The organism is Clostridium thermopalmarium DSM 5974, assembly GCF_002995795.1.
GTDB lineage: Bacteria > Bacillota > Clostridia > Clostridiales > Clostridiaceae > Clostridium_H > Clostridium_H thermopalmarium.
On record NZ_PVXN01000065.1, the window covers coordinates 1 to 57671 of the forward strand.

The following is a 57671-nucleotide window of genomic DNA, read 5'->3' on the forward strand; positions in this document are numbered from 1 at the left end:
GAGGGGGAAGGTGTATCTATATACATGGCCTACGGCCTTTTTCCCTTCCAAAATTTCAATAAAATAGAAAAAATCTAATTTCCTATAAAGAAAAAAGCTTTACTGGAAATTAGATGCGAAATCTCTGTAATTTTAATACTTATCCTTTAACAATTTTAATAAGAAGGCTTTGCCTAAGCCAAAACCTCCTTATTAAAAATTAAGCTGCTATTTTCTCATTTCTATGGTCAAGTTTAAATATAGTACTATCAAAATAATTTCCACCTTTATAAAAAGTAGTATCTACATTTATCCAACGTTCCTCTTCTTCAATGTAAACTTGATTCCATGCATGACTAACCCAAGATGTACCGTTAAAACCTTCTCCTGTAATAATTCTTACTTTAATTCCATTTGCCTTTGCCATGACAGAATAAAGGCATGCGTAATCAAAGCAAATCCCTTTTCTTGTATAGTAAGTATTAATAGCTCCAGATTTTATGCTAAAATCATTATTTAGTATTTTTTCTACTTTATCATAATCATATTCAACATTCTTGCCAATCCATTCATAAATGGCCTTCGCCTTTGCTCTAGTTGTCTTTTTATCTTTTACCAGATTTCTAGCAAAATTATCTATTTCTTCATTTGATTTAAGCCCCTCTTCTAGAGTTATGCCGTTATAATAGACAATAGTACCACTTGAATTATTGGCTTGTTTTTCTAAATCATTCTTTACTACTATCTTAAAAGAATCATTAATTATATTAGGAAGTTGCTTTGCAAAATTGGAATTTGTTATAGGACTTACTATTTCGTTGCTCAAAAATTCATATACCATTGATCTTTGTAAACTTTTATTATAATCCTCACTTATGTCTGCCATTGTAAGTAAATTTAATACAAAGGTGCTAAGTAATACATAACATACTGCTTTAGGAAATTGAAATAAAGACCCTAGAATTCTCTTTGTGCAACTGCTTTTCTCTCTCATCCAAGTTTCAATTCTATCTAATAGGGGATATATAGTAATCCTATTTACAATTCCTATAGTTATTTCTACTATTTTATATATTATAAATATAGTAATAGGCATAATTACTATATAAATAAACATAGGTCTATTCTGTATCAAAGATATAATACTATCTGGAATACAGTGATATATTTTTTTATATACTTCCCTATTCCGATTAATAAATATTCCTTTAGATAGAGATACTCCTGATATAGAACCTATTATAAAAGCACTATAGCTTGATGCATCCTCTATATCATTTTTTAAATTTTTTGATGAAAATTTAAATAAAAACCCCTTTACGATAGGATATAAAAAAATTATTATCAATCCTATATCTATCGGATTTTGTACTATAACTTCCATTATCTTATTCATTGCTCCATATTTCCTTTAATACTTTTTTAATATACTCCCATTTATATCCTCTTCTAATGAGATACTGGCTTAGCTTTCTATAGAGCTTTTCAGAATCTCTTTCTGATTTAATTAGTATATTATACCTTTTTTCCGCTAAAGTTTTAAGCACTTCTAAGTCGTCTTCCTCTTTTGAGCAATCTTCTTGCTCTAAATTATGTAAAAATAAATCCTCTCTTTTTATTACTTTGTCTAATGTGCTTTTTACTACGTCAAAATCATAACCCCTACTTACTAAATAATGTCCCAATTTCTTATATATTTTTTCTAAATTACTTTCCGATTTAATTAAAAAAACATACTTTTTCTCTGCTAATTTAAAAGCACAGGCCTTTTCATCATCTTCTTTAATGCTGTTAAGTTTATTTTGTATAATATCTTCACTTATACCTTTTTTTAAAAGAAGATATTTTATTTTATTTTTCCCATTACAAGAAAGCTTTTCTTTTATAAATGTTTCTGCATATTTTTCATCATTTATGAAATTATATTTTTTAAGGAAAGCTATTATTCTAGTAACGGCTTTTTCTCCGTACCCTTTATTAAAAAGCTTATCTTCTATCTCTTTTTCACTTTTATAGCTTCTTTCAATTATCTTAAGAGCATAATTTTTACCTTTTAGATAATTATCTTCTTCAACTATGTCTTGTAACAAGCCTAAATCTATTTTTTTCCCCTTTTCCAAACTATAATAATAAACCAAGTCTGCACTACATGCAAATGCAAATTCTTCATCTATAAATATATTAACTCTACTTTTATCTTTTTTTTGTACTTCTATCCTACTTATAGTCTTTTCCACTACCTACCACTCTTTTCTCGAAGTAATATGTGTACTGTTGGATTCTTTAAAACCTTTCTTGCTACTTTATATATATCTTCACTTTTTATCTTTTCCATATTGTTTATATCATCTACAAATTCATATACATCTTCTTCATCTATGATCTGATGAAGTATATAGTTTGAAAGCTGAGTAGAATCTTCCAATGTTCCTGCTACTGCCGTTTTTAAAACCTTTTTCATTAGATTTATATTATTATTATCTAAAACTATTATCTCATTATTTATATCATATATAATATTGTTTATTATTTTTAGAGCCTCTTTTACATCTTCTTCATTGACAGCAGTATATATGCTCATAAGTTTTACAGATTTTGTAGTATTTAAATCAGAATAAATATCATAAGCTAGTCCTCTTTCTTCTCTTAACTTTCTAAATAATATGGAGTTAGCACTTTCCCCCAACTTATAATTAAGTATTCTAAGAGCAAGTTCCTCCTGCTTACTTAAATTATGAAAAGTATATAAATACACTATAGTGCTCTGCTCAATATCCTTTTTATACGAAACAATTTTTGTAGGTATATTATCCTCTACTATTACATTCTCTCTAACAAATTCTCCTCTTTTCCAATGAGAAAAATATTTATTAACTAGGTTAAATATATCATCATGTTCCTGTGGAGAAACTATGCTTATATATGTATTATTAGGTACATAATAAGTTTTATAAAAATTAAACAACCGCTCCCTTGTAAAAGATTTAACTGTACTTTCCTTTCCAATTGTATCTATCTTTATAGAACTATTTTTAAAAGCATTCTCCATAGTCTTCCTATAGCTATAATCTTCAATATCATCTTTACCTGTTCTTATTTCTGCTAAAATTACTCCTCTTTCCTTTTCTATCTCTTCCTCTGGAAAAGTTGAATTTATGAGCATGTCAGAAAGCAGCTTTAAAGATTCCTCTACCTCATCATTTAAAGCAGTTATACTGTATACTGTGCAATCATAATCCGTATAAGCATTATACTCCCCTGCTCTTTGTTCCAACTCTTCATTCAATTCTTCATTATCCCTATTTTTGGTTCCTTTGAACATCATGTGTTCAACAAAATGTGCTATACCTTTTTCTTCCTTTTTTTCATATATTGATCCTATCTTAACTCCTACATGAATAGCTGCTAGCTGGGTATCCTTTTTTATTGTTACTAATTTAAGTCCATTATCTAAAATATATGTTTTTAAATCAAAAATTCCTCTGTTCATATGCTCTCCTTTTCAACCAGTTTTAATCTAAATGATATATTTAATCTAATATGTATTCTATAAAAACTATTATAGTTTATATTTAATAAAATAAAAAGAAAAATTGCGAAAGGATGCTTCGCAATTTACCTAGACATATATATTCTGTAGTCCATGTTAGGAAAGATATTATCTAATTCTTCTATGCTAGAAAGCCACCTTTCATCTATTGAGTCTTTCGTTATCTGTTCATATAATTTGTTAAACCTATCTACATGAGTATTTATTCTTTTCACTGCATATTCTACAGTGGTATTATTCTTTATTATAAAAGGCCAATCAGAAGCTTCCGCTAACATAAGTTCCCTTGCAGCTTGATTTAAAGCGCTTTCTTCAAGCTCTCTTGGATTTGAATAAGTATTTGAAAGTCTTATCATTTTTTGCTCACATTTATGAAGATCCCTATATACCCAGTGATTTGATGGATTTAGCCATACTGAATAATCGCTATTTTCTCCCCAACTTGATGGGCATGGTCTGCAGCATTGAACCACGGGATACTTTTCTAAATATTCTCCTGGAGTAGTGAGCTCATAATATATCCAATCTTCTGAACTTTTTCTTATAAATTCATTTATAAAATCTGGTCCTTCAAACCACCAATGCCCGTATAATTCTGTATCATAAGGACAAACTATTATAGGTTTAACCCCCATGTCCTGATGTAAAGAGACTATTTGATAGTTCCTTTCTTCTGCAAAATGAGCCGCGTGCTCTTTAACCTTTTTTATAGCATTTTCTCTGTTATAGTACTCTTTAAAATCTGTCTTTCCAGTTATTTTATAATATTTTATTCCAGTATCAACTCTTATTCCTGATTTATTTATGTATGGAGCTATATATTCCATAGGTGCATCATATCCTAAATCCCTATAAAACTCTCTATAATTAAAATCTCCTGGATATCCCATGAAACTGCTCCAAACCTGCCTTGATGATTCCATATCTCTACCAAAGGTACATATTCCATTAGAAGTAGCAATAGGAGCATAAGTTCCATATCTAGGCCTAGGTTCAGCATGTAATACAGCTTTACTTTCAGAAATAAAATACTCTATTCCATATTCTTTTAATATATCATCTAAAAAATAATCATAAGCACATTCTGGAAGCCATATGCCTTTTGGTTCATGTCCTATACAATCTGTATAAGATTTCACAGCCGTAGCAATTTGAGCTCTTACAGCCTCTGGATTTATACTTATAAGAGGAAGAAGAGCATGAGTAGCTGAACAAGTTATTATTTCTAAGCATCCAAGTTTATCAAATTTTTTAAATGCATTCATAAGTCTATAGTCATAAGACTTATATATAGATAATATCTTTTTAAACCTATTATTATAAAAAATAGCTAGTTTCTGTAATTCCTTATCCTCCTTCGTCCGAACAATCTCCTTTTCTGATAGCTCTATGGACTTTTTTAAATATTGTAGATATCTATTGTTTAAATATTCATCCTCTAGCATAGACATAAGAGGCGGTGTTATGGACATAGTAATTTTAAATTTTATATTATCTTTTATTAAACCATCGTATACTTCAATTAATGGTATATAGCATTCACTCATAGCCTCGAATAACCATCTTTCTTCAAGAGCATCATTCACTTCTTTATGTCTTATAAATGGCATGTGGCTGTGAAGTACTAGCGAAACATATCCTTTAGTCAAGTCTATTCCCCCTTATATTTATATAATGCACCTCTATATTTTCTGATTCTGTATCCCTTGGAGTAGTTACATTATTTGAAGCAGCGATAAATACAAGTTTTCCTGTAGGCAAAAGCCTTCCAAGCTTTACAAATACATTTAAATTAGATTCTTTTAAATTAATGTACCAATTATCTGCAAAACTATCCAAATGTATTGTTTCTATCTCTTTTGTAATTCCATCTTTTACTTCATAAACCTTTAAGATAGGCTTAGAATTCCTCCAAGAGTCTTGTCCATAAATATCCTCGAATTCTTTTATAGTCATAGGAGAAATATTATAATAACAAAATACTACATGAGCACTTTGAACCATAAGTACTATGTTGGATTTTTCGTATTGTGTCATATTTATCACCTCGCTTACCTAATTTATTCTATTATACCTTATTTTGGAATATATGTCACTTACTTAATATATACAACTTACCTTTTTAGCATAAAATAATATATAGTAATTTTTAGGAGACCTTTATGTTAAAAAATAAATTTTCTTCTCTATTTTTTAAACTACTGTTTTTATTAATTTTTATAATCATAATAGAAGCTATTATAATATATATAGGATATAAAGCTTCTTTAGATTTACTCCATTTAACTATATTTTTAGAGTCTTTATATTAAAAAATTAGAAGTTTAGGAAGTTTAGATTTTTATTTGTTCTAAACCCCTTAACTTCTAATATTGTTTTAACTCTAGTTTAAATGCCCTTTGTTACTCATTAAATACTTCTTGATTCTGAATTAAGCTAAGTTTTAAAGATAATATTGCTTTTTTACGCATATCTTTAAAAATTTCAGCGCCTTCTAATGTATCCTGTAAAATACTTACACTTTCTTTTATGTTTGTTTCCATTATTTTTATTTCGTTTAATTTGCAATAAATTTTTTCATTAAAAAATTCAAAATATCCATAATCTTTTTCAACTATATTTGCACTACTTTTGCCAGAATTGATAACTTCTAATTCTATCATTGAAAGATTTTCTCGCAGTATTGGTGGAACTGCAAAAGAAACCCTTGTGGAACATTGTAAAGGAATATTGAAAGTAGCTTTTTTTACATCTCCACTAATTGTGTGTGTTCTAATATTACTTGCAGTAGCATATTCTATATCTTCCTTTAAAAAACCTTCTATAAATAATTTGTCTGTACTTGGAATTAAATCACATTTACTTAAAAAAACATTTTTTTCTAAGGATTTTACCTGAAAAACAGGTTCTGGAAACTTTATAAGTGCTTCTATAAAAATCTGTATCTCAAATTCTGACAAAATAATAGGTACTTTAGCTACTGCCGATTTAAATGATAAATTACTATTTAGTGTCTGGCTCTTGGCTAGCTCAATGGTAGTGCTTTCACAAGATATAACCTTTGAACTTGGTATGATTTCATAAGCCATATCTTCTAGATCATTTTTGTTATCTTCTTCTACAGCATTTTCAATATCATAAAGTTTATTTGAGTTATTTATAGAGTTTGTTTCATCTATTTGTTCTATGACTTCTACATCATGAGACTCTTCATTATTTTCATATGTATCTGATGTATTATATTCCTTCTTTAAATCTATACCATCCATTGGAACTTCTTTTATTTTCATGCTGTTTTCTTTGATTTTTTCAATTAATGCTTTTAAAATTATAATAACTGCAGCTAATTTCTGCTCTGATGTCAAACTTTCCATTTCATACACTTTATCATCATAGTCATTATGATTATGTTTGTGTTTTTTTGACATATAATATCCTCCCCATTATTGGTGCTATAAATTTCAAGGAAACCTCATAATAGAGGTTTCCTTATATTTCAACTTCCGTTAGAATATAATTTCTAACGCAGAAGAAAATTCACATTACTTAACAAGCTGATTTAGCAAAAACTGAAAGAGTTGAATTGCTTACATCAAGAATATTATCAACATCTACATTTACGGCTGCAATTATCTTGACCGTGTAAGTGCAGCATCCTGGGCAGCTATTACATTCGCAGTGGCTAAAACTATAGGAATTAGTAATCTGTTCACGAGTATCATTAAAGTCGATTACATAGTCCCAAGTTCCACATTGTATTTCATCGCCGTTTTCACATTGTTTGAATAATGCAAAAGTTAATCTAGTTGGAACAGCTACATTATCAAGATTTATATGCCTTATAATAGCACTGAAATTGAATAATACTACTGGATTTTTTAAACAAGTTGTGTCAATAGTAACACATCCTAGTGATCTAGGCTCGAAACGTGCTGTATCTGCAGCAGTTCCTGGTATTGTTGCCCCTGTACCTTGAGCACATTCAAAAATTATTGGATAAGGGCATGGATTTTTTTGATAGCATTTTTCATACTTGTGCTCATCACAGCATGATTTGTCATAATAATCGCATTTATCATAATCTTTTTTGTAGTATTTCTTTTCCTCACGACAACCACATTTTTCATAATCGCGTTTATCTTCATAGTCATAATAAACTTTCATAAATATAAAATCCCCCTCTATTATCCTAGCGTATCTAATTTTTAAACTTTTGGAGGGTAGCACTTTTATTATCAATTTTATAGATAGCTAGTCTACTTTTAATATTTTCAATCATTGTATATTCTTTGACTTTGAAAAAGTGCCAACCCTTCTAATATTATATGATTAATTTACTTAACGGTTACAGAAACTTATTAATATTTTTCTGGCATACATTTATCATATTCATATTCGTCAAATTTATCACATTTATCTTCTTCATCATAATCGCATTCTTTATAATCTGGTTTTGGAATGCATACTTGTTGATTTTGCAATACTTTAATGCCCATATAAACTACCATTTTTTCAGTGAATCTACGGAAACAATTTTGCTCTGTAAATTCTTCAGCACAACGTCTATCACGATCATAAATATCTGATTCCAAAATTTTTACCCATTCCAATTCACAGAAAACAGGTTCATGATATCTATTGTAGTGCATCCAAGAATCTTCCTCATCACTTGGGCAAATCATAGTATCATCTATAGGTGTCAATCTTTCTTTTACAGATTTTCCGTATATAGGATACCTATCCAACTTAATAGCTGTACAGCAGTGGAAAGGAACATTAACAGTAGTGTGTTGTACATTACCACTTATGCTATCTTCGCTGACACATCCTACAGTAGAATATTGAATATTCTTTTGAATATATCCTCTAAGGAATAATTTATTTGTGTGAGGTACTAGATAGCATTGAGTTAAGCATACTTTTTTATCTATTGTTTTTATATCAAATGCAGGCTGCTCTAATCTAATATCTGCCTCTACATCTATTTGCACTTTACATTCTGATAGCACAACTGGAACTTTAACTACCATTGGGCCTTTATGCCCCATAGGTTTAAAGCATTCACTATCGCATTCACATAAAGTAACTGGTCTAATAACTGCAGATTCACATGCATCCTGTTGATTACATTGAAAATCATTTGCAGAATTATTTATAATCATTATTTCATCTCCCTTTATACTCTTTAGTATATGAAACTTTAAAATTAGCTAGGCTAATCTTAAAGCTTCACACCTAATAATATAGTATTCATAAATACAAAATTTGCTACTTTCTCATGCCCATCATTTTAAATTGTGCTATTCTTCATCATGCTTATAAATAGAGACTTCCCTTCCAATCATTCCTCTTTCAGGATCAAATCCAACTTCTATATCTATATATTTATCATCATCTATATATCTATCATCTTTATCCTTATCACGCCTTTCTACTATTAGCACATCCCCATTAGGCTCTGGAATACATACTTGTTGATTTTGCAGTACTTTTAATCTAATATATATAACCATTTTCTCAATTATTTCTTGAATAGTTTTTTCATTAGAATCCTTATTGTAATACTGACGTTGATCATTTAAAAAATCTGTTTCTAATATTCTTGCCTGCTCTAATTCACAGTAAACTGGTTCATATGGTTTACTGTAGTAAATCCATGAATCTTCTTGTTGATTTTTACTAAGCATATCTTTATCTAAAGAGCTTAACCTTTCTTTATACTCCTTTCCATAAATAGGTTCTTTTGAAAATTTGATTCTTGTCACACATTTAAATGGAATATTAACTGTAGTATGTTTTATATTGCCGCTTACACTTGTTTCATTAGAACAATTAATAGTTGAAAATTGTATATTTTTTTGAACATATCCTGCTATAAAAAGTTTATTTGTATAAGGTATAAGCTTGCACTGAGTAAGATAAACATGTTTATCTATAGTTTTAATATCTAAAGCTGCTTCTTGTAACTTTATCTCTGATTCTACATCAATTTGTACTTCTAGCTCAGATAAGACTACTGGAACTTTAGCTATTAATGGACCTGTACGTCCCATAGGAATATAATATTGATTTTTACATTCATTTAAAATAGCTGAGTCTACTATCTCCGATTCACATCTTAAATAACATTGAGCGACTTCACTGTTGCTGCCTACTGAATTAGTAGGATTTTCACCTAACATATACTTTGCCCCCCTGTTTTTTTACTTCTAAGAAAGTCATATAACACATTAATATAATATTCTTAAAAAAAGGATGTGCAACTAATGCATATTATAAATTTTGTTTTTCTATTATTTGAGTAAAAAAATAAGCTTTAGAAGAGAATAGTTTTCTTTCTAAAGCTTAAGTAAGATATTTTATGTTACTCATCTATCGGTTCAAATTGATCTTTTCCCACTCCGCATATAGGACACACCCAATCATCTGGAATATCTTCAAAGACTGTGCCTGGTTCAATTCCGTTATCTGGATCTCCCTTTTCTGGATCATATATATATCCACATGGTATACACACGTATTTTTGCATATTTTATCCTCCTCAGTTTTTATCGTAATCTTAATAGAATTATACTAGTATTTTTACCAAGTATTCTTATAAAATTCGTTCATTCTACTAATTAGTTAAATTTAAGAATATTAAGTTTTCAAAAATACACTAATGAAGGTACAGAGGAAGATTTACTTTCTTTAAAGGAATTAGCAGAAACCATTAAGAATACCTCGCTTTGCGGCCTTGGACAAACTGCTCCAAATCCAGTTTTAAGCAGCATGCGATATTTCCCAGATGAATACCTAGCCCATGTTAAAGATAAACACTGTCCTGCTTTGGTATGCAGATCTTTATTGACCTTTGAAATTACAGATAAATGTATAGGATGTACCAAATGTGCAAGAAATTGTCCAGCACTATGTATATCTGGAGAGCTTAAAGAAAAGCACTTTATTGATACTGATAAATGTATTAAATGCGGAACTTGTATAACTATGTGCCCTATTGGAGCCATTATAAAAAAGTAAAAGGTTGGTGATTATTTTGAGTTTAGTTACTTTAAATATAAATAATAGAAAAGTTCAAGTAGAAGAAGGCACAACCATTTTAGAAGCTGCCAAAAAACTTAATATTAAGATTCCTACTTTATGCCATATAAAACTTCAAGATGATATAACTATCAACCATCCTAGTTCCTGTAGAGTATGCATGGTTGAAGTAGAAGGAAGACAAAAACTTGCTCCTGCTTGTTCCACTCCTGTAGAAAACGGAATGAAAGTAAATACCAATTCTATAAGAGCTATAAAAGCTCGTAAAACTTAGTAGAACTGCTGCTGTCAGATCATCCACAGGATTGTTTACTATGTGATAAAAATATGCATTGTGAACTTCAAAAAATAGCTTGTGAACTTGGAATTAGAGAAATAAAATACACTGGAGAAGTATCTTCTTACCCTAAGGATGATTCAAGTTATGCTATAACAAGAGATCCTAGTAAATGTATTCTATGTAGAAGATGTGAAACTATGTGCAGCAAAGTTCAAACAGTAAATATGCTATCTGCCATAAACAGAGGTTTCAAAACAATTATAAGTTCACCTTTTAATCTTCCTATAGCTGAAACTAACTGTATATTTTGTGGACAATGTGTGTCCATATGTCCAACTGGAGCTTTAACTGAAGTAGATTATACCTCTAAAGTTTGGGATGCCATAAACAGTGATGATAAGATAGTTATTGCACAGATTGCCCCTGCTGTAAGAGCCACCATAGGAGAAGAATTTGGATTTGAAGCAGGAACTATAGTCACCGGAAAACTAGTATCTGCATTAAGAATTTTAGGATTTGACAAAGTTTTTGATACTAACTTTGCTGCAGATTTAACCATAGTTGAGGAAGCTACAGAATTTATGCATAGATTGCAAAACAATGGTAGACTTCCTATGCTAACTAGCTGTTGTCCTGGATGGATAAACTTTTTTGAACACGATTTTAATGATCTTATGGACGTTCCTTCAACCTGTAAGTCTCCTCAACAGATGTTTGGAACTATGGCCAAAACATATTTTGCTGAAAAGATGAATATAAATCCTGAGAACATTGTTGTAGTTTCTATAATGCCATGTCTTGCTAAAAAATATGAAGCTGCAAGACCTGAAATGCAAACTAATGGAATAAAAGACGTGGATATTGTCCTTACTACAAGAGAGCTTGCTAAAATGATTAAAGAATCAGGTATTGATTTTGCTTCCTTGAAAGATGAAAATTTTGATTCTCCTTTTGGTGAATCTACTATAAAAATCAATGATATGGATATAAATATAGCCATAGCCAACGGTCTTGGAAATGCCCGAAAACTTTTAGAAATGATACGCAACAATGAAGCAAATTATCACATTATAGAAATAATGGCATGTCCTGGTGGATGTATAGGCGGTGGAGGTCAGCCTTATATACAAGGTAATACAGAAATTCTTAAGAAAAGAGCAGAAGCTTTGTATAGAGATGATGCTACCAAGTCCATAAGAAAATCTCATGACAATCCATATGTTCTAAAACTATATGAAGAATTTTTAGGAGAGCCTTACAGCAAGAAATCCCACAATTTTCTCCATACTTATTATACAAAAAAATAAAAATAAAGCTATTGAACTAGGAAAGTTCAATAGCTTTATTTTTATGTAATCTAGAGGAGATATATTATCTTTTACATGAAAGTGCTTTTATAAATACTTCTGCAGAACCTACATTTGTTGCAAGTGGTACACCATGAACATCACATATTCTTAAAAGTGCAGAAACATCTGGTTCATGAGGTTGAGCTGTTAATGGATCTCTTAAAAAAATAACCATATCCATATCTCCTGTGGCAACCCTTGCTCCAATCTGTTGGTCTCCTCCTAAAGGACCAGATAAAAATCTATTAACCTCTAGCCCAGTTTTCTCATTAATACGCGTTCCTGTAGTACCTGTACCATATAATTCATGATTTTTAAAAACTTCCTTGTATCTTTCTACTAACTCAATCATTTCGTTTTTCATATTATCATGTGCTATTAGTGCTATTTTCATTAAAATTCCCCCTAAAAATTAATTTTTTTCCTTCGCATGCCTACATTCAAAACTAATCCTATAGACATAAAATTAGATAAAATAGAACTTCCCCCATAGCTCATAAGCGGCAATGTTATTCCTGTAATTGGCATAAGTCCAATTGTCATACCTATATTTTGAAATATTGAAAATAGAAATGTGGAAATAACACCCACTGCTATTATAGAGCCAAACAAATCTTTAGATCCTTTTGCAATCTTTATGAATTTATAAAGCAATAATCCATATAAAAATAGTAACATTAAAGCTCCTATTAATCCCCATTCTTCTCCAACTACTGCAAATATAAAATCAGTATGAGCTTCCGGAACATTATTTCCTGCAACTTGAAGTCCCTTAGTAAAACCTGACCCTAAAATTTTACCAGATCCTATTCCCATAATAGATTGACTAAGCTGAAAACCTAGTCCTTGCACATGAGCTTCTGGATTTATAAAAGAAAGAAGTCTACCTTTCCAATAATCTTTCATAAGTGGAGAGTTCCATATTACTACTATAAGAACTACTATCCCAGCAAGTCCACCAAAAATTACTCTTAAGTCCAATCCTGCTATAAAAAATATGCCTAGAGCTATAAAAAATGTAACCATAGTCATACCCATATCTGGCTGTATTACTATAAGAATCATAGGTAGTGCAGCATAAAATGCTAGCTTAAAGAAGTTTCTAGGTTCATTTACTTTTCCCTCCATATCATCTATAAGCTTAGCTAACATAACTATCATACCTAGTTTAGCGAACTCAGAAGGCTGTATAGCACGGGATCCTATTCCTATCCACCCCTTAGCTCCCTTATGAACACTTCCTAAAACAAAGTTGTTTAGCACAAGCAGTATTATACCTGCCCAATATATAATGCTTGCATAATTACCTATTATGGCATAATCCACTAATAATATTAAATATATCACAAAAAGCCCCATAATCATCCATATAAATTGAAGTTTAGCATAATATATGCCTACATTTCTAAATGTAGCGCTATATATATTTAAACAACTAAATAAAACTATAAGTACCGATATAATTATTATACTATAATCCAGCTGCCTTAGTAGTTTTTTGCTTATCTTAAAATTTTTCAGCACTATAATCCCTCCATACAAAGAAAATTATATCATATAAACAACAAAAAGCTATGCACAAATCTATATTTTATACATAGCTTTTTGTTAAATGTTGTATGTACGCTTATCTTTCTTTCATCTTTTTTATAGGTATACTAGCTACAAGGGCTGGAGAACTGCATTCTACTTCATCTGCTCTCGTAAGTCTTACATCAACTTCACTATTATCAATTATTACATATTTTGAAATTACATTTAATATATCGTTTTTCATCATCTCTAAAAGTTCTGGAGAGACATTTGATCTATCATGAATTAAAATTAGCTTAAGTCTGTCTTTAGCTACTTCTTTAGAGGAAGGTTTACTTGAAAACAATTTGAATAAATCCATATAATTTCCTCCTTATCTGCGCTTAAATATTTTTTTTAGCGAAGCTAAAAAACCTGTTTCGTTAGCACTCAAGTTTATAAAAGGCACATTTTCTCCTAAAATTCTCTTTGCTATATTTGTAAACGCTTGTCCTGATATAGCCTTATCATTTAGCACTACCGGTTCTCCCTTATTTGTAGCTATGGTTATTTCTTCATCTACTGGAACTATTCCTATAAGCTTAATAGCTAAACTATCTAAAATGTCATTTACATCAAGCATATCTCCTCTTTTTACCATATCATAGCTTAAGCGATTTACAATTAATTGATGATTTTCGAGCCCTCTTGCATCTAATTTTCCAATAACTCTATCAGCATCTCTAACAGATGTTACCTCTGGATTAACAACTACAAGTGCCCTATCAGCTCCTATAATTGCGTTTTCAAATCCTTGTTCAATTCCTGCTGGACAATCAATAAGTATATAATCAAATTCTTCCTTTAACTCTTTTGTTAAATTTAACATCTGCTCAGGGCTAACTTCATTTTTGTCCCTTGTCTGAGCAGTAGGAAGCAGGAACAAATTAGGAAATCTCTTATCTTTAATAAGAGCTTGCTTAACTCTGCATCTTTCTTCTACTACATCAAGAAGAGTAAATACAATTCTATTTTCAAGACCCATAAGTACATCTAAATTTCTAAGTCCTGTATCTCCATCTACTACAACTACCTTTTTTCCAAGTGATGCAATGGCAGTACCGATATTAGCAGTGGTTGTGGTTTTCCCAACTCCACCTTTTCCTGATGTTATTACTATAGCTTCACTCATAATCTTTTCCTCCATTATACAAATTTATTAGGTAAATATGGTTCTACTATTATAGTGCCATCTTTTATTTTTGCAACTTCAGGGTAATAAGGTTTTTCATCATCTTCTGGAGCTCGTGTCATTACATTTGCTATCTGAAGAATCTTTGGCTGAAGTCTAAAAGCAGATATAATGGCCTTCGTATTGCCAGAATTTCCAGCATGGACATTTCCTTTTAAATTACCTAAAACAATTATATTTCCTCCAGCATAAACTTCTGAGCCTGGATTTACATCTCCAATTATAACTATATTTCCTGGATATCTAATAACTTGTCCACTCCTTAAAGTTTTACGATAAAACTTTGTTCTTCCTTCATATACTCCTAGAAAAGTTTTATTTTTTATTTCTTCTATTTCCTCAAAAATGCAATCTTTAATCAGAAATTCGTCGAATAAAATATTTTTCAACATGATTATCTGCTTTTCATTAAACTCATTTAGCTGTGTTGTTATTTTTATACTTGCATCCCTATAAAACTTTTTACCAAGGGTTAACCTTTGTACAAAATCCTCCATCATATCATCAAAATTTTCAAATTTATTCATGTCAATTACTACATTTAAACCATCTTTATTCCCTTTTAATATTATACCGTCTTTCAACATATTAACCCTCCATAATCGCACTATGGTTATATTTCAACATTCTTTTCATAATTCCTTCTTTAATTGAAATAAATTTTAAAAAAACCAGATATATATCTGGTTTTTTACTGCTCCACTCTATTTATTTCTGATTAGATTAAGTCTTTTATTGAAGTTTATTGCTATCATCTATATTATAATTATATATAGGTACATATCCTGGATACTCATTCTTTAATCTATCCTTAAAATATGCCTCATATATAGCTCTTGCAACAGGTGCAATACTTCCACCATGTCCTCCGTCATATATAACAATAGCAACTGCTATCTCTGGGTTATCATATGGCGCAAACCCTACATATACACCATAGGATGCTCTTCCATAATTATCTTGAAACTTATTATAAGTTGCTGAACCAGTCTTTCCACCATTTTTTATAGGAAAATCTGCAAGAGCACCGCTTGCTGTACCTTCACTAGTAACATCCTTCATTCCTAATTTTACAATTTCAACCGTCTCCGGCTTTAAGTTTACCTTTTCAATAACTTCTGGTTTATATTCCTTAACTACATTGCCATCTTGATCTAATATTTTATCTACTAAATGCACTTTATACCTATTTCCTCCATTTACAAGAGTTGCAATATAATTTGCAAGTTGTAATGGAGTAAATTGATTTGTACCTTGACCTATGGATGCATCATATACATTATTTTGATTGTTAATGTTAAAATTAGCATCATCAATAGAATATACAATAGCCATCCAAGCCTTCTCTATTTGATCTTTAACATATTTATCATAGCTGACTTTTTTGCTAACATCACCAGTATAATTTTTAGAGTACTGAGCATATCCGTTCTTATATTTGTTCTTAATAACATCATCTTTTTCAGAAAGTTCAAACAACATATCCTTTATATCTTTTGTACCTTTCTTTTTATACTGCATTTCTTCTAGTATTCTATTTCTTAGTTTTTCTTTAAGCTTCTTAACATTTTCACTATCCTCTTCATTATCACTAATACTTATTCCAATGTAATGAGTAGCATAACCTGATGTTCTAGAATCAGTTCCTTTAGCCAAATAACCTATTAAGGAGTCTAAATACAGTTTAGAAAATGTTCTTCTGCCTGTCTCCAGATTATATACTTGGCCAAACCTTTCAGAAATTTCAATACCAGTTGCTGGTTTTACTCCTTGCGGCGCACCTAATCCAAACATCCATGCATAGTGGGCTATAGCATCAAATCCGCCATTATATTTCTTTTGTTGATAAAGCCTATCTCCTAGTTCAAAAAAGTAATAGTTAATAGACTTTTCTAAAGAAGTTATTAAATCCACTTTTCCATAATTTATATTATTAAAGTTTCTACCTTGATATCCATGCTTTGTAAATATATTTGATGTGTACATAGATTCATTTCCATTTATAACCCCTTCTTCTAAAGCCGCAACAGCCGTCAATGGCTTAAAAGTAGAGCCAGGAGGCGTAAGTCCTTTCGTAGCATAATTGTATAAAGGTTTCGGATATATATCATAATAGTCCTGCCTTATAGTAGTGTTATTTTTTATAGTCTTATCTATTGGAAATAGCTTATCCACTATCTGTTGTATAGACATTCCTTTGTAAGCATCTCTTGCTATATAATTTGTTTTTAATAAATTCTGAACATATTTAGTTCCAAATGCTTCTAAATCTGGGCTAAAGTATTGCTGCTGCAATTCTGGAGTAAGTCTACCCGGTACAGCAAACAAATTAGGGTCATATCCAGGCTTACTTACCATAGCTAGGACTCCTCCAGTTTTTACATCTAGTACTACAGCCGCTGCCCTTGTAGCATTAGATGTATCTACGTCGCCTACCCTACCTGCTGCTTGAAGTTGCTTCATTACATCCTCAAGGGATTTTTCAGCCGCATATTGCAAATCCCTATCTATTGTAAGCTGAACACTCTTCCCTGGATATGGTTCTTTTCTTCCAAGCTCTCTAATTATTCTTCCTTGCTTATTTATTTGAACAATTTTAGTTCCTTTAGAACCTCTTAAAGTGCTCTCAAAGGCACTTTCTATACCTGATGCACCTATATAATCCGAACTAGTGTCATACCCTTTTTCTTCATACTGCTCTTGCTGTGAAGAATTAATTTTAGATAGATATCCTAGAAAGGCTGAGCCTAACTCTCCGTAAGGATAAACTCTTACAGGTTCCATAGTAACTTCTATTCCAGGAAGTTCCTCATATTCCTGCATAATTATAAAAGCTGTATTCTTCTTTATATTTGATGCCACTACTACTGGCTTAAATCCATAATAGCTTTGAAGTTTCATAGCATCCTTAACAAGCATAAATCTTCTTTTCATTTCAATAGAATATTTATTTTTGTTTATATTATATTTTGATATAAGTCCGTCAAAAACTTCCTGAGGCATATTTTTATAAAGCTTAGCAAACTGTTCATCTTTTTCTTTATCTTTTATATTATATTCCTTTAAATAGTATTCTAAATTTTCATTTGGATCTGAACTATTTTCTAAAGCTGTAAACAATTCAGTATATACTAATTTATTTTCTTCAGCATTTATTCCATAAAGCTCCAATAAATAATTGAAAGTGTCCTCTGGTGTTTTCTTTAAAAGTTCTTCATCAATCTTTGCTTTTTCACTATCGTCTAATTCGTCCTTTTTTTTATCTGGGAATAGTTCTTGTCTTACCTTATCATCCATTCCCCTATCTTTTTTAAATCTTAGCTCTAAAGTTCTTCTAGCACTAGCATTATCAGTGCTGAACTCGAATCTAAATGGATTTATTTTAAGCTCAAAATCGTCCTTTTGGACCTCTCCATTTTCATCTAAAATTTTAAATACCTTAGCCATAGTTGTAAAAAAATTTTTTTTACTTTCATTTGTTTCTGTAAACACTAAAGTATATCCCTGCTTACTTTCAGCAAGAATATTTCCTTTGGAATCTATTATATTACCCCTTGGTGCAGTTATAGAGATGTTCCTAATAGACTTATTACTTGTCATCTCTTTATACTCATCTGCTTTCACTATCTGAAGATAGACAAGTTTTGATGTAATCAAAGAGAATACAATTACCATAATAATCACTAAAGCTGTATATCTATTAAACTTCTTATCTTTTTTCTTTTTCGCTAGGCTAATTTGTCTTCTTGATTTTCTCATAGTTTCAATCACCACTTTTAAAATTTCCAATTCTTCATCATAAAATCTACATTTGAAAGTTTATATACCTTCTTGTACATAAAAATAGTTACTATCATATTGTAAATACTTATATATAGTATAAGTTTACCATCAATATATTGTTTTACTATATATAATATTGCAAACATTAAAATACCTTTTAAAATGCTCAGAAAAAAGCTAGAAATAATAGGTATTAATGATTTGTCCTTAAAAATAGTTTTTCCAATCTCTGCAGCAATTAAACAAATTAACATGTTAATTAACATATTAATTCCAAGTCCGTTTGTTAAGTAAACATCTTGCAATAATCCAGATAAAACCCCTATAAAAACAGCGCTCCAACTTCCAGCTATAATCGAATAACATACAGCAAACACAAACAATAAACTAGGATATGCCCCTTTAACAGAAAAAAAAGGCATAAGTGTATTATCTAGAATCAAAAATAGTATTGATAATAGCAATATAGTAATTATTCTTTTCATATTATCTCACCTTAGTATTTAACTTCTCTTTGATTTTTAGGTACTACTACAAACATTTCTTCTAACTTATTGAAATCCACACTTGGTTCAACCAAAGCATTTTTTATAAGTTTTCCCTTGTCTTCTTCTATACTTATAATAGTTCCTATCATTATTCCTTTTGGATATAATCCTCCAAGTCCAGAAGTTAGTACAATATCTCCTTCTTTAGCTTTGGAATCCAAAGGAAGATAATATAATTTAGCTAAAAGCTTATCATTGTAGTCCCTATATCCTTTTATAACTCCATCATTTTCCCTAGTGCTATTTACCATTCCTGCAACAGCTATATTTTCGTTTACCAAGGTTTGGACTATAGACCAATTATCACCAACACTGGTTACCTGTCCAACTAATCCTCTACCGGTAACTACTACCATTTTTCTTTTTATTCCATCATCAGAACCTCTATTAATTATAAATCCATCAAGCCAGTTATCTCCACTTTTACCAATTATATCGCAACCTATGTACTCATACTCGTCCTTTTGATCTTTAAAGTTAAGCATTTCTCTTAATCTCGCATTTTCATTAGATAAAGAATCATACTTTAATGCTTTATCTTTAAGCTCAAAATTTTCTGCTCTCAATTTTTCGTTTTCTTTTTTTATTTCATTAAAATTAGCAATAAAGTTTATGCTGGCCTTAACTTTACTATTGAATTTATACACAACACCTTGCACCGTATTCAAAACAACACCTATACTATTTTCTGCAGTAGTCATATTTTCTTTTTTTACAGTATATCCAATTAATAATAAAAAGCTAACTGACAGCACGATAACAGTTACTGTCAGTTTATTTTTCAGGAATGACATATCTAATCTTTACTTCCTACCCATTTTATCTATATTATCTAGTGCCTTGCCTGCGCCTACTGCAACACAGTCAAGTGGTGATTCAGCTATGTGTATTGGCATATGAGTTTCCTTATGAATAAGCTTGTCAAGGCCTCGTAATAAAGCTCCTCCTCCAGTAAGCATTATTCCCTTATCCATTATATCTGCCGCAAGCTCTGGTGGGGTCTTTTCTAAGTTAGTTTTAATAGCATCAACAATTGCAGCTACTGGCTCACTTAAAGCTTCTCTAATCTCCTCTTCTCCTATTTCAATAACTTTTGGAAGCCCTGTAATAAGATCTCTTCCTCTTATCTCCATTGTTCTTTCTCCATTAGGGCTTATTTTCACATTTTGCCTACTTGCGTCTTCCTCTTCTTTCTCTTCTTCTGTTGCTGCTTCTGTTGCTGCTGCAGGTACTTCTTCTTTTACTGGATATGCTGAACCTATCTCCATTTTAATATTTTCAGCAGTTCTTTCACCTATCATAAGATTATATTCTTTTTTGATATATGCTATAATAGCCTGGTCAAGCTCATCTCCTGCTATTCTCAAAGATTTACTTGTGACAATACCGCCTAAAGATACTACTGCCACCTCAGTAGTTCCTCCTCCTATATCAACAACCATGCTTCCAGTCGGTTCGTGTACAGGAAGACCCGCTCCTATTGCTGCTGCCATAGGTTCTTCCATTAAGAAAACCTCTCTAGCACCAGCTCTTTTGCTAGCTTCTTCAATAGCTCTTTTTTCAACAGCTGTTATTCCTGATGGGAAACATACTACTATTCTTGGGCTAGTAAAGGCTGATCTTGAGCATACTTTTGCTATAAAATTTTTAAGCATTTCCTCAGTAACATCAAAATCTGCAATTACTCCATCTTTTAATGGTCTTATTGCTACTATATTACCAGGAGTTCTTCCTATCATCTGTTTCGCTTCATTCCCTACTGCTAAAACTTTATTTGTAATAGTATTTATAGCTACAACAGAAGGCTCTCTTAAAACTATTCCCTTTCCTTTAACATAAATTAGGGTGTTAGCTGTACCCAAATCTATTCCAATGTCCTTAGTCATTCCAAATAATCCCACAGTTAATTCTCCTTTCAATTTACAACCTATAAAATGCACTTTTCTTTTAAACTTATATAACTTCCATTTCCAATTATTAAATGGTCTAATAAATCAATTCCTAAAAGCTTGCCACATTCTTTTAATCTTTCAGTAACATCAATATCCTCCTTACTTGGAGTAGGATCTCCTGAAGGATGATTGTGACATACTATAATTGAAGCGCTGTTTTTTATTATAGCTTCACTAAAAACTTCCCTTGGATGAACTATAGAAGAATTTAAACTTCCTATGGATACATCCTTCATGGATATCACTACGTTTTTAGTATTAAGCATTATAACCCTTAAATGTTCTTTTCTAAAATATCTCATTTCTTCCATAACTAAGCTTACAGCATCCTTAGGCTGTTTTATTGAATATATATCTCCTGATTTGTAAGCTCTAAACCTTTTAGCAAGCTCTGCTACAGCTAAAATTTGAGATGCTTTAGCCTTGCCTATACCTTTTAAGCTCATAATTTCTTCACATGACAAACCTAAAAGTCCATTTAATCCTCGACTTTGGCTTAATATTCTACTGCTTAAATTTATTACATTTTCTTTTTGTGTACCAGTTCTTAAAATAATGGCTAGAAGTTCACTATTAGATAAAGCTTCTGCTCCATATTTTAAAAGTCTTTCTCTTGGTCTTTCACATTCTGGCAAATCCATAATTTTAAACATATCTTTCATACATATATGCTCCTTCTATAGATTTACCCCCATCTCCTTAAGCATTTTGTTTAATTTATTTAAAGGAAGACCTACTACACTATAGTAATCTCCTTTTATTTCTTCAACAAACACTCCACCAAATCCTTGTATACCATAAGCTCCAGCTTTATCCATAGGCTCTTCTGTTGCTATATATTTTTTTATTTCTTCATCGCTAAGAGAAGAAAATTTAACGTGAGTACATACATAATCTATTTTAATATTTTTTATTTTTGTGTCAACAATAGCAATTCCAGAGTATACTTGATGAATGTTTCCGCTGAGCAACTTTAACATACTAAAAGCTTCTGATTTATTCTTTGGTTTTCCTAGCACATGGTCTTTAAAGGAAACTATAGTATCGCATCCTATTATAATAGCATCATTATCAATTTTACTAGCCACGTCTAACGCTTTTCCTTTTGCAAGCTCCATTACATAATCACTACAGTTTCCTTTAAATTTTACTCCTTCCTCATCAAAATCGCTTGCAATTATAGAAAAATCATTAGTAATTCTTCGAAGAAGTTCCTGTCTCCTTTCGGAAGCGGATGCTAAAACCAAGTTCATAAGATCACTCCTAATATTTTCTATATAATAATATAGCCAAAATTACTCCGATTATAGCCATTATGTTTACATAAAAGTTAACTCCAAAAGTAAGCTCAACAACTTTTAAATTCAGTATAAATGGATTTGAAGTTCCAATACGATAAGTATTTTTTAAAAAGCTTAATGCTTCAAAACTATTTCCAAGAACTTCTCCAAGGAAACTTCCGCATATTCCTCCTAATAATACCATAAAAACCAAAAAATTATTACTTTTAGCGTTACCCCTCACTTTATGTACTCCTTTAACTTTTTTATCTTATATAGTTTAACATTTAATAAATTCTTAAACAAGTCATTAAATATATAATTTTTATGAATTTATTTTATACTATATTTTAAAAAAGCACCCAAAATAATTTTGGAATGCCTTTACATATTTATCTATATCTTTTATATCTTTAATTCCTTTAATTTTTTATATAAATATAGGTTGTATTCCTCTAAATTTTCTTTATGAACTTCCTGCGGTAAATTATTTATGTATTTTTTTAAATCTGATAATACACTATAATTCTTATTGTTCTCACTTACTTCTTTTAAATCAGAACACCATTCCTTTAATTGCTTTGTCTGCACTGATTTTACCTCATCTTTGGATAGTTCTTCTAAAATTTGTAACTCTGCATCCACAATCTGTATTATTTGTATATCGCATGGGTTGTTTAAATTATATTTAAAACTTACTTTAGAAAAATCTATCTTATTTTCCTCAAGTTTTTTTATAACTTCATTTGCTTTATCTTCAGTGTATATCCCAAGAATCACTTTTGTTTTATTATTTTCTTCCACTATAAAAGGTTTACCAATAGCTAATAGGCTTGTTTTTATTTTTTCAGCATTCTCTTTATTAGAAAAAACCCCACATTGAATAGCTAAAATTTTTTTATCTAAGATAGGTTGTACACTTTTCTTTGGAATCTTCGTAGAATTGGAAGAACCTTGCTTATTAATATCTTTTATAAATAAATTTGATATTATACTTCCAGAAATAAATGCTAATATTAATATTCCACATGTCAAAAATATAAACATGAAAATATTTTTATTTTTCTTCTTCAAATCATATCTAGTATATCCCATAATCATCCTCCTAATTTTAAATTTTCCTTAGTTATATATTATTTATATATTCCATTTTTTATGCTAAAAAGCCCCAATCAAATTCGAATGGGACTTCTTCTTAACTATTATTTTATATATGTATTTATCATTCTATTATTCTTCTTGCTTCTGAATATCTGGATTTATAATAAGATTCACTCAAGTCACTTATCATAACTTTTCTTTGTCCAGAAGAGGCATGTATAAACTTGCCATTACCTATATATATTCCAACATGACTATTGGATCCCGTCGTATTAAAGAATACTAAATCACCAGCTTTTAAGCTTTCCTTAGATACAGATCTGCCCATTTCGACTTGAGCTCCTGTATAATGAGGAAGAAAATATCCAAATTTTTTGTAAACATAAGAAGTAAATCCTGAACAATCAAAGGAATTCGGACCAGAAGATGCCCAAACATAAGGTTTACCTAAAAACTTGTATGAATATTCAACTAAACTACTAGATACTCTACTGCTTCCCCTTGATATCTTTTCTTTTTCTGCTTTAGATTGTGGAACTTTTATTACCCTATTACTCTGTATCTTTGCAGAACGAACACTGGTACTGTTAGTTTCTTGAAATCCCGTATCTGCTTTGACTCCATATGTATTAATATACATTACAGCAGTAAATACAAACAAAAACATAGCCTTAATTAAAATTTTTCTTGGTGTAATCTTCATCCTTACTTCCTCCTAAAGTATATTTATACGCTCATTCGTTAACGTTATTATAAAAACCTTTACATTACATTAAATTAACATTTTATCATTGCCTAAACATTTCTATACATTTTAAATTATATTGTATACAATAAATTATTGTCAACTTTGTTCTAGGTATCAATAAACACTAAATCTTATGGCTACAATTTACTAATATAACGCTCTTGTCGCCTGCTCCTTGCAGTAACTTTATAGGATTAAATTGATTTTCCATCCAAAAGCCCAAAGTTTCAAAATTTGTTTCTTGAATTCTTGCATAAAATCTAACTATTCCGCAATCTTTTGAAAAATAGTTTATAATATAATTTAATATCCGACTTCCTAGACCTTTACTTCTTTCTTTACTTCCTATTATAAAATAAACCAACCAAACTTCATTAGGATTTTTAAATTCTACGTTTCCTTTAATTATTCCTATTAATTTTTTATTTTTATAAACCTTTAAGAAAAACTCGCACTCATTAAAGTAGTATTCTAGAAACCTCTCGTAAAATTCTTCATATTTAATAAAATTATCTTCATACTGAAGCCAACCATATACTCCAATCAAGTCTTCTTTTTCTATGCTTGAAATTTTTATATCATCAAATTCTAAGTTAATATGGAACATAAACCACACCTCTATATTTTATTTCTACATAGAGAGCAATTTTCCTTTAAAAAAAATAACTCTTGGTTTTATTTATCCAAGAGTTATTTTTAGTGTAATTGTATAAAAATTTCCACTGTATTCAAAGTTAAAATATATTGTAATAATTAATCTTCATAATACATCAAAGTAAGTCTTATAATCCTTCTTATATACCTTTTTGCCATAGGATATGACATTCCGCATCTTCTTAGAAATGCAAATATCCCCGGATTGTATCTTTCAATTTTCATAAGTATTTTATTTATATCATCTGCATCATAATCCCTTGTTTTTTTATCAAAATTATCAAATTCATCTTTTTCATCATGACAGTCTTTATCTTCCATTCCCATCATATTCATGCCGTGAAGATTTTCTTCATACATATGTGGCATCATGCCATACATATTAGGGTACATCATGCCCATCATTCCATAAGGCATCATCATATTATGCATTTCATGAGGTATCATACCCACCATAGGATATAATCCTTGATTTCCTTGAGACATACCCATCATTCCCTGCATACATGGTGGGATCATTCCTGGAGCCATATCTTGCATATACATAGGCATAGGTACCATATCATACTCCATGTCCATGTCCATATTAGAGTTTATCTTCTCTTCCTTAGCCTTATTAGTTTTATCTAATCTATCATCTGTGCTAAAATCCATATGCATACCCTCCATAATAATTATAACTACATTATTAAATTTATGCATATGGTTTTATTTTAAGCACAACTTTTTACTAATAATTTATTCCATAGCTATTAACCTAACTCTGACCACATCATTCATATTTTTTACTTCTTCAATAAAACTATTTAAGTCTATTTCCATATTTGATATGTCAAAAGTTATAGTAACACTGGCTGCATTGTTCACCGGTATATCCTGATTTATTGTTAATATATTTCCATTTACCTGAGCTATTCTATCTAATATTTTAGATAGAGTACCAGCTTTATGAGATAATAAAAATCCTATGGTAGCTTTTTGAACATGAGTTCCCTCTGACATAGAGAATACAAAATCTTTATACTTGTAGTAGGAGCTTCTACTAATCCCCACCACCTTTACAACTTCAGTTATGTCTTTACATTTTCCTGTTCTTAAAAGTTCTTTTGCTTGAACTACCTTTTCAAAAACTTCAGGTAAAATTTTTGTATTTATTATTAAATATTTATCCATTTTTCCTCCTAAAAATAAATACTTTAGTTTTTATTATCCCTAATCAATATTATTATACTATCTTTTAATAAGGCAATTCAAGGTGAGAACGTTATTAAAGAATTTATCTTTATCCTTATAAAAAATAAAAGCATCATACATTTGAAAAATTAGATATTTCATCAAACGCACGATACTTTTTATAGACACCTTCCTATTTTAAGTCCTTGAAACGCTTTATTTCAAGGACTTTCTTGGTGCAGAAGATGGGACTTGAACCCATACACCTTTCGGTATACGCCCCTTAAACGCACGCGTCTGCCTATTCCGCCACTTCTGCATAACGAATATTACAATTTACAATATAATTATACTACCATAATATTCGTTGTCAATATATTTATTAAAAATAGTTTGAAATAATCTGTTTTAATAGACTAGCATAATTATTATCCTGTGTATATAAAAATTTGTATAAATTATAATTTACTTGTACCTTTTTTACATACTTATCCGTTTCTTCAAAAGGTATATAATTTAATTCTATTCCGTTTGTTGAATTTTCATAATTATTAAGCCACTTTTTTACATTACCTCTTCCACCATTATACGCGGCTAATATCAATTCTATATTAGGGCCAAACTCTTCCTTTAAATTGTTCAAATACCAACACCCCATCCTTATATTGACTTCAGGGTCATGAAGCATATCTACACTAAAATCGTCAAGTTTCATCTGTTCTGCAGCCCATTTGGCTGTAGATGGAGTCAATTGCATAAGCCCTTGAGCATTTTTCACAGATACAGCATTTCTATTAAAATTACTTTCTACTTTAATAACTGCTGTTACTAAAAACGGATTTAAGTCATACTCCTCAGAATATTTAACTATATAATCATAATATTTTATTGGGTATATTTTTCTTCCTATAGGCTTTAAATTAATGATAAAAATCATCAATATAACTATTAACACAAAAATTGTTCTGTTTTTCCTTCTCCTCATTATTCCTCCCTAAACTGCATTATCTTTTTTAAAATATTTTCTAATTGTTCTCTTGTACGTTCTATACTACCACTATTATCTATTATAAAATCCACTTCATCTTTTTTCTTATTTAGAGGAATCTGAGATCTTATTCTATTTAAAACTTGTTCCTCATCAAGATTATCTCTGTTCTTTACTCTAGAAATTTGTATTCCTTCACTTACCCAAACTAAAATATTAATATCCATATTTTTATGAATAGAATGCTCAATCAAAGTTGGCGCATCAACTATACACAAACTTTCTCCCACTTTATCATACTCATTTATTCTTTTAAATATCTCTTTCTTTATATACGGTATAATTATATCCTCCAGTTTTTTTCTTAACTCATCACTCTTAAAAATGTAGTTTCCAAGCTCTCTCCTTTTTAATTTTCCTTCACTATCTATAAATTGGCTTCCAAAAGTGTCCTCGATTTTATGTAATATTTCTGGATAAATACTCAATACTTCTCTAGATATGATATCTGCATCTATAACTGGTATATTTTTTTCTTTAAGCATATTAGAAACAGTGCTTTTTCCGCTCCCAATACCTCCAGTTAATCCCACTTTTATCATTACTTACACCCCCGCTTTTTTCAATAATCATTAAGCTTCCTCTACTTAGCTTCGTACCAGCTCTCCCCTATGTTCACATCTGCTTCTAGTGGAACTGAAAGCTTCATAACATTCTCCATCTTTTCAACTACAAGATTTTTTACTTCTTCAAGTTCATCTTTATATACATTTAATATTAATTCATCATGGACCTGAAGTATGAGAGTACTTTTTAAATTTCTTTTTTTAAGTTCTCTGTAGACATTTACCATAGCTAACTTTATAATATCTGCTGCACTTCCTTGTATTGGAGTATTCATAGCAAGCCTTTCTCCAAGAGCCCTTACCATCTTGTTTTTGGACTGTATTTCCTGTATATGCCTTCTTCTATTCATTATCGTCGTTACAAATCCATCTTTTTCAGCCTGCTTTATAGTATTATCTATATACTTTTTTATATTAGGATATCTATCAAAATAGGTATCTATAAATTCCTGAGCTTCTTTTCTAGACACATGTATATCTTCAGAAAGGCTAAATGCTCCTATACCATACACTATTCCAAAGTTTACTGCTTTTGCGTTACTCCTCATAAGTGGAGTTACTTCATCTACAGGCACCTTAAATACCTCAGAAGCTGTCATAGTATGAATATCACTATGATTTTTAAATGCTGCTATAAGTTTTTCATCTTCTGCAATATGAGCAAGCACTCTCAGCTCTATTTGAGAATAGTCTGCAGAAAGTATAACACATTCTTCATTATTTGGTACAAAGACCTTTCTTATTTCTCTTCCCATTTCATACTTTATAGGTATATTTTGAAGATTTGGTTCTGTGCTTGATAGTCTTCCCGTAGTAGTTACAGTCTGATTAAAACTAGAATGTATCTTATTATCTACATCTATTACATTTTTTAATCCTTCTACATAGGTTGAATCTAACTTGGTTATCTGCCTATACTCTAGAATTTTTGATATTATAGGGTGTTTATCTTTTAACTTTTCTAGGACTTCAGCATTAGTGGAATATCCTGTTTTTGTCTTTTTCACCACTGGTAGATCCAGCTTTTCAAACAAAATTTTTCCTAGCTGCTTTGGAGACTTTATATTAAACTCTTCATCTGCAAGAGAGTAGATTTCTTTTTCTAAAGCCTCTATTTCTTTTTTAAATTTCTTTCCTATTTCAATGAGCTTTTCCTCATCAACTTTAAAGCCCTCATACTCCATGTCCGCTAAAACCTCTACAAGCGGAAGTTCTACTTCATAGAATAACTTTTCCATATTAAATTTATGTATTTCTTCATCTAACTTCTTGTATAAATTTTTTAAATAATATGTTTCATTAACTTTAACAATATCTTCTTCCCCTTCGATATTTATATTAAGTTTTTCTTTTATCATTTCTTTTAATATGTAATCTTTGTTTGAAGGTTCTATTAAATAAGCAGCTATTTTTGTATCAAAAATTACCCCTTTTAAACTTATTTTATTCTTTTTTAAGACTACATAAGCCATCTTAGCATCATGGCATACTTTTTGTATATTTTCATCCTGAAAAAGTTTTTTTAGTAGAGATAATAACATTTCTTCATTTTCTTTATACATCTCTTCAATATTGATTATATATACTTTATCATCGAAGCTTAAATAAATTTTGTTAAATTTGGACTTAGAATAGATGGAAGCATCAATAAACTCAAATTGAAGATATACTATATTATTAATATTTTCTATTAACTCTGAAAATGCTTTTGTGCTTTTTATTTCTTCATAATTTACTTTAGAAATTTCTTCACTTTCATTTGTAGCCTCTTTATCTTTAGAATCCGTGTTATCTTTCTCTTCCAATTTCTCTAAAAGAGACTTGAATTCTAATTCTTTAAAAATCTGTTTAACTCCCTCTACATCATAAGTTTCCTTAGATTTTATATCGTCTAGATCTATATCAATAGGTACATCTGTAACTATTGTTGCAAGTTTTTTACTAAAAATAGCCTGTTCTCTATTCTCTATGAGATTTTCTTTTATCTTCTTACCACTTATATTATCTATATTTTGCAGTAAGTTTTCTATGCTTCCATATTCTTTTATAAGTTTAAAAGCTGTTTTGCTTCCTATTCCAGGAACTCCTGGTATATTATCAGATTTATCTCCCATAAGTCCCTTTACATCTATAAATTGAGTAGGAGTAACTCCGTATTCTTCTATCATCCTATTTTTATCATAAATTTCTTTCTCGCTTATTCCCTTTTTAGTTATAACAACTTTTACATTATCTGTAGCAAGCTGAAGAGCATCTCTATCTCCTGTTACAATATAAACCTCGATGCCTCTCTCTTCTGCAAATCTTGATAAAGTACCAATCAAATCATCTGCCTCAAAACCATCTATTTCAAATATATTTATAGCCAACTTTTCTAGCAATTCCTTAAGCACAGGGAACTGCTCTCTAAGCTCTGAAGGCATCTTTTCTCTTCCAGCTTTATAGTCATCATACTCTTTATGCCTAAAAGTAGGAACTGTTCTATCAAAGGAGGTTACTATATAATCTGGCTCTATTTCTTCCTTCATTTTCAAAAGCATTTTTATAAAACCATATATAGCATTTGTATGCATACCTTCAGAATTAGTAAGATCAGGTAAAGCAAAAAAAGCTCTATACATAAGACTATGCCCATCAAGTATTAATAATCTTTCCTTTTTCATTTTTATAAACCTCCATATTTCATCGCACATTACAACCGTTTTTCCATAGTTACTATAACTAGTTTACTCATTTTCTTTATTTATATCAATAAGAATGGTAAAATATTAAGTATAATTTAACAAAATCTTTAACCTTGCCCATTGATAATTGTTCAATATAATATCTATAGATATTATCATCTTTATAAATATTGGTGCTTGACTTAATTTAGCTAATATGATATTATAATTTTTGTGATATGTGCCGCTGTGGCGGAATGGCAGACGCATTCGACTCAAAATCGAACGGGAAACCGTGCGAGTTCGACTCTCGCCAGCGGCACCAAAAAGACTTTGAAGAATTTTTCAAAGTCTTTTTTATTTTGTAAATCAGCAAATAAAAAATCCACCAGCTAAGCTGGTGGCACATGACTAATAATTCCTTCAATAATTTAAGCACCAAGATATGCACTTTTTATGCTTTCATCTTCTAAGAGTTCCGATGCTCTGCCCTCCATTTCAACACGTCCATTCTGTATTACATAAGCCCTATGGGCAATCTTTAGTGCCATGGAAGCATTCTGCTCTACAAGCAACACTGTGGTACCAGATTTATTAATATCTTCTATTATGGAAAATATCTGTCTAACAACTAAAGGTGCAAGTCCCATAGAAGGTTCATCTAGAAGAAGCAATTTAGGTCTTGACATCAGAGCACGTCCTATAGCAAGCATCTGCTGCTCTCCTCCTGACAGCGTTCCTGCCATCTGACTCTTACGTTCTAAAAGCCTTGGAAAAATTTCAAATACCTTTTCATAATCCTTTTTGATTTCAGATTTATATTTTCTAGAATAAGCTCCCATCTCCAAGTTTTCCATAACAGACATATTAGCAAATACTCTTCTTCCTTCAGGTACATGAGAAATTCCAAGTGAAACCATATTATTTGCATGCACTTTATTTAATTCATTTCCTTCAAAAACTACCTTTCCTACTTTAGGTTTCAATATTCCTGATATTGTTTTAAGTGTTGTTGTCTTTCCAGCTCCATTTGCACCTATTAAAGTAACAATTTCCCCTTGATTTACTTTTAAACTAATCCCTTTTAAAGCGTGAACCGCTCCGTAATACACGTTAACATCAACAAGCTCTAACATCTTTAGTTTTCACCTCCAAGATAGGCTCTAATAACCTCTGGATTACTTTGTATTTCTTCTGGAGTTCCTTTTGCAATAAGTCTTCCGTAATCTAACACATAAATTTTGCTGCATACAGACATTACGAGAGACATATCATGTTCTATAAGAATTATAGTTATATTAAACTTGTCTCTAATCCATTTTATAAGATTCATAAGTTCATGGGTTTCATTTGGATTCATTCCTGCTGCTGGTTCATCAAGAAGTAAAATCTTAGGATCTGCTGCAAGTGCTCTTGCTATCTCTAATCTTCTTTGTTCACCATAAGGCAGATTTTTGGCTAGTTCTTCTTTTTTATCATAAAGATTAAAAACCTGTAAAAGTTCCTTTACTTTTTTATTGGCTTTCTCTTCTTCCTTATAATAAGAAGAAGTTCTAAATAGAGATGAAAATAGCTTATACTCAATATTTTTGTGAAATCCCACTCTTATATTTTCTTCCACAGTCATTTCACCAAATAACCTTATATTTTGAAATGTTCTAGCTATGCCAGAAGTAGCTATTTGATAAGGCTTTATTTTGCTAGGATAAATTTCCTCATCAAACTTATAAATTATCTGCCCTTCTGTGGGATTATAAATACCAGTAAGCAAATTAAAAAAAGTACTCTTTCCTGCACCATTAGGCCCTATAAGTCCAACTATTTCCCCATGCTCTATTTTCATTCTTACTTCACTTACTGCCTTTACCCCACCAAAAGACATGGAAATATTATTTACCTCAATTACTGACATTTTCAATTCTCCCCTTCTTAAATAATTTAAATTTATGATTTCCCATTAGTCCCTGTGGTCTATATACCATTATTAAGAAAAGTATAACTGAATATATAACCATTCTAAGCTCCGGAAATCCTTGAAGTAGAAGAGATATTATAGAGAGCACTACTGCTCCCATAATTGAACCCATAATACTTCCCATACCACCAAATACCACTATAACTAATATATCTATAGATTTCATAAATCCAAAGGCATCTGGTTTTATGAAATAAAAGTATCCAGAGTATAATGCACCTGCAATTCCTGCAAAAAAGGCTCCTATTCCAAAAGCTAATACCTTATAAAAAGTAGTATTAATTCCTACAGATTCCGCTGCAATCTCATCTTCTCTAATTGCTATGCAGGCTCTTCCACTTTTGGACTCTACAAAATTTTTTATTATAATAATAGTGGCTGCAGCCATAGCAAATAACCATGTCCAATTTGTATACTGTGGTATATCATTAAATCCGCTGGCTCCACCTAGATACTCATTATTAAGAATAACTATTTTTATAATTTCTCCAAAACCTAGTGTCGCTATAGCAAGATAATCTCCTTTTAATCTTAGAGTAGGAATTCCTATTACAATTCCTGCAATAGTAGCAATTGCTGCTCCAATTAATAAACTGACAGAGAATGGTAACCCTAATTTTGCAGTTGCTACAGCTGAAGCATAAGCACCAATAGACATAAAGGCTGCATGTCCTAATGAAAATTGTCCTGTAAACCCTGTAATAAGATTTAAACTTACAGCTAGTATTATATTAATGCCTATAACCACAAGATTAAGCATAATATAGGAGTCTATGATTCCCATCCTTGTTAGCACTTCTCCTAATAAGTATAGGAAAAGTATTAAAGCAGTAGTTATTATATTATTTTTACTTAATATTTTCATTTCCTCTCCTCCTATACTTTTTCCTTTACATTTTTGCCTAAAAGTCCATTAGGCTTGACTAAAAGTATCAATATCAATATGGCAAAAGCTACAGCATCTTTATATAATGATCCTCCATATGCACTTACCATAGTTTCAGTCATTCCAAGGAGATATCCTCCGAAAACTGCTCCTGGTATAATTCCTATTCCACCTATTACTGCAGCTACAAAGGCTTTAAGTCCAGGAACTACGCCCATTAAAGGATTAATAGAGTTATAGTATACACCTATTAAAACTCCAGCAACTCCTGCTAGAGCAGAACCAATTGCAAAGGTAAAAGATATAGTCCTGTCAATGCTTACCCCCATATACTGAGCAGCTTCTTTATCCATAGCAACAGCTCTCATTGCTTTGCCAATCTTTGTTTTATAAATTATATATTGAAGCAGCAACATCAATATAACAGTAATTACAATTATATATATATCTATAGTATTTAATATTACGTTACCGCTAAATAACTTTATACTGTTATTTTCAAGTACCGGTGGAAAAGTCCTAGTTTCAGCATTAACAAAATACATAGTCCCATACTCTATAAAAAGAGAAACTGATATAGCAGTTATAAGCGCAGCAATTCTAGTAGAATTTCTGATAGGCTTGTATGCCACTTTTTCCACTATAATGCCTATAATCGCACAGGAAAACATAGATACAAGAAGTGCAGGAATAAAACTGAGATGAAAAAAGGTTGTAGCTGCAAAACCTATATAAGCTCCTAACATATATATGTCACCATGTGCAAAATTTATGAGATTTATAATTCCGTAAACCATAGTATATCCTAATGCAATCAGCGCATAAATACTTCCTAAAGAAAGTCCATTAATTAATTGTTGTAAAAATTGCCTCATCTTTATCACTTCCTTTTTAAATTGTATTAAAGAGTACAAATACTGTTTCAAATCCATATTGTACTCTTTAATGCTAGTTATTCTTTTGATTTAGTTTTTATTTAGCATCTAGTTTTTTCAAGAAAATTTGTTCTCCATCTTTCATTTGAAGTATAGTAATTGATTTTATTGGGTTGTGGTTCTCATCTATAGTAATTATGCCTGTTACACCTTTAAAATCTTTAGTTGATGCAATAGCATCTTTAAGTTTTATAGGATCTGCTTCTCCAGCTCTTTTTAAGGCATCTACACAAAAATATGCTAAATCATATCCAAGAGCGTTAAATGCATCTGGTTCTTTGTTATATTTGTCTTTAAATGCTTTTTGGAAATTAACAACTTCTGATGAAGTGTCTTTTGAAGAGTAATGATTTGTAAAGTAAACTTCATTCAACGCAGACTTTCCTGCTAGCTCTACAAGCTTTGGAGATTCATAGCCATCTCCTCCAAGTATAGGAATATTAATTCCTAATTCTCTAGCTTGTTTTATTATTAATCCAACTTCTTCATAGTAACCAGGTAAATATATTACATCTGGATTTAATCCTTTGATATTTGTAAGTACTGCTTTAAAGTTTGTATCTTTTGATTGATAGGCCTCTTCACTTAAAACCTTTCCTCCAAACTTTTCAAAGGTTTCTTTAAAACTTTTGGAAAGTCCCTTGCTATAATCACTAGAACTGTCTACAAGTAAAACTGCATTTTTCTTTCCTAAATCCTGATAAGCAAAGTTAGCCATTATAACTCCTTGGAAAGAATCGCTAAAACAGGTCTTAAAAATAAACTCTCTAACCTTACCATTACTATCTACTGTAACATCATCAGCAGTAGCAGATGCAGAAATTAAAGGTACCTTATTCTGAATAGCTACTGGAGCCGCCCCTTTTGTATTACCAGATGTGGCAGGACCAAGTATAGCTACAACCTTATCTCTAGTTACAAGCTTTGATGCAACGTTAGCAGCTTCTGCTGGTTCAGATTTATTATCAACTTTTACAGGCTCTATCTGTTTCCCTAAAACTCCCCCTGCCTTGTTTATTTCTTCAAAGGCTAGTTCAATACCTTGAACCAAGCTTTGCCCATAGGTTGCTGCTTGTCCAGATAATTCATAATCTAAACCTATCTTTATGGTTTCTGCACCTCCATTGCTTGATGTAGTTTGTGTGTTTTTCCCGCATCCTGTTACTGCCCCTGTAACAAATAATGCTGTTAGAAACAATGCTAATTTCTTTTTCATAAAATTTCCCCCTTTTATTAATGTCCCTAATTTGAAATTATATAAAAGCACCTCTACATGTATATAAAACATATAGAGGTGTTTTTTACACTGTACCACTCTACTTCACAATTTCACACGGAAATAGGCTCTTTTAGGTTCCATTAAACCCTAGCTTTTTAACGTAGCCTCACGATATAACCTACTTTATTTCAATTATACAATTTCGAAGTGATCATTGCTATCTAGTTAACCTGGTTCTCAGCCACCCCAGTTCTCTGTAATTAACTTTGTTGACAGTTTTGTCTTCATCATAATTTTTAACTCAATATTTATTTTTAATTTTTAAAATTGTCTAAAAAGTGTTAATTTATTATTAATAATAGTATCACGTGCGCAAACATATGTCAACATTCGGAAAACATTTACATAAAATTTTTTTAATTCATAATCATAAGTGATAAAATTAACTATTTTTTGAGCTTTTTATATTATCATAGTCCATTTTTTTAGTATTTTGTTGAATATTATTAACTGCTGATAGAAGATCGTGCATAAAATTAGCACCTCTTGAAATCAGTACACCTGTTAAGAGTATGCCTATATATGGTATATATGATGGCATACCTAACATGGATAGCATGTCCATTTGCGTTGCTGAAGCTATAATTATTCCGATAAATAAAGCACCTATTTTATCAAAGTGAATTTTACCTTTTTGCCATACCATTTTTAATGTCTCCCAAACAGCCTCAGCAATCATAGAAACAATTATTAAATTTAAAATACTCATTTTTTAGTCCTCCTCATGTATAACTCACAGATATTTATTAAAATTCTATATTATTTAATAAAATCCATTTATATCTATATGCTTACTGAAATTTTATACAGCAAATATAATAAATAAAGCATAAAAACACAAAAAACTCCACATCTTATGAAACTCATATAATCTGTATTTTTCTTTTCTTTTTTCTCTTCTTTTTTAAAGCACTCACTAAGATCTTTTAACGATTTCCCTACTTCTTCATGTATGATTTCTTGTAAATCTTTTTTATCCATATACTCACCTCCTAAGTAAATATATGATGAAAAAAAAGAAAACTTTCGTATGTTTTTTATTAACTTGATAAAAACATAAATCATATAATAATTTATATGATTAAATTTCTTTTAAGAGGTGATTATCCTTGGCAATAAGACCTCCTATTCTAAAAGCAGGAGATACCATTGGAATAGTAACTTTAGGCAGTCCTTTAGATGCTAATATAATTAATGCCAGAATATCCACACTTAGGAGTATGGGATTTAATGTGATATTAGGCAAATATGTATATTCATATACTGGCTATCTTGCAGGAAGTGATGAAGAAAGAGCTTCTGATCTTATGCACATGTTTTTAGACACAAGAGTAAAAGCTATCATACCAACAAGAGGAGGCGTTGGAGTTGCTGGCATTTTACCTTATCTTGATTTTAACCTTATAAATAGAAATCCTAAAATTATTACAGGCTACAGTGATGTTACTGTTTTACTTAATGCTTTATATCAGTTTTCAAACTTAATTACTTTTCACAGTCTTCTCCTTATAGACTTTTCAAACTCTACTGTACCTTATAACTTCAATCAATTTTTTGCAGCTACTTCCACCATTATATCTCCAAGAAGATTAGAAAATCCTCCTGGAATTCCGCTTATAAGCAGAGTTATGGGTAATGTAACTGCTCCTATAGTTGGAGGAAATCTAACATCTCTTGTAGGAACTCTTGGAACTCCTTATGAGATTGATACTAAAGATAAGATTCTGTTCTTAGAGGATGTTCATGAACCTATTAATACAATCTATAGATATATAAATCACTTAAAACTTGCAGGAAAATTCAGGGATTGTGTAGGAATACTCATGGGTGAATGCACAGAATGTTCCCCTCAATACGGAAGGACTTATGAAGATTTGATAAATGATGTGATTGTTCCTTTAGGTAAACCTCTTATGACAAATTTAAGAACAGGCCACGGTATCTATAAAATGGCAATACCTATTGGAGCCGTTGTAAATCTTGACACATTTAATAACACACTTACTATAATGGAACCAACGGTTAGCTTATAAAAAAATTGTAATGCAATTTTCTTAAAAAAAAATAATTAAGCAGAGCTTAATTATAATCCACCATTGCTAGCAAGCTGCAATGAACGTAATAAAACCTACGGTTCTAATTGATTAAATATTTCAACATCACTTATGGGATTTGCATTGTAGAAAGCGTTGAACAAGCATTAGATGCTCTTTATTTCTGGATTTAAAACACCGTAAGAACCTTCTATTGTCTGAACAGTAATGAGCTTAGAAGGTTTATGGGTTTTAAAGCCAGAAATATTAGAGCTTCTTTGCGTAGTGAAGCTTTCCTAAATACAAATCTCATTTATAGCTAGCTTTTCTACTTTTAGTATTATTCCATACTTTTACTTTGTTTTTCACTTGTTCTTGCGGTATGCTACATTTTGTATTCTGACAAACATTACTTATAGATGATACTATATCATGCATAAAATTTGAACCTCTAGATAAAAGTATTCCTGTCAAGATTATCCCTGTATATGGAATCTTAGTTGATATTCCTATCAACTGGAGCATGTCCATACCAGTTGTAAAAGCCAATATTAAACCAACAATTAAAGTTCCTATTCTATCAAAGTTAAATCTATGCTTCTCTTGCCATACCATTTTTAAGGTTTCCCATACAGCTTCTCCTATCATAGCTATTATTATCAGGGACATCATATTCATAAATATTCACCCCTGGTACCATTATATGTATTTCATATTGCCTTGCGCCTTCTTAAAATTATTTTTGTTTTTACTTTCTCCTATCATTTTTGAACAAATTTTGTTATAAAAATCAGCTTGTTGGAAATAATTTTTAATACACTTTAATTTGGAGGTAATAAAATATGAATACAGATAAGGATATTAAGCAAATAAGTGTTTCTACTGTAATAGTTGCAACTGAACTAAATAAAGGGAGAGTTAAAGAATTAATTCAAGAACTTCAAGACCTAGATGCCATTGACAATTCTGATGCTGAAGTCATAAAAGCCGCTACAGATTACCTATAAAAGCATAAAATGAATGGAATCCACTAGATGCTAATGAACAAAAATTAAAGTGTAAGTTAGAAGTTAGATATTAAAATATTAGATTAAAAATTAAAATGCATAAATACCTAACTTCTAACAATCACAGACTTTAACTTGAGAAACTTTAATTATTCTATTGGCTCTCCATCAAAGTTTGTATATCTTGGCGGAGTTCTTTTATATCTTTTTTGAGTATCATCCTGTGGTCTGTGACCATCAACTTTTATACTTTTTTTATGCTTTTCTCCCTTCATCTTTGCCATATTAAGCTCCTCCATAGTGTATATCTTTTTTATTATTTTTGATTCTCTTTCACTATTAATTTTCCCTACTAACTAACCTTTATACTTTATTCTATTTTTCAAAAATTAATTCTTTAACCATAAGTTCCTCTCCAAGCTTAGTGTTTTCAAAAATTTTTTTAGTTTCCTCAAGAAAATCTTCTGGATTTTGAAGAAGAGGACTAAAATGAGTAAGCCATAACTCTTTTACTTTAGCATCTTTAGCTAAACTTGCACATTCTGAAAAAAGCATATGTTTATTCTCTTTTGCCTTTTCTAAATAACTGTCATCCCCATACATGCCTTCTCCTATAAATAAGTCAGCCTCCTTTAAAAAATTAATAAGTTTCTCACTTGGTCTTAAATCAGTGCTATAGCAGAGCTTTATTCCCTTTCTTTCTTCACCTAATACCATATCTGGAGTAAATATTTTATTTCCTTCATAAGCCTTTTCTCCTTTTTGAAGTCTATTCCAATAAACTTTAGGAATATTGTTTTTCTCTGCTTTTGCCTTATCAAATTTTCTTCCTCTCCTGACTTCAATGCTGTATGCTAGACAGTCTATGCTGTGTTCCACAGAAATTGCATTTACAATATAATCTTTAAACTTAAGATTTTTAATTTCTTCATCTATTTCAATTAGTTTTAATTCGTATGACAGTATTGGAGTTATTACTGTAAGACCTTTTACTACATCTTTTAATCCTTTAGGCCCTATTATAGTTAAAGGTTCCTTCCTATCAGCATTACCAATGGTACTTAAAAGACCTGGTAAACCAGCTACATGATCAGCATGAAAATGAGTAATGCAAATTATATCTATAGCCTTTATACCCCATTTTAATTTTTTAAGTTGAATTTGAGTTCCCTCTCCACAGTCAATAAGAATCATGCTGCCTCTGCAGTTAATAATTAGGGATGTTAAATATCTATCAGGAAGAGGCATCATTCCTCCTGGTGCCAATAAACAAACTTTTAACATAATTATTACCTCATTTTTATATTTAATTAATTATATCAAATTAATGCTTTATTAAAACACAGTTTTATTTCTTAATTTATGCAAAAAATAAATTTATATAAACTTTTTTAATTTAAAAATTTAGAGGAACAGATGTACAAGTCTGCTCCTCTAAATCATTTATTACCCAATTGCATCAATATCTTTCTTATTTTTTTCTATAGATACTATTTTATCTAGAAGTATTGCTACAGTATTATTTAATACCAATATACCTTTCCCCACTTTTGTTACAGTTCCATTTATAGTTCTGAACAATTCATCCAAAGCTAAAGTATTTACTTTAAAATTTTTTCCTATTTTATTACTAAAATACTCTCTTAGCGCTTTCTCGCAATGTTGAACTCTATCTGTTTTTTCATCTTCAAGTGAAGATAGCAAGTCTACCTTTGGCAAATCTCTTGAATAAATACCTACTATCTTATGAAGTGGAATTATAGAATAATTATAGGGAGTTTGTACCCCAACCAAAAAGTTTTCCATACTTAAAATTCTTGCTTCCAATATTGTTCCTTGTTTTTCTGTTCCTATTTCTATATCTTTTGCTCCTAATTTTGATAGCTGTTCTAATATATGCTCTAGAGGCTTAATACAAACTTCATTTAAATATTCTGTAGAGTCTTTTGTATATTTATCCTCATTCTCTACATTTGCAGAATCCTCTATATTATCTTCTACGCTATTATCTTTTACATTCTGTAAGTTTTGAAAATCTTGTGTTTCTTCAATTATTTCAGCTCCTTCCACTCCCTGATTAGAATGTACTCCTTCTGTCAATAAATTTCTCTCTATAAAATCCTCTCTCCAAAATTCATCCTTATTCCAATCAAAATCATTATTTGATGTTTCATCCTCAACCGCAGAAGACATATTTTCTTTTTCATTCCATGAAAACCCATCATCCCACTTATAATTTTCATCTGTATTATAACAATCTGCTTCCCATACATTGTTATCAGAATCTGTTCTAATATCTATTTTACAGTTATCATCATAATTCATTTATTTCACATCCTTTTTCAACAAATTAATTATTCTATATCTTTGGTTTCTATATTCATAATATGTTTTTATATTTATATTAGTTCATAATTGTATAATGAAATGATGTGAAATTTTCTTCAATATAAAAAAATGGCTAGTGTAGAACACCTAAAAGTCCTCTATAGAAACAAAATGCCATGCATAAATAGGGAAATATGTTCCCTTGTATGCATGGTTTTTATTTATTATAGTTTGTAAATTTTCCTTTATAACATCACCTTAGTCTTATTATCTCACTCCAGATCTTTTCTTTCTTTCTTTTGGCAACAATTCTTCACCTATTTCTATATTGGCTTTACGAATCTCTTTCTGATACTTTTCATTAATCTTATTTGTAGACTTTTTCTTACTGTTTGCTTTTTTATCCATATTTATTATCTCCTTATAATTTATTTGAATTGATTTATAGGAAATCCTTTTCCAGACTTCCTCTTTTTATCCGTATTTGGCATGCCCATGTCTTCAAAAGCTTTCATATTAACCTTGCTAAATTCTCTTGAACGTTTTTCTGATATCATATCAGTTTTACTGCTATTTTTATTTCCCACATTAGCCCCTCCTTATTTTCAACCCTATTTCCTTATTATTTTAACCACTTTTTTTATAATAATATATTAATTTTAATGGGAAACAATATTGATATGCTTAATTTAGCTTAATTTTTACACAAAATATATATTTTTTTGATTTTTTATTATGTAATCTTGTCTATTTATGATATTATCTTATATGTATATATTCTAAATAAAAGGAGTTTTGATATGAAAAGTAAAGTAAAAGATTATTTTGTAATAGGCTTTGCCTTATTTGCTATGTTCTTCGGAGCTGGGAATTTGATATTTCCACCTACTCTTGGACGAGCAGTAGGCTCTAAATATCTTCCATCTATATTAGGATTTTTAGCTACAGGAGTAGGATTACCTTTAATGGGAATTTTATCTTGTATAAAAAGTAATGGTGATTTTATGTCAATGGCTGGTAAAGTTGGAAAAGATTTTTCCTTAATTATTACCTCTGCATTGATACTTGCTATAGGTCCAATGCTTGCTATTCCTAGAACCGCTGCTACAACCTTTGAACTGAGCTTACAACCTTTTTTTCCTAATATGAATCCCTTCGTAGCAGTTTTATTATTTTTTTTAATTAACCTTGCTTTTGTATTGAAGCCTAATTCTATAATAGATAATATAGGTAAGTTTTTAACACCTGTTCTCTTAATAATGTTATCATTAATAATAATAAAAGGTATAGTTTGTCCTATAGGAGAAATATATAATACTAACTATACTAATGTATTTTCTAACTCTCTTCTTGAAGGATATCAAACTATGGATGCTATGGCTTCAGTAATTTTTGCTTCTATAATTATATCTTCTGTAAAAAGCAAAGGTTATAAAACCTCTTCAGAAATAGCACGTGTCACAGTAGCTTCTTCTATAGTAGCTGTTATAGGCTTGAGCTTTATATACGGAGGTCTTTTATATTTAGGAGCTCAAACTAATAGTATATTACCTGGAGATACTTCTAGAACAAGATTAGTTTCAGATATTTCTAAATATGTTCTTGGAAACTTTGGGACTATTGCATTATCTATATCTGTAGGTCTAGCTTGTTTAACTACCTCCATAGGATTGACTTCTACAGGAGCAGACTTTTTCACCAAACTTTCTAAGGGAAAAATTTCTTACACTGTAAATGTAGTTATTATTACAATAATCAGCATGATAATATCCCTAAAAGGTGTAGATATCATAGTCTCACTTGCTTCTCCTATTTTACAAATATTATATCCTGTAGTAATTATTTTAATTGTAATAAATCTTTTAGAGAATTTTATCAAAAATAATAAAATTATAGCTATTACTGTTTATACTGCCTTAATATTTTCAATTTTAAGTACTGTAAACTCTTTAGTGCCTAGTATTGCTTTTATAAGCACACTTTTAAATTCAATACCTTTAAGCAATTTAGGTTTTGCTTGGTTTATTCCTTCATTAATAGCATTCTTTATTTCCTGTATTGCTTTTGGAAACAAAGAGCACTCAATCTCTCAAAACTTAGGTCAAAATTTTAAAGAAGTATCATAACAATAACATTAACTTAATTATCTTTATTTTAAATTAAGATTTAAAATTAAAAATATAATAAAATAAACTAATATTTTAATGGATAAGCAAATTTGCTTATCCATTTCTTTTTTTAACTTTTAACAAACCTTAATGTTTATTTCAGTTTTGTAATAATAAATACGAAATTAGCATATTTTTATATAGAAATTTGAAAGAGGTGGAATGTCTTGAAAAAAGGAAGTTTTATATTTTTAGCATTGATCTTAATTGTAGGCATCATTTTATCTACTAACTTTTATCTTAATAGAAAAAAACCAAACAATTACTATTATACAAATCTCTTGGCTAAAAACCTAACCTTAAATGAGGATGTAAATGTTAGAATACTTGATACAAATTTCTATAAAACCGAATATCTTAACAATGAAGATATAGAATTAATAAAAAATTTTTTAAAAGAGCTTAGGAAACCAAACTTTATATCTAAACCTGTATTTTTAACCCAAAAGCCCAAATATAAGATTTTTTTTGAGTTCACAAAAATTAATGAAAAATATGTTATCAATATATACGATAACCAATACATATCGGTTCAACCCTGGGACGGAGAATTCACAATGGATTACATAACTATGAAAAACATATCACCTCGGTATAATCTATATAGCCTAGGAAAAAATGCCTTTGTAAAGGAACCAAACTTTAAATGAAAATAACACTTTAGTGTTTAATCATTAAACTTATATTAAATTAAGTAACTAATGATTATAATATATCATTAAAAACGCAGAGAGCTAACCATTTAAAAGTTAACTCTCTACATTTTTTATTTAAATACTTCTTTAAGTTCTTCAAAGACTTCTTTATTTTCTTTTAATTTAGATGAATTTCCTAAAACACATAAGTAGTTTTTAGACATGCAATCTTTTATCATATCTGCAAAGGCTCTTATATCCTCCTGAGTACATCCTAAAATTTCATCTCTTTCTTTTTGAAGATCTTCATAAGTAATTTTGCTTAAATAATAAGCTAAAGCTTTCTCTGACTTTGAAGCTGGAGTTAAAGGAGCATCTAAACTGCTTATTGTACCTATTATATACTTAGTCATTTCTCTGTCATCTACTGTAAAGTTTTTTAAATATTCTTCTGCTTTATCATAGACCTCTAAGGTTTCTTTTAAATTAGGATCTCTATAGGAGCCAAAAAACATATTTCCACTTCTTCCAAAGCTTGCAAAAGCACCATAAGCACCTCCGAGAACACGAATTTTATTCCACAAATACTCTAAACTTTCTATGGTTCTAAGAACCTGCATACTTCCTTTATACCTATATCCTAACTCTTTATAATTATACCCTTTAACTACATATTGGACATTCCCTTGAGTTAACAGACCTTCATTTTTGTTTTTAAATTCAAGATTATATTCTTTTATTTCTAGATTATTATCTCTTAACTTATTTAAGAAGTTTTCTAAATTCCCTTCTATATCTTTATAACCTTCTTCATCAACAGCAACACTTATAATTAAATTTTTCTTATTGAAAATAGCTCTTTCTACTTCTTGAAGATTTTTTATAATTTCATTAACCTTGCTATCAAAATTTCTTTCAAGTTCTTCAACAAATTCATAAAATTCTAGCCCTGATATAAGCTCCTCATATCTTCCAACTGGAGAGAAATATGAAAACAATCTGTTTGCAGCTACAATGTGACCTGCATCAAATATGGCCATTTCTAATCGAGATTTCATTTCTTGTATAATCTCTTTTAATCTTTTCTTATCATCTAACTTTGTTCTTACAAGAATTTCTTCTAAAAGCTCTAACAACTTAGGAACCTTTTCTATCAAAGCTTTTGATTTAACAATAAATTTAGGAACATATTCTCCCTTTGTTCCATTTTGTATAAAGGTTGCTGATGAGAATGCAACTCCACCAGTATATATATTTATCTCATTAGCTAAATCACTATAGTCATGATTTTCTGTTCCTATTTTTCCTAGTATTCCTGATAAAAGACCTATATAAGGTATGAGTTTTTCTTCTACAGTTCTAGTATCAAACACAAACTTTATATAAGCAATTTTATTTGTAAACATGTTATGAAGAAGCAGAGTATTATCTCCTAACCTCATTTCCTTTAAAGGCAGTTTCTCTGCTTTAGGATTAATATCCTCTAATGAAAGTAACGGTATTTTCTCTAAGTCTTCCTTAGATTCTTCAGATGTTTGTCTTTCTCTAAGAGCAATGGTTCTATTTATCATTTCTTCTATTTCTTCTTCTGAAAGAGAAGCCTTATACTCTTTTAATTTATTTTTAAGCCTTTCATCTTTCTCCTCTGCAAGACCAGCTTTAGGACTTAAAATGAGCATTGTACCATGATTTGCATTTATTAAATATTCTTCAATAAGTTTTTCAAAATAATTTGTAGTTAAAGCTGACTTTATTTTAGATAAAGTTTCTTCATATTCTAAATAAGTTAATGGGTGTTTGTCATAAAGCCAACTATCCATAGCCTTGATATAATATATCAATCCCTTTGGATAACTTCTGGTATCTTCTTCTCTTAATTTAAATTCTTTTATATTTATACATGCTTCAATTAACTTTTTATCTATTCCATTTTTCGCAAGAGAGCTTAATGTATCAAAAACTATCTTCTTAAACTCCTCTTTTTTATTTTCGTTAGAATTCTTCACTATAATGCTAAATACTGGCTGAAGTATTCCATGGTCAAAAAATCCGTATACATCTTTACCAACATTTTTTTCTATAAGAACCTTTTTTAGAGGCGCTGCTGGTGTTTCTAAAAGAAGATATTCTAATATTTCAAAGGCTAAATATACTTCTGGATTGTTTTCCTTAAATCCAAAATTTAAGGTTAAAAATGTTTTATCCTCCCCAGCATTTTCTCTAGCTATTGGATATTCTGCCTTTACTTCTTTTATTTCCCCAAAAGGTTTTTGATAATCTATATGAGAATCTATTTCTTTTCTTTCGAATTTACTTAAATACTCTTTATCTATAAATTCAAGTTGTTTTTCTAAATCACCATTTCCATATAAGTATATATAACTATTGGATGGATGATAAAATTTTCTATGGAACTCTAAGAATTGTTCCTGCGTTAAATCTGGAATATATTCAGGATCTCCTCCAGATTCTACTCCATATGTAGTGTCTGGAAATAAGGATTCTTGAATCTTTCTATATAAAATATCCTCTGGTGATGAGAATACTCCTTTCATTTCATTGTATACTACTCCCCTATAGGTTATTTCATCTTCTTTACTGTTTAGCTCATAATGCCATCCTTCTTGAGCTAATATTTCCGGATATTTATATATATTAGGATAAAAAACCGCATCTAAGTATACATCCATCAAGTTAAAAAAGTCCTTTTCATTTCTGCTAGCTACAGGATATATTGTTTTATCAGAAAAAGTCATAGCATTTAAAAAAGTATTTAAAGAGCCTTTAGCAAGTTCAACGAAAGGATCTTTTATAGGAAATTTTCTTGAACCGCATAATACAGAATGCTCCATAATATGAGGCACACCAGTGCTGTCACTGGGTGGAGTTCTAAATCCTATTGAAAATACCTTATTATCATCATCATTTTGTAAACTCAAAAGTCTTGCACCACTTTTTTTGTGTTCAAATATTCTGGCTTTAGAGTTTATTTCTTTAACTTCTTTTTCTTCAACCAATTTAAATCCATGATAAACTTCATTTAATTTAAACTCCATTTAATGTCCTCCTTTATCTATGTATGTATTTATATTTTACCAAAATTTTCACGAGAATATTAGATTTTTTAATAAATATAGTATTTCCTTTATTATTTGCTTTATATTAGACTATATTCTTAAAAGCTTTATATATATTAAAAAGTCAGCTTTATTTTATTATGTATTTGGGTATATAATAATTATTATTAACTGCGAATTTTAAACTATAGAGGGGTGATATAATGTACATTAAAGGAGACCTTCATCTTCACACTACTTCATCGGATGGCAGATTATCCCCTAGTGAACTGGTGAACTTAGCTAAAAATAAAGGATTAGATGTTATAGCTATAACTGATCATGATAATACCTTTGGGGTAGAAGAGGGTATAAGAGAAGGAAATAGCATTGGAATTAAGGTCATTCCTGGTATTGAGTTGTCTACTAGATATAATGATGAAAGCATTCATATATTAGGTTATTTTAGAGATAATTCTTTCAAGTCAGATTACTTTCAAAATTATTTAAAAGAAATACAAGATTATAGAATAGTTAGAGCTGAAAAAATAGTAAACAATTTAAAAAAGTTTTTTAATATAGAATTAAACTTTCAAAAGTTGCTTCATGCTAATCACAGCGTAATTGCAAGACCTCATATAGCTAAAGCTATAATAGATGCTGGATATCCTTATGATTTTAAATATATTTTCAATAAATTTTTAAGCTCTGACAGTCCTGCTTATGTTCCAAATAAAAGAATTAGCATAGCTGAAGGAATTGAAATTTTAAAATCTGTTAAAGCCGTTATAAGCCTTGCCCACCCTACATTAATAAAAAAATCTCCAGTAGAGGAAATTATAAAACAAGATTTTGATTGCATAGAAGCAGTTTACCCTCTTAATAAGGAAGGCGAAGAAGAATTTTTTAGATATCTAGCTAAAAAGTACAAGAAAATAATTACTGCTGGTTCTGATTATCACGGTGTTGGTGAAGAAGATCATAAACATGGATATATTGGAACCTCTACATTAATAGGTGAAGAACTTAATATATTTTTAGAAAAATTAAAGCCCCTATAAACATAGAGGCTTTAGCTTTTAGGCTTCTTTTAAGAAAGCATCATAGGCTCTCATTGTTTCGTATACGTCTGCTTTAGATACAACTTCCCATGGTGCATGCATATTTTGAACAGCAACTCCACAATCTATAACTTCCATTCCGTACTGAGCAAGAATATAAGCTATAGTTCCACCACCACCTTGATCAACCTTTCCAAGCTCAGCAGTTTGCCATGTAACATTGTGCTTATCCATTATAGCTCTAATCTGACCTACAAATTCTGCATTAGCATCATTTGAACCAGATTTTCCTCTAGCGCCTGTATATTTATTAAACACAACTCCTTTTCCAAAGTAAGCTGAATTTCTCTTCTCCATTACTGATGGATAGTTTGGATCAAAAGCCGCACTTACATCTGATGATAACATTTTTGAATTTGCAAGAGCACGTCTAAATCTCAATTCATTAAATCCTTCTTTAAGCTCCATAACTTCAGCTACTGTATTCTCGAAGAATCTTGATTGCATTCCTGTTGCTCCAACACTTCCTATTTCTTCTTTATCAACTAGCAAAGTAACACAAGTTTTTGTTGGGTTATTAACCTGTAACATAGCTTCAAAAGAAGTATAAGCACATACTCTATCATCATGCCCATAGGCCATAACCATGCTTCTATCAAGTCCATAATGTCTTGCACGTCCTGCTGGTACAACTTCAAGTTCAGCAGATACAAAATCTTCTTCATCTATGCCATATTTATCATTTAATAGTCTTAGTATGTTTTGTTTTACCCTGTTTTTAGCTTCTTTATCTTTTATAGGCATGCTTCCTACTAATATATTTAAATCTTCTCCCTCAATTCCTTTAGCTAATTTTTTTTCCATTTGGTTTGCAGCCAAATGAATTAAAAGGTCAGAAATTCCTATAACTGGATCATTATCATCTTCTCCTATAACTACATTTACAATGCTTCCATCTTTTTTAGCAAAGACTCCATGGATGGCAAGAGGTATTGTTACCCATTGATATTTTTTAACTCCACCATAATAGTGAGTATCAAGCATAGCTAAATCCGTATCTTCATATAATGGATTTTGTTTTAAATCTAACCTTGGAGAATCTACATGAGCTCCTAATATTCTCATACCTTTTTCTAGGGGTTCACTTCCTACTACAAACATAGCTAAAGTCTTATCCATATTATTTGCATAGACCTTATCTCCAGCTTTTAACTTACCATTTTCTTTTATAATATCTTCAAGATTCCTATATCCTTTTTTCTCTGCTATAGCAATAAATTCTCTTACGCATTCCCTTTCAGTCTTACATTTTGACATAAAATCTATGTATCTATCATTTAATGCAAATACCTTTTCTAAATCTTCTTTAGAGTATTTATCCCAAGCATAATCATAGTTTTTTTCTAATGAATTCTTTATATTCTTTTTTGATGACATATACTTTCCCCCTATATATATAATTTATTGCATCTTTTGCCCTATTGGGTTCAAAATTCATTATATCACAAAACTTAGGATTTCAAAAACAACTCATGAAACCCAACTTATTATTGTTATTATTATTTATAACCATCTTTTTCTCTTAAATACGTATATAAGGATTCCAGATATAACTATCATTATTAGAACTATATAATAATATCCATAGGGAGACTCGCTAAATGGCATTTTTTCAAAATTCATCCCATGCATACTTGTTAGCAAATTTAATGGTAAAAATATACTCGTTATTATAGTAAATATTTTCATTAAGTCATTAGTTTTATTGGCTATTTCAGATTCAAAAGCTTCCCTTACAAGAGCTAAATCTTGAACTAAACTTTCTAAAGTAGACATGAGCTTATTTATTTTTACATTGATGTTCTTAAAATGTTCTATATCCTTTTCTTCTATTATAGAATTATCATTGCTAGCTAAGCTGTCCCCTACATATCTTAAAGGATTCAAGTATTTTCTAAGTTTATATAATTGTCTTCTCAAATGAATTAATTCATCTGCCTGCTCATGGGAAGGATTTTTTAAGATAGCCAATTCTATTTCATCTGCCTTTGCTTCTATTTTAGCTATTATATTGTAATTTTTAACTATTATCCTGTCTAAAATATAATAAAGAACCATGGCTGGCGTAGGATTATTTTTCAGCATAAAACAATTTTTCATTTCATTTATATCTTGAATAAAGTCTTTTATTATGCTTATATCTTCATCACAGATAGTGATTATATAATCTCTGCTTACGTACATATGTAAATTTCTACTTTTCACTATGGAATTCTTGTATCCTAATATGTTAAAACTTAAAAACATATATCCATCAAAAAAAATTATTTTAGATGAATTGCTTCCTAAATTTGAAACTAAATTAACACTTTCTTCATCCAAAACAATTTTTTTCTTAATCTCATCTATCTCATTCTTATTTATTAATATCCAGTAATTGCTTTTTCCTACTCTCCATTCATCATCTGTCTCTTTAAAATCATCCAGAATATCTAGAACCTGCATAAAATCACAATCCTTATAGAAGATACTCATTCTTGATACTATTATGCTTATTTTAGTTTGTTATTATTCCATCAATTCTGATATCATGTTCTTCCATAGGGACCTCATCAAAAATTTGAAAGTCATAAGCTAATGCTATTTTTAATGCATTCTCCCTTACATTTTTTAAAAATCTATCATAAAAAGCTCCTCCATAGCCTACCCTTCCTCCATTTTTATCAAAGGCTACTCCAGGCATCAAAATTAAATCTATATCTTTTTCATTTACTTCATTTTCAAAACTTTCAGGTTCTAAAATATTATAAGCTCCTTCTTCTAATTCTTCGAAAGATTTTATTTCAACTGCTCTAAACCCTTCTTTTATTGAAATTATCTTAGGTACACAAATTCTCTTATTGTGATTTAATGCATATTTAATAATTCTATGGGTATCCACTTCTCCTTCAAAACTAACATAAACAAAGATTAATTTTGCATTTTTATAAGCTTCACTTTCTAATACTTTATTAAATATAATGTCATCCATCTTTTCTTTGGCTTTTTTAGGAATGGATTTTCTTTTTTCTTTAACTATTTCCCTTATTGTATTTTTCAATTTTCATCATTTCCTCCATTCTCTTATCAATAGTTTCTACCGGAGATACTTTGGAAACTAAACTGTATCTATAATTTGCAGCAGCTGCCTCTATTATAACTGCAATATTTCTTCCAGGTCTTATGGGAATAGTTATCTTTCTCACTGGAACATTTAATATTTCTACATAATCTTCATCTAAACCTAATCTATCATAGTTCTGTTCTTCTCTCCATTGTTCTAAATATATTATAATATCTATGGTTTTTTCCTCCAAAACAGAACTAAGTCCATAAAGTGCTGGCACATCTATTATTCCCATACCTCTAACTTCCATCATTCCTGATGTTATATGAGGCGCTGTTCCATGGAGCTCTCCATCTATTTCCTTTATATCTACAGCATCATCCGCAACTAATCTATGTCCCCTTTTGATTAACTCCAAAGCAGTTTCTGTCTTACCTATACCGCTTTCTCCAGTTATTAATATTCCTATACCATATACATCAAGCAAAACTCCATGTACCCTGGTTTCTGGAGCTAATTTTGCATCTAAATAGTTTTTTAACCTAGTTACAACTTGGGTAGTTAAAAGATTAGTTCTCAATACCCATCTATTATTTAATTTAGCATTTTCTATAAGCTCTTTATGAGGTTCTAATCCTCTTGCTATGATTATGCATGGAGTTTCAAACTGAAAAAACTTCTTCATTCTTTTCTTTATAATCTCTTCTGGCATGTTATCTATAAAACTCCACTCTGCTTTTCCTATTAATTGAACCCTTGAATTTGCAAAATAACTATAAAATCCTGCAAACTGAAGCCCCGGTCTATTTATATCACTGGTTTTTATTTCTGTATTCCTTTTCCCTTCAATTAGCACTTCAAAATTTAAATCTCTTATTAAGTCTTCTACTGTTATCTTCATTGTCTTCTCTTTACCCCTTTGTAATGATGTTATAGATTTGATTAATCTTTTTATTAATATAATATTTTACATTATAATAGGAATTTTATCCATAACAGAATTTAATAAAATTGCGATACAATTTTATTAAATATAACATAATGCATGAGATTTGCATTTAGAAAAGCTTCACTTCGCAAAAAAGCTCTAATATTTCTAACTTTAAAACTCCTAAACCTTCTAAGCTCGCTATCACTCAGACAATAGAAGGTTCTTACGGTGTTTTAAATCCAGAAATAAAGAGCTTGTATAGATAAAAAACTTGCAATTATATGCAAGTTTTTTATGTGATGACTTTATATTAAACTGCTTTTATTAATATGATGGATGGTTTCTACAAATCTTATGGTTCCTGTCTTTGATCTCATTACTACAGAATGAGTAGTTGCTATATCATTCCTTGAAAATACAACACCTTTTAATAAATCACTGTCTGTTAGGGCTGTAGCTGCGAAGTATACATCATCAGTTCTAACTAAATCATCTATGGTCAAAACTTTTTCAACATCATCAATTCCCATGGATATACATCTTTTTATTTCTTTTTCATTTTGAGGCTGAAGCAATGCTTGCATTTCTCCTCCCATACATTTTATAGCAGCAGCTGCTATAACTCCTTCAGGTGCTCCTCCAGTTCCCATCATTAAATCTATTCCAGTATTTTCAAAACCACAAGCTAAAATAGCAGCAACGTCTCCTTCTCCAAATAGCTTTACTCTTGCTCCTACTTCCCTGGCTTGCTCTACAATATAGTTATGTCTTTCCCTTTCTTGAACTATAATTGTAAGCTCAGTTACGTCTTTACCTAATGCTTTAGCTACATTTATAATATTTTCCTTAGGTGACTTATTTATATCTATAGCACCCTTAGCTCCTGCTCCCACTGCTATCTTTTTCATATACATATCTGGAGCGTGAAGCAAACTTCCTTCTGGCCCCATAGCTACAACAGCAATAGAATTCGGAAGTCCTTTTGCAATAAGAACAGTACCGTCTACAGGATCTACAGCTATATCCATTTTAGGCATATCTTCATGCCAAAGTCCTACTTTTTGTCCTATATACAGCATAGGAGCTTCATCCATTTCTCCTTCTCCGATTACTACCTTCCCTCTTATTGGCATCATATTAAAAGCTTTTTCCATTCCATCTACTGCCGCCTGATCTGCTGCATTCTTATCTCCTCTTCCCATAAGCTTAGCTCCATTTAAAGCTGCTGCTTCTGTTACCCTAACCAATCCCATAGCTATATCTATATTGTACATTTCTTAACCCTCCATATTTATATCACAGTTAATCAAAACCATATTATTCTTTATCATTTTTAAATAATATTGTAGCACTTAGTATTAAAATGCCTTAATTATTATAACACATATATTGTATTATTCAAGATTATTATAGAAATATTTATACGTATACATTAAATTTTTCTACTTACAAATATTATAATTTTATAAAATAATTTAATGTGCTAATTTAAATCACTCTTATATACTATATTGTAATAATTGCTTATTTTTTCTTCCAATTAGATTTGTTAACATTTTTTGAGATATATGATACTATATATTTATTATAAAATGAGAGGTAGATAGTAAATCATGGAAGAGACATTAAAAACTTTAGATGAAAGAATTCAGTATTGGAGAGAAAGACTAAATAGCCTTTTATATTTAAATAGTCCATTAGAGGATGAAGTTTTAAATTGCAGCAGACATTTAGATAAACTTCTAGTAGAATACGAAAAGCGTAAACAATGAGTTTAGATCAAAAGCACAAGCTTTACTATAAAGCCTGTGCTTAAACTATTTATAAATCTAATTCTTCTAAAACCTCTTCAATATCAAAATCTTCATTTGAAAATACTCCTATAAATTCACAACGATTTTCTTCATTAGAGTCATAAGATACATACTGCCCAATTACATTAAACTCTTCTGCCACCTCTTCTATTATTTCTCCTACATTATCTGTTGCTATATCATCTAAATATGGTAGATAATATTCTTCTCTCCAGCTGTCTCCATCCTCATCTTCTTCACTTTCATCATTAGCATAGCCTCTTGCAGCCTCTAATTCATCCTCATCAAATTCATAAAAAAATCTAACTACTAATAATCCATTTTTAGCACTAATCTCCTCTACATCCTCTAACCCATTTTCTCTTAAAAACTGTAATACTTCTTTTTTATTCATTTTTTCACTCCTATTTTCAATATTCTATTCCATTTAAAGTTCAACTTGATAATTATATATTCTAATGTTATCAAAAATAGCCTAAATTATGTTTATTTTTTTATTTAACCAATTTCATAAACTTATCAATAAATTCATCAGCAGCCCTATATTCTTCTTTATCTGGCACAAACTTAAACTTAAAACCTTCCTCCACAACTTTAAACTTCATAGATTTTAATCTATCAGTCATCATTTTCACACCCTCTCCACTCCATCCATAAGAACCAAAAGCACCACATGCTTTACCTCTATTTTGTATTATAGGTATAGCAGCTAATAGTCTCCAAACTGGTTCCACTGCATCCTGATTTATGGTTGGAGAGCCTATTAAAAATCCAGTTGATCTATTAACAAGCTCCACTGCTTTTTCAAGCTTCAATGAAGTTATTTCATGCACTTCTGTTTTAATTCCTTTTTCATTTAATTTTTTTCCTAAATATTCAGCCATAATCTCTGTATTATGATAAGCCGAAACATATAATATTTGTATATTTTTCTCTATTGGTTCTTCTATTGCCATTTTTCTATAAAGCTTGAGAGCCTCTTTTGCATTATTCCCAGCATGTATTGGACCATGGCTTGGAGCAACCATGTCAATATCCAGTTTTTCTATTTTATCCAATCCTGATAATACGAAGTTTTTAAAAGGTGACATTATAGTATCAAAATAATACTTAAACTCTTTTATATAATCTTCATTATTTCTATCCATTATTAAATCTTTTGGACAATAATGTGCTCCTGTTATATCGCAGCTAAAAAGCACTTTCTTTTCCGGTACATATGTAACCATTGTATCTGGCCAATGTAAGTTTGGAACTGATATAAATTTCAAAGTCGTTTTTCCCAAATTTAACTCTGGAATATCATTTATATTTTCCCCTTTAAAATCTCTGTTTAGTATATCTTTCATATAAGTTAAAGCTGCCTTGCTTCCTATTACTATAGCATCAGGATATTCCTCTAAAAATCTTTTTACACATCCACTGTGATCAAGCTCCGTATGCTGCACTATTATATAATTTATATTTTTATCACCTATTATAGACTTTATTCTCTCAAGAGATTCTTCCCAGAACCCATCTTTTACACTATCAATAACAGCTACTTTATCATCATTTATAATATAAGAATTATATGTTGTACCTTTTTTAGTAGTCATTATAATATCAAATACTTCAAGACCAGGATCTTTAACTCCAATCCAGTATATATTATCTTTTAGCTTAATCGCTTCCATTAATATTCCTCCTTATGTGTTAAAGAATTTGTATATCACCTACCTCTTTTACAAATATACTTTACTCTTGATAGCTTTTAACTTTACCTTGCATTTAATATTTCATCTCCTTTGCACTATCATCAATGCACCCATCATATAGTATTTTGTCCTAAATATCATCATAATATCTTTAAAATTCAATAATAAATAATCCTTTATCGTATTTATCTAATCCATAAATATCTTCTAATTGTTATACCATAAAGTAAAAATCAAGTCTAAAAATCAAGAAAGATACCTTATAGGTATCTTTCATATATTTGAGTTAGTATATTAAAGTATCATACGGATACATTTGTACATAAGTTTCATACATTTCCTTTGCTTTTTCTTCTGAAATTCTTCCATCAGACAAGCTTCTATAAAGCATATATAATTTTACATTTAGTTCAGGGTTTCTTGATACAGATTCTTTCATTTTTTTGTATATAATCTCTTCGATAGAGTCTGACTCATTTTTAGATGAAAGTTTTTCAATTATGCTAAGCAAATTATTTATTCTAAATTTTATAGCATCATCAGGAGTTAAATCTTGAATTTCTTTTAGTTCCGATATAATTTTGTGAATAGTGTCCTCATCTACATTAATAATCTTTTTTTCCATATAAATCCTCCTATCTATAATCCTTTATACGCTTTCTATACTTATAGTATATTCTTTAATTATTCAGAATTCTAGTATATAATATATTACTAATCATAATTATAAAAATGAACATTATAATTTTTATTATGATGGGGGGAGGCTGTGAAATGAAATATAGAAAGTTTGGCAGGTGTGATTTTGAAGTATCCGCCTTAGGTTTTGGATGTATGCGTTTTCCTACAAAAGATAAAAAAATTAATGAAAATGAAGCCATTAGAATGTTAAGATATGCTATTGATAATGGTGTTAATTATATTGATACAGCATATCCATATCATAATGGCAATAGTGAACTTTTAGTTGCTAAAGCTCTAAAGGATGATTATAGAGAAAAAGTAAAGCTTGCTACTAAATCTCCTGTTTGGCTCGTAGAAAAACATGAAGATTTTGATAAATACTTGAATGAGCAATTAAAAAAATTAGAAACTGATTATATAGATATGTATCTTCTACATGCCCTTGATAAAGAAAGATGGACAAAAATAAAGTCTCTCAATGTTTTTAAATTTATAGAAAGAGCACTTAAAGATGGAAGAATAAAACACATAGGTTTCTCCTTCCACGATGACATCAACACCTTTAAAGAAATAGTAGATTCTTATGATTGGACATTCTGTCAAATACAATATAATTATATGGATGAATATTACCAAGCTGGAATTGAAGGATTGAAATATGCTTATAATAAAGGGCTTGCTGTAATCGTAATGGAACCTTTAAAAGGAGGTAAACTAGCTCAAGAACCACCAAAGATTATAAAGGATCTATGGAATAGCTATAAGGTAAAAAAAACTCCTGCAGAATGGGCACTACAATGGCTTTTGAATCAACCTGAAGTTTCAATAGTACTAAGTGGAATGAGCAGCATGGAACAAGTTATAGAAAACATAAAAATTGCAGATAAATCAGAAATAAACTCTTTAAGTTCAGAAGAAATTGAATTAATAAATCTAGTAAAGACTAAATATAAAGATCTTATAAAAGTAAACTGTACTTCCTGCAAATACTGCGTACCTTGTCCTGCGGGAGTTGATATTCCAAAAAACTTTTCTCTATATAATGAAGCCTTTGTATACAATAATTTAGAAAACAGCTCTAAGTTATATTCTAAATTAGAAGATAAAGCTAAAGCTTCTTCTTGTATTGAATGTGGAAAATGTGAAGAGGTATGTCCTCAACACATTTCTATAAGAGAAAAACTAAAGGAAGTTGTAAAAACACTTACTTAATATATAACATCACCTATTGGATTTGCATTTAGAAAAGCTTCACTACGCAAAGAAGCTCTAATATTTCTAACTTTAACCCCCTTAAACCTTCTAAACTCACTGTCGTTCAAACAATAGAAGGTTCTTACGGTGTTTTAAACTCAGAAATAAAGAGCTTCTAATGCTTGTTCAACGCTTTCTACAATGCAAATCCCATAAATGATGTTTTGCCGCAGGAAAAGCTACAATTTAGAACTATAGGTTATATTACGTTCATTGCAGCTTCCTAGCAATAGCGTATTATAATTAAGCTCTGTTTAATTATTTCCTTACTTTCTAAACTCTCTACACTCCTTAAACTCCTAAACTTCTCCACTCGCACCACAGGTGCCTCCACTAGAACTAA

Annotated in this window: 59 protein-coding genes, 2 tRNA genes and 2 pseudogenes; 10 read left to right on the forward strand and 53 right to left on the reverse strand. The window is 30.1% G+C overall.

Annotated features, from left to right (window positions below):
* Window positions 1–199 precede the first annotated feature (199 nt).
* From CPAL_RS12195 to rd, 10 genes are all read right to left on the reverse strand, one after another.
* The gene (locus CPAL_RS12195) at window positions 200–1375 is read right to left on the reverse strand and encodes a transglutaminase domain-containing protein (RefSeq protein ID WP_242976323.1); all 1176 of its coding nucleotides are present in this window, start codon (window positions 1373–1375) and stop codon (window positions 200–202) included.
* Window positions 1368–2216: a recombination regulator RecX gene (recX, locus tag CPAL_RS12200; RefSeq protein WP_106024739.1), complete on the reverse strand. Its 849-nt coding sequence runs from the start codon at window positions 2214–2216 to the stop codon at window positions 1368–1370. The genes CPAL_RS12195 and recX overlap by 8 nt, the downstream gene beginning before the upstream one ends.
* Complete coding sequence (locus tag CPAL_RS12205; protein WP_061857129.1) at window positions 2216–3469, reverse strand: M16 family metallopeptidase; 1254 nt, start codon at window positions 3467–3469, stop codon at window positions 2216–2218. The genes recX and CPAL_RS12205 overlap by 1 nt, the downstream gene beginning before the upstream one ends.
* 125 nt (window positions 3470–3594) lie before the next feature.
* Entirely contained in the window at window positions 3595–5178 is a 1584-nt protein-coding gene (locus CPAL_RS12210) for a glycoside hydrolase family 57 protein (RefSeq protein ID WP_106024740.1), read from the reverse strand.
* Window positions 5171–5566 carry a DUF4912 domain-containing protein gene (locus CPAL_RS12215; RefSeq protein ID WP_082787794.1) on the reverse strand — a complete coding sequence of 132 codons (396 nt, stop codon included), beginning with the start codon at window positions 5564–5566 and terminating at the stop codon, window positions 5171–5173. Before CPAL_RS12215 ends, CPAL_RS12210 begins: the two co-directional genes overlap by 8 nt.
* Before the next feature lie 365 nt (window positions 5567–5931).
* Window positions 5932–6957 (reverse strand): CsxC family protein, encoded by a 1026-nt coding sequence (locus CPAL_RS12220; protein WP_061857131.1) that lies wholly within the window; start codon window positions 6955–6957, stop codon window positions 5932–5934.
* A 118-nt stretch (window positions 6958–7075) separates the two neighbouring features.
* Entirely contained in the window at window positions 7076–7693 is a 618-nt protein-coding gene (locus tag CPAL_RS12225; RefSeq protein WP_061857132.1) for a DUF4489 domain-containing protein, read from the reverse strand.
* Between the two features lie 194 nt (window positions 7694–7887).
* Window positions 7888–8736, reverse strand: a complete 849-nt coding sequence (locus tag CPAL_RS12230; RefSeq protein WP_479723145.1) for a CsxC family protein — start codon at window positions 8734–8736, stop codon at window positions 7888–7890.
* Between the two features lie 93 nt (window positions 8737–8829).
* Window positions 8830–9711: a CsxC family protein gene (locus tag CPAL_RS12235; RefSeq protein ID WP_061857134.1), complete on the reverse strand. Its 882-nt coding sequence runs from the start codon at window positions 9709–9711 to the stop codon at window positions 8830–8832.
* A 182-nt stretch (window positions 9712–9893) separates the two neighbouring features.
* Complete coding sequence (gene rd / locus CPAL_RS12240; RefSeq protein ID WP_061857135.1) at window positions 9894–10058, reverse strand: rubredoxin; 165 nt, start codon at window positions 10056–10058, stop codon at window positions 9894–9896.
* A 98-nt stretch (window positions 10059–10156) separates the two neighbouring features.
* Here rd and CPAL_RS12245 point away from each other — a divergent pair.
* Together CPAL_RS12245 and CPAL_RS12250 are read left to right on the forward strand one after the other, a co-directional pair.
* Window positions 10157–10549: pseudogene (locus CPAL_RS12245) on the forward strand (DUF362 domain-containing protein); the annotation flags it as partial.
* 16 nt (window positions 10550–10565) lie between these two features.
* Window positions 10566–12157: pseudogene (locus CPAL_RS12250) on the forward strand ([Fe-Fe] hydrogenase large subunit C-terminal domain-containing protein).
* A 64-nt stretch (window positions 12158–12221) separates the two neighbouring features.
* Here the strand turns inward: CPAL_RS12250 and mgsA are convergent.
* The 21 genes from mgsA to polA form a co-directional block, all read right to left on the reverse strand.
* A complete protein-coding gene (mgsA, locus tag CPAL_RS12255) occupies window positions 12222–12593 on the reverse strand; it encodes a methylglyoxal synthase (RefSeq protein ID WP_061857137.1) in 372 nt (123 codons plus the stop codon).
* Between the two features lie 11 nt (window positions 12594–12604).
* The gene (rodA, locus tag CPAL_RS12260; protein ID WP_106024741.1) at window positions 12605–13723 is read right to left on the reverse strand and encodes a rod shape-determining protein RodA; all 1119 of its coding nucleotides are present in this window, start codon (window positions 13721–13723) and stop codon (window positions 12605–12607) included.
* Between the two features lie 103 nt (window positions 13724–13826).
* On the reverse strand, window positions 13827–14093 hold the full coding sequence (gene minE, locus CPAL_RS12265) for a cell division topological specificity factor MinE (protein ID WP_061857139.1): 267 nt from the start codon (window positions 14091–14093) through the stop codon (window positions 13827–13829).
* A 12-nt stretch (window positions 14094–14105) separates the two neighbouring features.
* Complete coding sequence (minD, locus tag CPAL_RS12270; RefSeq protein ID WP_061857140.1) at window positions 14106–14903, reverse strand: septum site-determining protein MinD; 798 nt, start codon at window positions 14901–14903, stop codon at window positions 14106–14108.
* Window positions 14904–14917: 14 nt separating this feature from the next.
* Complete coding sequence (minC, locus tag CPAL_RS12275) at window positions 14918–15550, reverse strand: septum site-determining protein MinC (RefSeq protein WP_061857141.1); 633 nt, start codon at window positions 15548–15550, stop codon at window positions 14918–14920.
* A gap of 145 nt (window positions 15551–15695) precedes the next feature.
* Window positions 15696–18722: a penicillin-binding transpeptidase domain-containing protein gene (locus tag CPAL_RS12280; protein ID WP_242976324.1), complete on the reverse strand. Its 3027-nt coding sequence runs from the start codon at window positions 18720–18722 to the stop codon at window positions 15696–15698.
* A gap of 17 nt (window positions 18723–18739) precedes the next feature.
* Window positions 18740–19231, reverse strand: a complete 492-nt coding sequence (gene mreD, locus CPAL_RS12285) for a rod shape-determining protein MreD (RefSeq protein WP_106024742.1) — start codon at window positions 19229–19231, stop codon at window positions 18740–18742.
* An 11-nt stretch (window positions 19232–19242) separates the two neighbouring features.
* Window positions 19243–20088, reverse strand: coding sequence for a rod shape-determining protein MreC (gene mreC / locus CPAL_RS12290; protein WP_106024743.1), 846 nt, complete (start codon window positions 20086–20088; stop codon window positions 19243–19245).
* A gap of 9 nt (window positions 20089–20097) precedes the next feature.
* Window positions 20098–21195: a rod shape-determining protein gene (locus CPAL_RS12295; RefSeq protein WP_106024744.1), complete on the reverse strand. Its 1098-nt coding sequence runs from the start codon at window positions 21193–21195 to the stop codon at window positions 20098–20100.
* Window positions 21196–21221: 26 nt separating this feature from the next.
* Window positions 21222–21908, reverse strand: coding sequence for a RadC family protein (gene radC, locus CPAL_RS12300; RefSeq protein WP_061857146.1), 687 nt, complete (start codon window positions 21906–21908; stop codon window positions 21222–21224).
* A 15-nt stretch (window positions 21909–21923) separates the two neighbouring features.
* A complete protein-coding gene (locus CPAL_RS12305) occupies window positions 21924–22499 on the reverse strand; it encodes a Maf-like protein (RefSeq protein WP_106024745.1) in 576 nt (191 codons plus the stop codon).
* Window positions 22500–22509: 10 nt separating this feature from the next.
* Complete coding sequence (locus CPAL_RS12310; protein WP_061857148.1) at window positions 22510–22770, reverse strand: DUF4321 domain-containing protein; 261 nt, start codon at window positions 22768–22770, stop codon at window positions 22510–22512.
* A 161-nt stretch (window positions 22771–22931) separates the two neighbouring features.
* Window positions 22932–23621: an SPOR domain-containing protein gene (locus tag CPAL_RS12315; protein ID WP_061857149.1), complete on the reverse strand. Its 690-nt coding sequence runs from the start codon at window positions 23619–23621 to the stop codon at window positions 22932–22934.
* Between the two features lie 127 nt (window positions 23622–23748).
* Window positions 23749–24330, reverse strand: a complete 582-nt coding sequence (locus CPAL_RS12320; protein WP_106024746.1) for a C40 family peptidase — start codon at window positions 24328–24330, stop codon at window positions 23749–23751.
* A gap of 169 nt (window positions 24331–24499) precedes the next feature.
* On the reverse strand, window positions 24500–24982 hold the full coding sequence (locus tag CPAL_RS12325; protein ID WP_061857151.1) for a GNAT family N-acetyltransferase: 483 nt from the start codon (window positions 24980–24982) through the stop codon (window positions 24500–24502).
* A 146-nt stretch (window positions 24983–25128) separates the two neighbouring features.
* The gene (locus CPAL_RS12330) at window positions 25129–25683 is read right to left on the reverse strand and encodes a hypothetical protein (RefSeq protein WP_106024747.1); all 555 of its coding nucleotides are present in this window, start codon (window positions 25681–25683) and stop codon (window positions 25129–25131) included.
* Between the two features lie 84 nt (window positions 25684–25767).
* On the reverse strand, window positions 25768–26202 hold the full coding sequence (locus CPAL_RS12335; RefSeq protein WP_061857153.1) for an ACT domain-containing protein: 435 nt from the start codon (window positions 26200–26202) through the stop codon (window positions 25768–25770).
* 234 nt (window positions 26203–26436) lie between these two features.
* Window positions 26437–26521 (reverse strand) — tRNA-Leu (locus tag CPAL_RS12340).
* 63 nt (window positions 26522–26584) lie between these two features.
* Window positions 26585–27187, reverse strand: a complete 603-nt coding sequence (locus tag CPAL_RS12345) for a lytic transglycosylase domain-containing protein (protein ID WP_061857154.1) — start codon at window positions 27185–27187, stop codon at window positions 26585–26587.
* Window positions 27187–27792, reverse strand: coding sequence for a dephospho-CoA kinase (gene coaE / locus CPAL_RS12350; RefSeq protein WP_061857155.1), 606 nt, complete (start codon window positions 27790–27792; stop codon window positions 27187–27189). Before coaE ends, CPAL_RS12345 begins: the two co-directional genes overlap by 1 nt.
* Before the next feature lie 41 nt (window positions 27793–27833).
* A complete protein-coding gene (gene polA / locus CPAL_RS12355) occupies window positions 27834–30479 on the reverse strand; it encodes a DNA polymerase I (protein ID WP_106024748.1) in 2646 nt (881 codons plus the stop codon).
* 243 nt (window positions 30480–30722) lie between these two features.
* Between polA and CPAL_RS12360 the strand changes: the two genes are divergently transcribed.
* A tRNA-Leu gene (locus CPAL_RS12360) sits at window positions 30723–30804 on the forward strand.
* Window positions 30805–30910: 106 nt separating this feature from the next.
* On the opposite strand, the gene CPAL_RS12365 is transcribed toward CPAL_RS12360, so the two are convergent.
* The 7 genes from CPAL_RS12365 to CPAL_RS12395 form a co-directional block, all read right to left on the reverse strand.
* The gene (locus tag CPAL_RS12365) at window positions 30911–31615 is read right to left on the reverse strand and encodes an ABC transporter ATP-binding protein (RefSeq protein WP_061857157.1); all 705 of its coding nucleotides are present in this window, start codon (window positions 31613–31615) and stop codon (window positions 30911–30913) included.
* A 2-nt stretch (window positions 31616–31617) separates the two neighbouring features.
* Window positions 31618–32391 (reverse strand): ABC transporter ATP-binding protein, encoded by a 774-nt coding sequence (locus CPAL_RS12370; protein WP_106024749.1) that lies wholly within the window; start codon window positions 32389–32391, stop codon window positions 31618–31620.
* Complete coding sequence (locus CPAL_RS12375; protein WP_106024750.1) at window positions 32378–33319, reverse strand: branched-chain amino acid ABC transporter permease; 942 nt, start codon at window positions 33317–33319, stop codon at window positions 32378–32380. The genes CPAL_RS12370 and CPAL_RS12375 overlap by 14 nt, the downstream gene beginning before the upstream one ends.
* Window positions 33320–33330: 11 nt before the next feature.
* Window positions 33331–34215 carry a branched-chain amino acid ABC transporter permease gene (locus tag CPAL_RS12380; RefSeq protein WP_106024751.1) on the reverse strand — a complete coding sequence of 295 codons (885 nt, stop codon included), beginning with the start codon at window positions 34213–34215 and terminating at the stop codon, window positions 33331–33333.
* Window positions 34216–34312: 97 nt separating this feature from the next.
* Window positions 34313–35491, reverse strand: coding sequence for an ABC transporter substrate-binding protein (locus CPAL_RS12385; RefSeq protein ID WP_106024752.1), 1179 nt, complete (start codon window positions 35489–35491; stop codon window positions 34313–34315).
* 445 nt (window positions 35492–35936) lie between these two features.
* Window positions 35937–36263, reverse strand: a complete 327-nt coding sequence (locus tag CPAL_RS12390; protein WP_061857162.1) for a hypothetical protein — start codon at window positions 36261–36263, stop codon at window positions 35937–35939.
* A gap of 74 nt (window positions 36264–36337) precedes the next feature.
* Window positions 36338–36535 (reverse strand): hypothetical protein, encoded by a 198-nt coding sequence (locus tag CPAL_RS12395; protein WP_061857163.1) that lies wholly within the window; start codon window positions 36533–36535, stop codon window positions 36338–36340.
* A gap of 128 nt (window positions 36536–36663) precedes the next feature.
* On the opposite strand from CPAL_RS12395, the gene CPAL_RS12400 reads away from it, so the two are divergent.
* A complete protein-coding gene (locus CPAL_RS12400) occupies window positions 36664–37587 on the forward strand; it encodes a S66 peptidase family protein (RefSeq protein WP_061857164.1) in 924 nt (307 codons plus the stop codon).
* Between the two features lie 309 nt (window positions 37588–37896).
* Here the strand turns inward: CPAL_RS12400 and CPAL_RS12405 are convergent, their stop codons facing one another.
* Window positions 37897–38265, reverse strand: coding sequence for a hypothetical protein (locus tag CPAL_RS12405; protein ID WP_061857165.1), 369 nt, complete (start codon window positions 38263–38265; stop codon window positions 37897–37899).
* A gap of 164 nt (window positions 38266–38429) precedes the next feature.
* On the opposite strand from CPAL_RS12405, the gene CPAL_RS13970 reads away from it, so the two are divergent.
* Window positions 38430–38594, forward strand: a complete 165-nt coding sequence (locus CPAL_RS13970) for a hypothetical protein (RefSeq protein ID WP_156473355.1) — start codon at window positions 38430–38432, stop codon at window positions 38592–38594.
* 149 nt (window positions 38595–38743) lie between these two features.
* Here the strand turns inward: CPAL_RS13970 and CPAL_RS14210 are convergent, their stop codons facing one another.
* The 5 genes from CPAL_RS14210 to CPAL_RS13980 form a co-directional block, all read right to left on the reverse strand.
* Entirely contained in the window at window positions 38744–38878 is a 135-nt protein-coding gene (locus CPAL_RS14210) for a hypothetical protein (protein ID WP_273093011.1), read from the reverse strand.
* A gap of 91 nt (window positions 38879–38969) precedes the next feature.
* A complete protein-coding gene (locus CPAL_RS12410) occupies window positions 38970–39878 on the reverse strand; it encodes a ribonuclease Z (protein WP_061857166.1) in 909 nt (302 codons plus the stop codon).
* 162 nt (window positions 39879–40040) lie between these two features.
* Complete coding sequence (locus CPAL_RS12415; RefSeq protein WP_061857167.1) at window positions 40041–40919, reverse strand: hypothetical protein; 879 nt, start codon at window positions 40917–40919, stop codon at window positions 40041–40043.
* A 270-nt stretch (window positions 40920–41189) separates the two neighbouring features.
* A complete protein-coding gene (locus CPAL_RS13975) occupies window positions 41190–41330 on the reverse strand; it encodes a hypothetical protein (protein WP_156473356.1) in 141 nt (46 codons plus the stop codon).
* A gap of 20 nt (window positions 41331–41350) precedes the next feature.
* Window positions 41351–41509 carry a hypothetical protein gene (locus tag CPAL_RS13980; protein ID WP_165815350.1) on the reverse strand — a complete coding sequence of 53 codons (159 nt, stop codon included), beginning with the start codon at window positions 41507–41509 and terminating at the stop codon, window positions 41351–41353.
* Window positions 41510–41722: 213 nt separating this feature from the next.
* Here CPAL_RS13980 and brnQ point away from each other — a divergent pair, with 213 nt between their 5' ends.
* Both brnQ and CPAL_RS12425 read left to right on the forward strand, forming a co-directional pair.
* Window positions 41723–43048, forward strand: coding sequence for a branched-chain amino acid transport system II carrier protein (brnQ, locus tag CPAL_RS12420; RefSeq protein WP_106024753.1), 1326 nt, complete (start codon window positions 41723–41725; stop codon window positions 43046–43048).
* A 209-nt stretch (window positions 43049–43257) separates the two neighbouring features.
* On the forward strand, window positions 43258–43740 hold the full coding sequence (locus CPAL_RS12425) for a DUF4883 family protein (protein WP_061857169.1): 483 nt from the start codon (window positions 43258–43260) through the stop codon (window positions 43738–43740).
* A gap of 116 nt (window positions 43741–43856) precedes the next feature.
* Here the strand turns inward: CPAL_RS12425 and CPAL_RS12430 are convergent, their stop codons facing one another.
* Entirely contained in the window at window positions 43857–46781 is a 2925-nt protein-coding gene (locus tag CPAL_RS12430; RefSeq protein WP_106024754.1) for an insulinase family protein, read from the reverse strand.
* Window positions 46782–47005: 224 nt separating this feature from the next.
* Here CPAL_RS12430 and CPAL_RS12435 point away from each other — a divergent pair, with 224 nt between their 5' ends.
* Window positions 47006–47842: a PHP domain-containing protein gene (locus tag CPAL_RS12435; RefSeq protein WP_061857171.1), complete on the forward strand. Its 837-nt coding sequence runs from the start codon at window positions 47006–47008 to the stop codon at window positions 47840–47842.
* Window positions 47843–47860: 18 nt separating this feature from the next.
* On the opposite strand, the gene CPAL_RS12440 is transcribed toward CPAL_RS12435, so the two are convergent.
* From CPAL_RS12440 to glpX, 5 genes are all read right to left on the reverse strand, one after another.
* Window positions 47861–49279: an aminopeptidase gene (locus CPAL_RS12440; protein ID WP_061857172.1), complete on the reverse strand. Its 1419-nt coding sequence runs from the start codon at window positions 49277–49279 to the stop codon at window positions 47861–47863.
* Window positions 49280–49405: 126 nt separating this feature from the next.
* Window positions 49406–50347, reverse strand: coding sequence for a magnesium transporter CorA family protein (locus CPAL_RS12445; protein ID WP_061857173.1), 942 nt, complete (start codon window positions 50345–50347; stop codon window positions 49406–49408).
* Window positions 50348–50399: 52 nt separating this feature from the next.
* Window positions 50400–50942, reverse strand: coding sequence for a 5-formyltetrahydrofolate cyclo-ligase (locus tag CPAL_RS12450; protein ID WP_061857174.1), 543 nt, complete (start codon window positions 50940–50942; stop codon window positions 50400–50402).
* Window positions 50914–51849: an HPr(Ser) kinase/phosphatase gene (hprK, locus tag CPAL_RS12455; protein ID WP_061857175.1), complete on the reverse strand. Its 936-nt coding sequence runs from the start codon at window positions 51847–51849 to the stop codon at window positions 50914–50916. The genes CPAL_RS12450 and hprK overlap by 29 nt, the downstream gene beginning before the upstream one ends.
* 335 nt (window positions 51850–52184) lie before the next feature.
* On the reverse strand, window positions 52185–53153 hold the full coding sequence (gene glpX / locus CPAL_RS12460; RefSeq protein ID WP_061857176.1) for a class II fructose-bisphosphatase: 969 nt from the start codon (window positions 53151–53153) through the stop codon (window positions 52185–52187).
* Window positions 53154–53492: 339 nt separating this feature from the next.
* Between glpX and CPAL_RS12465 the strand changes: the two genes are divergently transcribed.
* Entirely contained in the window at window positions 53493–53651 is a 159-nt protein-coding gene (locus tag CPAL_RS12465; RefSeq protein ID WP_082787796.1) for an aspartyl-phosphate phosphatase Spo0E family protein, read from the forward strand.
* 49 nt (window positions 53652–53700) lie between these two features.
* Here CPAL_RS12465 and CPAL_RS12470 read toward each other — a convergent pair whose 3' ends face one another.
* The 3 genes from CPAL_RS12470 to CPAL_RS12480 all read right to left on the reverse strand — a co-directional run bounded on the left by CPAL_RS12470 (window position 53701) and on the right by CPAL_RS12480 (window position 56015).
* Window positions 53701–54087: a hypothetical protein gene (locus CPAL_RS12470; RefSeq protein ID WP_061857177.1), complete on the reverse strand. Its 387-nt coding sequence runs from the start codon at window positions 54085–54087 to the stop codon at window positions 53701–53703.
* A gap of 100 nt (window positions 54088–54187) precedes the next feature.
* Entirely contained in the window at window positions 54188–55369 is a 1182-nt protein-coding gene (locus CPAL_RS12475; protein WP_061857178.1) for an FprA family A-type flavoprotein, read from the reverse strand.
* A 307-nt stretch (window positions 55370–55676) separates the two neighbouring features.
* Window positions 55677–56015 carry a hypothetical protein gene (locus CPAL_RS12480; RefSeq protein WP_061857179.1) on the reverse strand — a complete coding sequence of 113 codons (339 nt, stop codon included), beginning with the start codon at window positions 56013–56015 and terminating at the stop codon, window positions 55677–55679.
* Between the two features lie 149 nt (window positions 56016–56164).
* Here CPAL_RS12480 and CPAL_RS12485 point away from each other — a divergent pair, with 149 nt between their 5' ends.
* Window positions 56165–57286 (forward strand): aldo/keto reductase, encoded by a 1122-nt coding sequence (locus tag CPAL_RS12485; protein ID WP_061857180.1) that lies wholly within the window; start codon window positions 56165–56167, stop codon window positions 57284–57286.
* The last annotated feature ends 385 nt before the right edge of the window (window positions 57287–57671 follow it).

Excerpts from the sequence above, each read along its gene's own strand:
- CPAL_RS12195 (WP_242976323.1), bottom strand. The coding sequence starts at position 1,375 with ATGAATAAGATAATGGAAGTTATAGTACAAAATCCGATAGATATAGGA.
- CPAL_RS12205 (WP_061857129.1), bottom strand. The coding sequence starts at position 3,469 with ATGAACAGAGGAATTTTTGATTTAAAAACATATATTTTAGATAATGGA.
- CPAL_RS12215 (WP_082787794.1), bottom strand. The coding sequence starts at position 5,566 with ATGACACAATACGAAAAATCCAACATAGTACTTATGGTTCAAAGTGCT.
- CPAL_RS12220 (WP_061857131.1), bottom strand. The coding sequence starts at position 6,957 with ATGTCAAAAAAACACAAACATAATCATAATGACTATGATGATAAAGTG.
- CPAL_RS12225 (WP_061857132.1), bottom strand. The coding sequence starts at position 7,693 with ATGAAAGTTTATTATGACTATGAAGATAAACGCGATTATGAAAAATGT.
- CPAL_RS12235 (WP_061857134.1), bottom strand. The coding sequence starts at position 9,711 with ATGTTAGGTGAAAATCCTACTAATTCAGTAGGCAGCAACAGTGAAGTC.
- rd (WP_061857135.1), bottom strand. The coding sequence starts at position 10,058 with ATGCAAAAATACGTGTGTATACCATGTGGATATATATATGATCCAGAA.
- mgsA (WP_061857137.1), bottom strand. The coding sequence starts at position 12,593 with ATGAAAATAGCACTAATAGCACATGATAATATGAAAAACGAAATGATT.
- minE (WP_061857139.1), bottom strand. The coding sequence starts at position 14,093 with ATGGATTTATTCAAATTGTTTTCAAGTAAACCTTCCTCTAAAGAAGTA.
- minD (WP_061857140.1), bottom strand. The coding sequence starts at position 14,903 with ATGAGTGAAGCTATAGTAATAACATCAGGAAAAGGTGGAGTTGGGAAA.
- minC (WP_061857141.1), bottom strand. The coding sequence starts at position 15,550 with ATGTTGAAAGACGGTATAATATTAAAAGGGAATAAAGATGGTTTAAAT.
- CPAL_RS12280 (WP_242976324.1), bottom strand. The coding sequence starts at position 18,722 with ATGAGAAAATCAAGAAGACAAATTAGCCTAGCGAAAAAGAAAAAAGAT.
- mreD (WP_106024742.1), bottom strand. The coding sequence starts at position 19,231 with ATGAAAAGAATAATTACTATATTGCTATTATCAATACTATTTTTGATT.
- mreC (WP_106024743.1), bottom strand. The coding sequence starts at position 20,088 with ATGTCATTCCTGAAAAATAAACTGACAGTAACTGTTATCGTGCTGTCA.
- radC (WP_061857146.1), bottom strand. The coding sequence starts at position 21,908 with ATGAAAGATATGTTTAAAATTATGGATTTGCCAGAATGTGAAAGACCA.
- CPAL_RS12305 (WP_106024745.1), bottom strand. The coding sequence starts at position 22,499 with ATGAACTTGGTTTTAGCATCCGCTTCCGAAAGGAGACAGGAACTTCTT.
- CPAL_RS12315 (WP_061857149.1), bottom strand. The coding sequence starts at position 23,621 with ATGGGATATACTAGATATGATTTGAAGAAGAAAAATAAAAATATTTTC.
- CPAL_RS12320 (WP_106024746.1), bottom strand. The coding sequence starts at position 24,330 with ATGAAGATTACACCAAGAAAAATTTTAATTAAGGCTATGTTTTTGTTT.
- CPAL_RS12325 (WP_061857151.1), bottom strand. The coding sequence starts at position 24,982 with ATGTTCCATATTAACTTAGAATTTGATGATATAAAAATTTCAAGCATA.
- CPAL_RS12330 (WP_106024747.1), bottom strand. The coding sequence starts at position 25,683 with ATGGATTTTAGCACAGATGATAGATTAGATAAAACTAATAAGGCTAAG.
- CPAL_RS12335 (WP_061857153.1), bottom strand. The coding sequence starts at position 26,202 with ATGGATAAATATTTAATAATAAATACAAAAATTTTACCTGAAGTTTTT.
- CPAL_RS12345 (WP_061857154.1), bottom strand. The coding sequence starts at position 27,187 with ATGAGGAGAAGGAAAAACAGAACAATTTTTGTGTTAATAGTTATATTG.
- coaE (WP_061857155.1), bottom strand. The coding sequence starts at position 27,792 with ATGATAAAAGTGGGATTAACTGGAGGTATTGGGAGCGGAAAAAGCACT.
- polA (WP_106024748.1), bottom strand. The coding sequence starts at position 30,479 with ATGAAAAAGGAAAGATTATTAATACTTGATGGGCATAGTCTTATGTAT.
- CPAL_RS12365 (WP_061857157.1), bottom strand. The coding sequence starts at position 31,615 with ATGTTAGAGCTTGTTGATGTTAACGTGTATTACGGAGCGGTTCACGCT.
- CPAL_RS12370 (WP_106024749.1), bottom strand. The coding sequence starts at position 32,391 with ATGTCAGTAATTGAGGTAAATAATATTTCCATGTCTTTTGGTGGGGTA.
- CPAL_RS12375 (WP_106024750.1), bottom strand. The coding sequence starts at position 33,319 with ATGAAAATATTAAGTAAAAATAATATAATAACTACTGCTTTAATACTT.
- CPAL_RS12380 (WP_106024751.1), bottom strand. The coding sequence starts at position 34,215 with ATGAGGCAATTTTTACAACAATTAATTAATGGACTTTCTTTAGGAAGT.
- CPAL_RS12385 (WP_106024752.1), bottom strand. The coding sequence starts at position 35,491 with ATGAAAAAGAAATTAGCATTGTTTCTAACAGCATTATTTGTTACAGGG.
- CPAL_RS12390 (WP_061857162.1), bottom strand. The coding sequence starts at position 36,263 with ATGAGTATTTTAAATTTAATAATTGTTTCTATGATTGCTGAGGCTGTT.
- CPAL_RS12395 (WP_061857163.1), bottom strand. The coding sequence starts at position 36,535 with ATGGATAAAAAAGATTTACAAGAAATCATACATGAAGAAGTAGGGAAA.
- CPAL_RS12405 (WP_061857165.1), bottom strand. The coding sequence starts at position 38,265 with ATGAATATGATGTCCCTGATAATAATAGCTATGATAGGAGAAGCTGTA.
- CPAL_RS13970 (WP_156473355.1), top strand. The coding sequence starts at position 38,430 with ATGAATACAGATAAGGATATTAAGCAAATAAGTGTTTCTACTGTAATA.
- CPAL_RS14210 (WP_273093011.1), bottom strand. The coding sequence starts at position 38,878 with ATGGCAAAGATGAAGGGAGAAAAGCATAAAAAAAGTATAAAAGTTGAT.
- CPAL_RS12410 (WP_061857166.1), bottom strand. The coding sequence starts at position 39,878 with ATGTTAAAAGTTTGTTTATTGGCACCAGGAGGAATGATGCCTCTTCCT.
- CPAL_RS12415 (WP_061857167.1), bottom strand. The coding sequence starts at position 40,919 with ATGAATTATGATGATAACTGTAAAATAGATATTAGAACAGATTCTGAT.
- CPAL_RS13975 (WP_156473356.1), bottom strand. The coding sequence starts at position 41,330 with ATGGATAAAAAAGCAAACAGTAAGAAAAAGTCTACAAATAAGATTAAT.
- brnQ (WP_106024753.1), top strand. The coding sequence starts at position 41,723 with ATGAAAAGTAAAGTAAAAGATTATTTTGTAATAGGCTTTGCCTTATTT.
- CPAL_RS12430 (WP_106024754.1), bottom strand. The coding sequence starts at position 46,781 with ATGGAGTTTAAATTAAATGAAGTTTATCATGGATTTAAATTGGTTGAA.
- CPAL_RS12435 (WP_061857171.1), top strand. The coding sequence starts at position 47,006 with ATGTACATTAAAGGAGACCTTCATCTTCACACTACTTCATCGGATGGC.
- CPAL_RS12440 (WP_061857172.1), bottom strand. The coding sequence starts at position 49,279 with ATGTCATCAAAAAAGAATATAAAGAATTCATTAGAAAAAAACTATGAT.
- CPAL_RS12445 (WP_061857173.1), bottom strand. The coding sequence starts at position 50,347 with ATGCAGGTTCTAGATATTCTGGATGATTTTAAAGAGACAGATGATGAA.
- hprK (WP_061857175.1), bottom strand. The coding sequence starts at position 51,849 with ATGAAGATAACAGTAGAAGACTTAATAAGAGATTTAAATTTTGAAGTG.
- glpX (WP_061857176.1), bottom strand. The coding sequence starts at position 53,153 with ATGTACAATATAGATATAGCTATGGGATTGGTTAGGGTAACAGAAGCA.
- CPAL_RS12465 (WP_082787796.1), top strand. The coding sequence starts at position 53,493 with ATGGAAGAGACATTAAAAACTTTAGATGAAAGAATTCAGTATTGGAGA.
- CPAL_RS12470 (WP_061857177.1), bottom strand. The coding sequence starts at position 54,087 with ATGAATAAAAAAGAAGTATTACAGTTTTTAAGAGAAAATGGGTTAGAG.
- CPAL_RS12475 (WP_061857178.1), bottom strand. The coding sequence starts at position 55,369 with ATGGAAGCGATTAAGCTAAAAGATAATATATACTGGATTGGAGTTAAA.
- CPAL_RS12480 (WP_061857179.1), bottom strand. The coding sequence starts at position 56,015 with ATGGAAAAAAAGATTATTAATGTAGATGAGGACACTATTCACAAAATT.
- CPAL_RS12485 (WP_061857180.1), top strand. The coding sequence starts at position 56,165 with ATGAAATATAGAAAGTTTGGCAGGTGTGATTTTGAAGTATCCGCCTTA.